At 73.2% G+C, this 48162-nt stretch carries 41 protein-coding genes and 1 pseudogene; 17 read left to right on the forward strand and 25 right to left on the reverse strand.

The window, feature by feature from the left end:
- Window positions 1-64: 64 nt before the first annotated feature.
- Window positions 65-985 (forward strand): 1-aminocyclopropane-1-carboxylate deaminase/D-cysteine desulfhydrase, encoded by a 921-nt coding sequence (locus ACFC1T_RS13770; RefSeq protein ID WP_375887711.1) that lies wholly within the window; start codon window positions 65-67, stop codon window positions 983-985.
- A gap of 7 nt (window positions 986-992) precedes the next feature.
- On the opposite strand, the gene ACFC1T_RS13775 is transcribed toward ACFC1T_RS13770, so the two are convergent.
- Both ACFC1T_RS13775 and ACFC1T_RS13780 read right to left on the reverse strand, forming a co-directional pair.
- Window positions 993-2495 (reverse strand): LCP family protein, encoded by a 1503-nt coding sequence (locus ACFC1T_RS13775; protein ID WP_375887713.1) that lies wholly within the window; start codon window positions 2493-2495, stop codon window positions 993-995.
- Between the two features lie 117 nt (window positions 2496-2612).
- A complete protein-coding gene (locus ACFC1T_RS13780) occupies window positions 2613-3077 on the reverse strand; it encodes a MarR family winged helix-turn-helix transcriptional regulator (RefSeq protein WP_375887716.1) in 465 nt (154 codons plus the stop codon).
- Between the two features lie 105 nt (window positions 3078-3182).
- Here ACFC1T_RS13780 and ACFC1T_RS13785 point away from each other — a divergent pair, with 105 nt between their 5' ends.
- Window positions 3183-4208, forward strand: a complete 1026-nt coding sequence (locus ACFC1T_RS13785; protein ID WP_375887719.1) for an NADP-dependent oxidoreductase — start codon at window positions 3183-3185, stop codon at window positions 4206-4208.
- Window positions 4209-4573: 365 nt separating this feature from the next.
- Window positions 4574-5068 (forward strand): DUF3145 domain-containing protein, encoded by a 495-nt coding sequence (locus tag ACFC1T_RS13790; protein ID WP_270147090.1) that lies wholly within the window; start codon window positions 4574-4576, stop codon window positions 5066-5068.
- A 66-nt stretch (window positions 5069-5134) separates the two neighbouring features.
- On the opposite strand, the gene fabF is transcribed toward ACFC1T_RS13790, so the two are convergent.
- From fabF to ACFC1T_RS13815, 5 genes are all read right to left on the reverse strand, one after another.
- Entirely contained in the window at window positions 5135-6397 is a 1263-nt protein-coding gene (gene fabF, locus ACFC1T_RS13795) for a beta-ketoacyl-ACP synthase II (protein WP_375887723.1), read from the reverse strand.
- Window positions 6398-6579: 182 nt separating this feature from the next.
- Window positions 6580-6828, reverse strand: coding sequence for an acyl carrier protein (locus ACFC1T_RS13800; protein ID WP_375887726.1), 249 nt, complete (start codon window positions 6826-6828; stop codon window positions 6580-6582).
- A gap of 81 nt (window positions 6829-6909) precedes the next feature.
- Window positions 6910-7947: a beta-ketoacyl-ACP synthase III gene (locus ACFC1T_RS13805; protein WP_375887728.1), complete on the reverse strand. Its 1038-nt coding sequence runs from the start codon at window positions 7945-7947 to the stop codon at window positions 6910-6912.
- Window positions 7944-8912, reverse strand: a complete 969-nt coding sequence (locus tag ACFC1T_RS13810) for an ACP S-malonyltransferase (RefSeq protein WP_375887730.1) — start codon at window positions 8910-8912, stop codon at window positions 7944-7946. Before ACFC1T_RS13810 ends, ACFC1T_RS13805 begins: the two co-directional genes overlap by 4 nt.
- 91 nt (window positions 8913-9003) lie before the next feature.
- Window positions 9004-10200 (reverse strand): PucR family transcriptional regulator, encoded by a 1197-nt coding sequence (locus ACFC1T_RS13815; protein ID WP_375888120.1) that lies wholly within the window; start codon window positions 10198-10200, stop codon window positions 9004-9006.
- Window positions 10201-10453: 253 nt separating this feature from the next.
- On the opposite strand from ACFC1T_RS13815, the gene ACFC1T_RS13820 reads away from it, so the two are divergent.
- Window positions 10454-11230, forward strand: a complete 777-nt coding sequence (locus tag ACFC1T_RS13820; RefSeq protein WP_375887733.1) for a pirin family protein — start codon at window positions 10454-10456, stop codon at window positions 11228-11230.
- A 2-nt stretch (window positions 11231-11232) separates the two neighbouring features.
- Here the strand turns inward: ACFC1T_RS13820 and ACFC1T_RS13825 are convergent, their stop codons facing one another.
- Entirely contained in the window at window positions 11233-12066 is an 834-nt protein-coding gene (locus tag ACFC1T_RS13825; protein WP_375887735.1) for a serine hydrolase domain-containing protein, read from the reverse strand.
- Window positions 12067-12181: 115 nt separating this feature from the next.
- Here ACFC1T_RS13825 and ACFC1T_RS13830 point away from each other — a divergent pair, with 115 nt between their 5' ends.
- Window positions 12182-12685, forward strand: a complete 504-nt coding sequence (locus tag ACFC1T_RS13830; RefSeq protein WP_375887738.1) for a MerR family transcriptional regulator — start codon at window positions 12182-12184, stop codon at window positions 12683-12685.
- Window positions 12682-13695, forward strand: coding sequence for an aldo/keto reductase (locus tag ACFC1T_RS13835; RefSeq protein WP_375887741.1), 1014 nt, complete (start codon window positions 12682-12684; stop codon window positions 13693-13695). Before ACFC1T_RS13830 ends, ACFC1T_RS13835 begins: the two co-directional genes overlap by 4 nt.
- Before the next feature lie 69 nt (window positions 13696-13764).
- On the opposite strand, the gene ACFC1T_RS13840 is transcribed toward ACFC1T_RS13835, so the two are convergent.
- A complete protein-coding gene (locus ACFC1T_RS13840; RefSeq protein ID WP_375887744.1) occupies window positions 13765-14343 on the reverse strand; it encodes a TIGR03086 family metal-binding protein in 579 nt (192 codons plus the stop codon).
- Window positions 14344-14493: 150 nt separating this feature from the next.
- On the opposite strand from ACFC1T_RS13840, the gene ACFC1T_RS13845 reads away from it, so the two are divergent.
- A complete protein-coding gene (locus tag ACFC1T_RS13845) occupies window positions 14494-15477 on the forward strand; it encodes a helix-turn-helix transcriptional regulator (RefSeq protein WP_375887747.1) in 984 nt (327 codons plus the stop codon).
- Window positions 15478-15491: 14 nt separating this feature from the next.
- Here the strand turns inward: ACFC1T_RS13845 and ACFC1T_RS13850 are convergent, their stop codons facing one another.
- From ACFC1T_RS13850 to ACFC1T_RS13890, 9 genes are all read right to left on the reverse strand, one after another.
- Window positions 15492-16706, reverse strand: a complete 1215-nt coding sequence (locus ACFC1T_RS13850; protein ID WP_375887749.1) for an alpha/beta hydrolase — start codon at window positions 16704-16706, stop codon at window positions 15492-15494.
- Window positions 16707-16893: 187 nt separating this feature from the next.
- Window positions 16894-17241, reverse strand: a complete 348-nt coding sequence (locus ACFC1T_RS13855; protein ID WP_375887752.1) for an MmcQ/YjbR family DNA-binding protein — start codon at window positions 17239-17241, stop codon at window positions 16894-16896.
- 79 nt (window positions 17242-17320) lie between these two features.
- On the reverse strand, window positions 17321-19714 hold the full coding sequence (locus ACFC1T_RS13860; protein ID WP_375887754.1) for a Dyp-type peroxidase: 2394 nt from the start codon (window positions 19712-19714) through the stop codon (window positions 17321-17323).
- 31 nt (window positions 19715-19745) lie between these two features.
- Window positions 19746-21659: a galactose oxidase-like domain-containing protein gene (locus ACFC1T_RS13865; protein ID WP_375887757.1), complete on the reverse strand. Its 1914-nt coding sequence runs from the start codon at window positions 21657-21659 to the stop codon at window positions 19746-19748.
- A gap of 247 nt (window positions 21660-21906) precedes the next feature.
- Window positions 21907-23157 carry an acyltransferase gene (locus ACFC1T_RS13870; RefSeq protein ID WP_375887760.1) on the reverse strand — a complete coding sequence of 417 codons (1251 nt, stop codon included), beginning with the start codon at window positions 23155-23157 and terminating at the stop codon, window positions 21907-21909.
- Window positions 23158-23189: 32 nt separating this feature from the next.
- The gene (locus ACFC1T_RS13875; RefSeq protein WP_375887761.1) at window positions 23190-24311 is read right to left on the reverse strand and encodes an alpha/beta hydrolase; all 1122 of its coding nucleotides are present in this window, start codon (window positions 24309-24311) and stop codon (window positions 23190-23192) included.
- A gap of 139 nt (window positions 24312-24450) precedes the next feature.
- The gene (locus ACFC1T_RS13880) at window positions 24451-25125 is read right to left on the reverse strand and encodes a response regulator (RefSeq protein ID WP_375887764.1); all 675 of its coding nucleotides are present in this window, start codon (window positions 25123-25125) and stop codon (window positions 24451-24453) included.
- Entirely contained in the window at window positions 25122-26426 is a 1305-nt protein-coding gene (locus tag ACFC1T_RS13885; protein WP_375887766.1) for a sensor histidine kinase, read from the reverse strand. Before ACFC1T_RS13885 ends, ACFC1T_RS13880 begins: the two co-directional genes overlap by 4 nt.
- A 115-nt stretch (window positions 26427-26541) precedes the next feature.
- Entirely contained in the window at window positions 26542-27228 is a 687-nt protein-coding gene (locus ACFC1T_RS13890) for a TetR/AcrR family transcriptional regulator (RefSeq protein ID WP_375887769.1), read from the reverse strand.
- A gap of 217 nt (window positions 27229-27445) precedes the next feature.
- Between ACFC1T_RS13890 and ACFC1T_RS13895 the strand changes: the two genes are divergently transcribed.
- On the forward strand, window positions 27446-29053 hold the full coding sequence (locus ACFC1T_RS13895; protein ID WP_375887772.1) for an MFS transporter: 1608 nt from the start codon (window positions 27446-27448) through the stop codon (window positions 29051-29053).
- Window positions 29054-29120: 67 nt separating this feature from the next.
- Here ACFC1T_RS13895 and ACFC1T_RS13900 read toward each other — a convergent pair whose 3' ends face one another.
- Complete coding sequence (locus ACFC1T_RS13900; RefSeq protein ID WP_375887774.1) at window positions 29121-29567, reverse strand: nitroreductase/quinone reductase family protein; 447 nt, start codon at window positions 29565-29567, stop codon at window positions 29121-29123.
- Window positions 29568-29666: 99 nt separating this feature from the next.
- Entirely contained in the window at window positions 29667-32417 is a 2751-nt protein-coding gene (aceE, locus tag ACFC1T_RS13905; RefSeq protein WP_375887776.1) for a pyruvate dehydrogenase (acetyl-transferring), homodimeric type, read from the reverse strand.
- Window positions 32418-32934: 517 nt separating this feature from the next.
- On the opposite strand from aceE, the gene ACFC1T_RS13910 reads away from it, so the two are divergent.
- From ACFC1T_RS13910 to ACFC1T_RS13930, 5 genes are all read left to right on the forward strand, one after another.
- Window positions 32935-33375, forward strand: a complete 441-nt coding sequence (locus tag ACFC1T_RS13910; RefSeq protein ID WP_375887778.1) for a DUF3052 domain-containing protein — start codon at window positions 32935-32937, stop codon at window positions 33373-33375.
- 293 nt (window positions 33376-33668) lie between these two features.
- Window positions 33669-34127, forward strand: a complete 459-nt coding sequence (locus tag ACFC1T_RS13915; RefSeq protein ID WP_375887780.1) for a peroxiredoxin — start codon at window positions 33669-33671, stop codon at window positions 34125-34127.
- Window positions 34128-34313: 186 nt separating this feature from the next.
- A complete protein-coding gene (locus ACFC1T_RS13920) occupies window positions 34314-34889 on the forward strand; it encodes a TerD family protein (RefSeq protein ID WP_375887783.1) in 576 nt (191 codons plus the stop codon).
- A 309-nt stretch (window positions 34890-35198) separates the two neighbouring features.
- On the forward strand, window positions 35199-35777 hold the full coding sequence (locus ACFC1T_RS13925) for a TerD family protein (RefSeq protein ID WP_375887786.1): 579 nt from the start codon (window positions 35199-35201) through the stop codon (window positions 35775-35777).
- A gap of 169 nt (window positions 35778-35946) precedes the next feature.
- Window positions 35947-37041, forward strand: a complete 1095-nt coding sequence (locus ACFC1T_RS13930; RefSeq protein ID WP_375887788.1) for a DUF475 domain-containing protein — start codon at window positions 35947-35949, stop codon at window positions 37039-37041.
- Window positions 37042-37162: 121 nt separating this feature from the next.
- Here ACFC1T_RS13930 and ACFC1T_RS13935 read toward each other — a convergent pair whose 3' ends face one another.
- Entirely contained in the window at window positions 37163-38338 is a 1176-nt protein-coding gene (locus tag ACFC1T_RS13935) for a DUF2637 domain-containing protein (protein ID WP_375887790.1), read from the reverse strand.
- A 412-nt stretch (window positions 38339-38750) separates the two neighbouring features.
- Here ACFC1T_RS13935 and ACFC1T_RS13940 point away from each other — a divergent pair, with 412 nt between their 5' ends.
- Window positions 38751-39509 carry a Tellurium resistance gene (locus ACFC1T_RS13940; RefSeq protein ID WP_375887791.1) on the forward strand — a complete coding sequence of 253 codons (759 nt, stop codon included), beginning with the start codon at window positions 38751-38753 and terminating at the stop codon, window positions 39507-39509.
- 153 nt (window positions 39510-39662) lie between these two features.
- Here the strand turns inward: ACFC1T_RS13940 and ACFC1T_RS13945 are convergent, their stop codons facing one another.
- A complete protein-coding gene (locus ACFC1T_RS13945) occupies window positions 39663-40910 on the reverse strand; it encodes a TerD family protein (RefSeq protein WP_375887793.1) in 1248 nt (415 codons plus the stop codon).
- Window positions 40911-41285: 375 nt separating this feature from the next.
- Between ACFC1T_RS13945 and ACFC1T_RS13950 the strand changes: the two genes are divergently transcribed.
- From ACFC1T_RS13950 to ACFC1T_RS13960, 3 genes are read left to right on the forward strand one after another with little or no spacing between them, the layout of a single operon-like run.
- The gene (locus tag ACFC1T_RS13950; protein ID WP_375887796.1) at window positions 41286-42479 is read left to right on the forward strand and encodes an HpcH/HpaI aldolase/citrate lyase family protein; all 1194 of its coding nucleotides are present in this window, start codon (window positions 41286-41288) and stop codon (window positions 42477-42479) included.
- 49 nt (window positions 42480-42528) lie between these two features.
- The gene (locus ACFC1T_RS13955) at window positions 42529-45171 is read left to right on the forward strand and encodes a phosphoribosyltransferase (RefSeq protein WP_375887799.1); all 2643 of its coding nucleotides are present in this window, start codon (window positions 42529-42531) and stop codon (window positions 45169-45171) included.
- On the forward strand, window positions 45171-46109 hold the full coding sequence (locus ACFC1T_RS13960; protein WP_375887802.1) for an HAD family hydrolase: 939 nt from the start codon (window positions 45171-45173) through the stop codon (window positions 46107-46109). Before ACFC1T_RS13955 ends, ACFC1T_RS13960 begins: the two co-directional genes overlap by 1 nt.
- Window positions 46110-46136: 27 nt before the next feature.
- On the opposite strand, the gene ACFC1T_RS13965 is transcribed toward ACFC1T_RS13960, so the two are convergent.
- The 3 genes and pseudogenes from ACFC1T_RS13965 to ACFC1T_RS13975 form a co-directional block, all read right to left on the reverse strand.
- Window positions 46137-46355 carry a zinc ribbon domain-containing protein gene (locus ACFC1T_RS13965; RefSeq protein WP_375887805.1) on the reverse strand — a complete coding sequence of 73 codons (219 nt, stop codon included), beginning with the start codon at window positions 46353-46355 and terminating at the stop codon, window positions 46137-46139.
- Between the two features lie 22 nt (window positions 46356-46377).
- On the reverse strand, window positions 46378-47751 hold the full coding sequence (locus ACFC1T_RS13970) for a hypothetical protein (RefSeq protein ID WP_375887807.1): 1374 nt from the start codon (window positions 47749-47751) through the stop codon (window positions 46378-46380).
- Window positions 47752-47952: 201 nt separating this feature from the next.
- Window positions 47953-48162: pseudogene (locus ACFC1T_RS13975) on the reverse strand (ATP-binding protein); the annotation flags it as partial.

Below are 48162 nucleotides of genomic sequence, written 5' to 3' on the forward strand. Positions count from 1 at the left end.
GGCCCGGACGCCGAACGAACGGGCGTCCGGGCCGGCGGGCGTCCCGGGCCCATAAGCTGGCCGGATGCTCGAACCCGCCCTGCTGCCGACCCCGCTGGTGGACTGCACCGACGGGGTGTTCGCCCGGGCCGGGGTGGAGCTGCGGCTCAAGCGGGACGACCTGCTGCACCCGACCGTCCCCGGCAACAAGTGGCGCAAGCTGGCCCCGAACCTGGCCGCCGCCGTCGAACAGGGGCACACCCGGCTGCTGACCTTCGGCGGCGCCTACTCGACCCACCTGCGGGCGGTCGCGGCCGCCGCCGGCGCGCTCGGACTGGAGAGCGTCGGGCTGGTGCGCGGCGAGGAGCTGGCCGACCGGCCGCGCAACTGGTCGCTGCGGGCCGCCGAACGCTCCGGGATGCGGCTGGAGTTCCTCACCCGGGCCGCCTACCGGGAGGCCACCGGCCGGGCCCTCGCCGGGGACGGCACCGGCGACGGTACGGAGGTGGAGCGCCGCTGGGGCCGCTGCCTGGTGCTCCCGGAGGGCGGCTCCAACGCCCTGGCCGCGGTCGGCGCGGCCGCGATCGCGGCCGAACTGCCCGACCTGGGCGGGCACGACGTGGTCTGCTGCCCGGTGGGCACCGGCGGCACCCTGGCCGGGATCGCGGCGGGCCTGCCGCCGGGCGCCCGGGCGCTCGGGGTGGCCGTGCTGCGCGGCGGCGAGGGCTACCTGGAGGCGGAGGTCGCCCGGCTGCACCGGGCCGGGTTCGGGCGGGAGTTCGCCAACTGGCGGATCGACCACGCGCACCACGGCGGCGGCTACGGCAAGGTCCCGGCCGAACTCGCCGCCTTCGCCGCGGAGTTCGAACGCCGCCACGGCATCCCGGTGGAACGCCGGTACGTCGCCAAGCTGCTCGCCGCCCTGGCCGACCTGGCCGCGGCGGGTGCCTTCGTGCGCGGCACCCGCCTGACGGCCGTGGTCACCGGCCTGCCGGACCCGGAGTAACCGGGCCCTAGGATCCGAAGGTCAGGTCGGCACAGGGGTCGGTGTCGGCGCCGCGGGTGTTCTCCGCTATGCCGGTCGGGATCCCGCTGGGCGCGGTGGCCGTGGGCGAGGGCGCGGTCACCGAGTTCAGCTGGGTGCCGGCCGCCCGGTAGTCCGCGCCGAGGGTGACGGTGATCGCGCCCGAGCCGGGCTCCTCGACGGTGCGGGCGCCGGGGAAGAGCGCGGCGACCTGGTCGGCGGTGGTCTTGAGCGTCGGGTCGTAGGAGACCTCGGTGTGCTGCTTGCCGGGGTTGTTGGCGCCGAGGGTGACGTTCTGGAAGCCGCGTCCCTTGAGGGTCTCGGCGCCGGAGCCGGCCAGCCCGGCGGTGCCGACGCCGTTGACCACGGTGACCGGGGCGCCGGCCTGTTCGGCGGTGAGCGGCGCGTTCGTCCCGGGGCCCGCGCTCGGCGAGGCGGAGGCGGAGGCAGCGGCGGCGGTGGCCGCGCCGGTGCCGGCGGTGCCCTGCCCGTCCAGGGTGCGGTCCTCGCGCAGCAGCTTCCACAGCGCGTCGGCGTCCGGCTGGACCAGCCGCACCCGCTCCCCGGCGAAGCGCCAGGGGGCGGTGACGAAGGTGACGTCGGAGAGCTTGATGTCCTCCAGCGAGCGGGCGAAGTCCACCAGCTTCATCGCGGTGCCGAGGCCCTCGTCCACGGTGAGCGACTTGGTGGCGGCGTCGGCCAGCGGCAGCAGCGTGGGCAGGGAGAAGCCCTGGGACTGGACCTTCTTGATCATCGAGGAGAGGAAGGCCTGCTGGCGCTTCATCCGGCCTATGTCGGAGTTGTCGCCGATGCCGTGCCGGGTCCGCAGGTAGTCGACCGCGGACTTGCCGGAGAGCTTCTGCATCCCCTTCTTGAGCTGGATGCCGTACTCGTTGACGTCGTTGGGCACGCAGGCGTCCACGCCGCCGATGGCGTCGGTCATCGCGGCGGCGCCCTTGAAGTCGACCACGACGGTGTGGTCGACCCGCAGCCCGGTGAGGTTCTCCACGGTGTTCTGGGTGCAGGCCGGGTTGCCCTTGGCGAGTTCGCCGAGGCTGAACGCCGAGTTGAACATCTGGTCGGTGCGGGGCTTGCTCCAGCTGCCGTTCGCCAGCTTGCAGGACGGGATGGTGACCAGGGTGTCGCGGGGGATCGAGACCCCGACGGCGTGCTTGTGGTCGGCGTAGACGTGCACCAGGATCGCGGTGTCCGAGTTGCCGACGCCCTCGTCGCCGCCGCCCAGCGAGTTGTTGCCGTCGTCGCGGGTGTCCGAGCCGAGCAGCAGGATGTTGACCGGCACCTGGGCGCCGGGGCTGGCCGGCACGGGGGCCGGCGGGCGCTCGGTGGCGACGCCGCCCGCGTCGAAGGTGGTGATGTTGCTGTCCAGCCGGTGGTAGAACCAGGCCCCCGCCCCCACGACCGACAGCACCAGAACGGCGGCCAGGCCGATGGCGGTCCGCAGGTAGCGGCGCCGGCGCGTGCTGCTGCTCATCCCGTGCCCCCCGTCTTCACGTTTCTCGCGTTCGATGTTCGAACGTTAGACGTTCCGGAAGGCCGTTCGGTTACCTCCTGAGTGCGGGCGAATCGGGCAGCAGTGCTGTGATGCTGCTCACGCGCCGGGGTCGGCGGCGCCGGTGAGCATCCGCCGGAGCAGGTCCCGCAGGACGGTGCGCTCCTGCGGGCCGAGCGCGGCGAGCGGCTCGCGGGCGAAGTTGAGCGACTCGCGCAGCTCCTCGGAGGCGGCCGCGCCGGTCTCGGTGGCGGCGACCAGCTTGACCCGGCGGTCCTGCCGGTCGGCCTCCCGGGTGACGAAGCCGCGGGCCTCCAGCCGGTCGACGATGCCGGTGATGTTGGAGGGCTCGCAGCTGAGCGTCTGGGCGATGTGGCGCATCGGCAGCGGGCCGCGCCGCAGCAGCGCGAGCACCTTGGCCTGGGCGCCGGTGAGCGAGCGGGCGGCGGCGGCCTCCTCGTACTCGCGATGGAACAGGGCGACCAGGTTGGCCATCAGGTCGACGACCTCGCGGGTGATCTCGTCGGACTGCGGCGTGGCGACCTCGGTCTGCTGGGTGTCCATGCCCCAGAGTCTACCTGAAAAGTTGACAACATGAACCTTTCATGTCCATCGTTACTTCAGTTACTCAACCTTTTACCTGCCGAAACCCCCCCAAGGAGCACCTCCATGGCAGAGCAGGCCGCCCCCGCGACCGCCCGTGAATGGCACCTCGCCGCCCGCCCCCAGGGCTGGCCGGTGCCCGCCGACTTCGCCCTGGTCGAGGCCCCGGTCCGGACCCCGGGCCCGGGCGAGATCCTGGTCCGCAACACCCACCTCTCGGTCGACCCGTACATGCGCGGCAGGATGAACGACACCAAGTCCTACGTGCCCCCGTTCCAGCTCGGCCAGGCGATGGACGGCGGCGCGGTCGGCTACGTGGTCGCCTCCGAGGCGGAGGGCTTCGCCCCCGGCGACGCCGTGCTGCACGGGCTCGGCTGGCGCGAGTACGCCACCCTGGACGCGAAGCGCGCGGTCAAGGTCGACCCGGCGGCCGGCCCGCTCTCCGCCTACCTCGGCGTGCTCGGCATGCCCGGCCTGACCGCCTACGCCGGACTGCTCGCCGTCGGCGCCCTCAAGGAGGGCGACAAGGTCTTCGTCTCCGGCGCGGCCGGCGCCGTCGGCTCGCTGGTCGGCCAGATCGCCCGGCTCAAGGGCGCCTCGCTGGTGGTCGGCTCGGCCGGCTCGGCGGAGAAGGTCGCCAAGCTGGTGGACGACTTCGGCTTCGACGCGGCCTTCAACTACAAGGACGCCCCGGTCGCCGAGCAGCTCGCCAAGGCCGCCCCGGAGGGCATCGACCTCTACTTCGACAACGTCGGCGGGGACCACCTGGAGGCCGCGATCGGCGCCCTCGGCGTGCACGGCCGCGCGGTGCTCTGCGGCGCGATCGCCCAGTACAACGACACCACCCCGCCCGCCGCCCCGCGCAACCTGGCGATGGCGATCGGCAAGCGGCTGCGCCTGGAGGGCATGCTGGTCGGCGACCACGCCGCCCTGCAGCCGCAGTTCGTGGCCGAGGTGGGCGGCTGGCTGCGCTCCGGCGAGCTGCGCTCCGAGGAGACCGTGGTGGACGGCTTCGACAACGCCGTCGAGGCCTTCCTCGACCTGCTCCGCGGCGTCAACACCGGCAAGATGGTGGTCCGCCTGGACGGCTGACCCTCCGTCAGGGCCCTTGGTCCGGAGTCGAACCCGCCCCGCCGCCCCGACCGGGCGCGCGGGGCGGTTCGCGTGCACGGCGCAGGGGATCCGGCCGCACTACCGCATTCCGGCCGGATCCGAAAGTGCGTCATCCATCGCCCCGCGCCGCGCGGTACGGTGGTCCCGCCCGGCGATGGGGCCGTTCGGGGGAGAGATCCGGCCGAGGGGTAGACCTCGTTGAGGATTCGACTAGCATTGAGCGAAAGCCTGTCCGTTTTGCTCAATTTAGTAGCTTAATGTCGGCTAACGTGGGTAACTGTGGATCAACTGCAGGCACGAGGCAGCTGGGGAAGGCGACCCTCGTCCACAGCCTGGAGGTCCCGGTGACGACACGTGGAGTTCTCTACATCCACTCCGCGCCCCGCGCGCTGTGCCCGCACGTCGAGTGGGCCGTCGCGGGGGTGCTCGGTGTGCGGGTGAGCCTGGACTGGATCCGCCAGCCGGCCGCACCCGGGCACTGGCGTGCCGAGCTCTCCTGGCAGGGGGAGCCCGGCACCGCTTCGAAGCTCGCCTCCGCGCTGCGCGGCTGGCAGCTGATGCGGTACGAGGTGACCAGCGAGCCCTGCGCCACGGCGGAGGGCGAGCGGTACAGCAGCACGCCCACGCTCGGCATCTTCCACGCCGTCACGGGCATCCACGGCGACATCCTGATCCCCGAGGACCGGCTGCGGGCCGTCCTGCTGCGGGCCCGCAGCGAGGGGGCCGACCTGGAGGCCGAGATCTCCCGGCTGCTGGGCAAGCCCTGGGACGACGAGCTGGAGCCGTTCCGCTACGCGGGCGAGGGCGCCCCGGTGCGCTGGCTGCACCAGGTGGTCTGAGCCCGCGGGACGACACGACGGAGGGGCCGGCGCCCGGATCGAGCGCCGGCCCCTCCGTCACGGGCGTCAGCGGGTGCGGAAGGCCAGCACCACGTTGTGGCCGCCGAAGCCGAACGAGTTGTTCAGCGCGGCGATCCGGCCCTCGGGCAGCGGGGTCGCCTCGGTCACGACCTTCGCGTCCACCTCGTCGTCCAGCTCCTCGACGTTGATGGTCGGCGGGGCGATCCGGTGGTGCAGCGCCAGCACGGTGGCGACGGTCTCGATGCCGCCGGCGCCGCCCAGCAGGTGGCCGGTCATCGACTTGGTGGCGGAGACCAGGATGTGGTCGAGGTCCTCGCCCAGCTCCTTGCGGAGCGCCTTGAGCTCGGCGGTGTCGCCCTGCGGGGTCGAGGTGGCGTGCGCGTTGACGTGCACGATCTCGGCCTTGTCCAGCTCGTTGCGGTCGAACAGGTCGGCCAGCGCGCGGGCCACACCGGCACCGGTCGGCTCGGGCTGGGCGATGTGGTGGGCGTCCGAGGACAGGCCCTGGCCGACGGCCTCGCAGTAGATCCGGGCGTTGCGGGCCTCGGCGTGCTCCAGCGACTCCAGCACGACCACGCCGGCGCCCTCGCCCAGCACGAAGCCGTCCCGGGCCTTGTCGTACGGGCGCGAGGCACGCTCGGGCTCGTCGTTGTTCTTGGACATCGCCATCATGTTGGCGAACGCGGCGATCGGCAGCGGGTGGATGGCCGCCTCGGTGCCGCCGGCCACCACGACGTCGGCGCGGCCGCTGCGGATCATCTCGATCGCGTAGCCGATCGCCTCGGCGCCGGAGGCGCAGGCGGAGACGGGGGTGTGCACACCCGCGCGGGCGCCGACCTCCAGGCCGACGTTGGCCGCCGGGGAGTTGGGCATCAGCATCGGGACGGTGTGCGGGGAGACCTTGCGGGCGCCCTTCTCCCGCAGTACGTCGTACTGGTCGAGCAGGGTGGTCACGCCGCCGATGCCGGAGGCGATCACGGCGCCCAGGCGCTCGGGGGCGAGCTTGGAGGACTCGTCGGTGGCCGGGGTCTCGTAGCCGGCGTCGGCCCAGGCCTCGCGGGCGGCGATCAGCGCGAACTGGGCGGAGCGGTCGAGCTTGCGGGCCAGCGGGCGGGGCAGGATCTCGCCCGGCTCGACCGCGGTGCGTGCGGCGATCCGGACCGGCAGGTCCTGGGCCCACTCCTCGGTCAGCGCCGCCACTCCGGAGCGCCCGGCGATCAGGTTCTCCCAGGTGGTGGCGGCGTCGCCGCCCAGCGGCGTGAAGGCGCCGATACCCGTGACGACCACGGTTCGGTTCTCAGCGGTCACTGGTTTCTCTTCTTTCACGTTTCGTGCGGGGTCGGCGGCGAGCCGAAGAAGGGCCCGGCCGGGCGCCCGGTGGGGCGTCCCGGCCGGCGGGTCGGCCTGGCTCTCGGAGCCGGGCCGACGGGTCAGCCGTCCTGGGCGTGCGTCACGCCGGACGGACTGGGCGACTCGTACGAGTCGATCGCTCAGGCGGCGTTGGTGAGGATGTAGTTCACCGCGTCGCCGACGGTCTTCAGGTTCTTGACCTCGTCGTCCGGGATCTTGACGTCGAAGCGCTCCTCGGCGGCCACGACGACCTCGACCATGGACAGCGAGTCGACGTCCAGGTCGTCGGTGAAGGACTTGTCCTCCTGGACGTCCTCGCCCGGGATACCGGCGATCTCGTTGACGATCTCGGCGAGACCTTCCAGGACCTCGTCCTTGGTGTAAGCCATACCGGCTGCTCCTCTTCGGTGTTGAACGTGTCCGACCGTCGGCCGGGCACGGGCTTGTGGATGGGGTGGGGCGAAACGCGCCTAGGGGAGCGTAACGACTGCCGCGGCGTAGACGAGACCCGCCCCGAACCCGATGATCAGCGCGAGGTCGCCGCTGTGGGCCTCGCCGGACTCCAGCATGCGCTCCATCGCCAGCGGGATGGAGGCCGCGGAGGTGTTGCCGGTCTCCGCGATGTCGCGGGCGACCGGCACCGACGCGGGCAGCTTGAGCGCCTTGATCATGGCGTCGGTGATCCGCATGTTGGCCTGGTGCGGGATGAAGGCGCCGAGCTGGTCGGCGGTGATCCCGGCGGCGTCCAGCGCCTGCTGGGCCACCTTGGCCATCTCCCAGACCGCCCAGCGGAACACCGGCTGGCCGTCCATCCGCAGGGCCGGCCACTTGTGGTCCTGCTCCTCGCCCGGGCCGTTGATGGCGTCGGGCTTGGCGAAGGCGGTGTCCCAGGCCTGCGTCTGGCTGATGACGTCGGACTGCGAGCCGTCCGAGCCCCAGATCAGCTTGCCGATGCCCGGCGTGTCGGACGGGCCGACGATCGCGGCACCGGCGCCGTCGCCGAAGATGAAGGCGGTCGAGCGGTCCGACTTGTCGGTCAGGTCGCTGAGCCGCTCGACGCCGATCACCAGCACGTACTCGGCGTTGCCGCCGCGGATCATGCCGTCGGCCAGGCCCAGGCCGTAGCCGAAGCCGGCGCAGGCGGCCGAGATGTCGAAGGCCGGGGCGGTGCCGCAGCCGAGCCGTTCGGCGATCTCGGTGGCGATCGCGGGGGTCTGCTTGAGGTGCGAGACGGTCGCGACGATCACGCCGCCGATCTGCTCGGCGGAGATGCCGGCCTGCGCGACGGCCTTGCCGGCGGCCTGCAGCGACATCTCGGCGACGCTCTCCTCCGGGCCCGCCCAGCGGCGCTCGGCGATCCCGCTCCGGGTGCGGATCCACTCGTCCGAGGAGTCGATCCACTCCAGGACCTCGGAGTTGGGGATGACCCGGACCGGGCGGTAGCCGCCGACCCCGTGGATCCGGGAGTACTGCGCGCCGGTGGCGGGGCGGATCTGGGGCTTGGTCATGCCAGGTCCTCCTGGTCCTGCTGGTCCGGCTGCTCCTGGCCGCTGTGCTCCGCGATGAGCGCACGGGCCTTGTCCAGGTCGGCGGGGGTCTTCAGGGCGAGCGTGGCCACGCCCTTGAGGTTGCGCTTGAGCAGCCCCGTGAGCGTGCCCGCGGGGGACAGCTCGATCACGGCGGTCGCGCCCAGCCGGCCGAGGGTCTCCGTGCAGAGGTCCCAGCGGACCGGGTTGGAGACCTGCGACACCAGGCGGGCCAGCACCTCGGCGCCGGAGTCGACGACCCCGCCGTCCCTGTTGGACACGTAGGTGACCTGCGGGTCGGCCACGGCCAGGCTCGGGGCCAGCGCGGCGAGCCGCTCGACACCGGGGGCCATGTGCTCGGTGTGGAACGCACCGGCCACCTTGAGCGCGATCAGCTTGGCGCCGGCCGGCGGGTCGGCCTTGAGGGCCTCCAGCTGGACCAGCGTGCCGGCCGCGACGATCTGGCCGCCGCCGTTGTTGTTGGCCGCGGTCAGGCCGTGCTCGGCCAGCTTCGCCGCGACGACCTCGGGGTCGCCGCCGAGCACGGCGGTCATGCCGGTCTCGGTGACGGTGGCGGCCTCGGCCATGGCCAGGCCGCGCTCACGGACGAAGGTCAGCGCCTCGGCCGCGCCGAACACGCCGGCGAGGGCGGCGGCGGTGATCTCACCGACGCTGTGGCCGGCGACGGCGCCGGTCAGCTTGCGGGCGACGTCCTCGTCCGGGAACAGCGCGCGGGCGGTCACCAGACCGGCCGCGACCAGCAGCGGCTGGGCGACGGCCGTGTCCTTGATCTCCTCGGCGGAGGCCTCCGTCCCGGCGTGCACCAGGTCGAGCCCGGCGGGCTCCGACCAACGGCGCAGGCGGTCGGCGACACCGTCCAGCTCCAGCCAGGGGCTGAGGAAACCGGGGGACTGGGCACCCTGTCCAGGGGCGACGATTACGAGCACGGTTCAACCCTCTCTCGCCAGGCGCCCGGGGGCGGGTAGGCGACGGTAACGAAGAAAACCATCCGGGATTGTATGGTCCCTACACCCCGGCTCAACCGGGCTCCCCGGCGGCGGTGAGCCGGCCGAGGGCCAGTGCGATCCGCAGGGTGAACGCCGAACGTACGTCGGAGGGGGCGTACCCCGTGACGTCGGTCACACGTCGTAGCCGGTAGCGCACCGTGTTGGGGTGCACGAAGAGCATTCGGGCCGCGCCCTCCAGGGAGGACGCCTGCTCCAGGTAGACGCTCAGCGTCTCCAGCAGGGCGGAGCCGGCCTCGTCCAGCGGTGTGTAGATCTCCTCCACCAACTGGCGGCGGGCGGCCTGGTCCCCGGCGAGCGCCCGTTCGGGCAGCAGGTCGTCGGCGAGCACCGGGCGCGGGGCGTCCGGCCAGGCGGCGCAGGCGCGCAGTCCGGACGCGGCGGCGTGCGCCGAGCGGGTCGCCGAGAGCAGGTCCGGCACGGTCGGGCCGATCACCACCGGGCCCGGCGCGAACTGGCCGATCAGCGCCCGGGCGGCGTGCACCGGCTCCTTCTCGCCGCCGACCACGACCACCAGGCGCTTGCCCAGCACCCCGGTCAGCACGTTCAGCTTGGCGTACCGGGCGGCCCGGCGGATCGCCTCGACCACCAGCTCGCTGTCGCCGTCCGGCGCGCTGCCCATCACCACCCGGACCTGGCTGGGCTGCCCCCAGCCCAGGGCGGCCGCCCGGGACAGCACGCCCTCGTCGGCGTCGCCGGACAGCAGGGAGTTCACCACCAGCGCCTCCAGCCGGGCGTCCCAGGCGCCGCGCGCCTCGGCCGCCTGGGCGTACACCTGGGCGGTGGCGAAGGCGATCTCCCGGGCGTAGACCAGCACGGACTCGCGCATGTCCGCCTCGTCGCCGGGGGCGGCCACCTCCTCGATGGCCTCCTCCATCACCTCGATCGTGGTGCGGATCAGCTCCACGGTCTGGCGCAGCGTGATCGCCCTGGTCAGCTCGCGCGGGGCGGTGCCGAAGACGTCGGTGGAGATCGCCCGGGCGGCCTCCGGGTGGCGGTACCACTCGGTGAAGGCGGCGATGCCCGCCTGGGCGACCAGGCCGATCCAGGAGCGGTGCTCCGGCGGCATCCGCCGGTACCAGCCGAGCTGGTCGTCCATCCGCGAGATCGCGGCGGTGGCCAGCTTCCCCGAGGACTTCTCCAGCCGCTTGAGCGTCGCGGCCCGGCGCTCGGCCCGCTCGGCGGCGTTCCGGCGCTCCTGGGCGGTCAGACGGGGGGCGGGGCGGCCGGGGCGGTCGCGGGCGGTCCGGGGAGCCGGGCTCTTCCCGGTGGGTTCGGCGGGCGGCGTGGGTTCGCTCTTGGAGTTCGCGGAAGCGGCTGGCACAAGGACAAGACTGCCTCACGCGAGTGACTGCTCGTGCACACCCCCCGGTGCGGGGGCACGGTGGTGCCGCTCACGGCCCCGGGGCGCGGGGCGCGTCCGCGCCCCGGCGCGCGCCGTCCGGAGCAGTACGGTGAGGGGCGTGACCGACGACGCCGCCCGCCCCCGCGCCGACCAGCGCCGCACCGCCGAGCGCTACCGCTCCACCCCCGCCGAGGGCATCGAGACCCGACACGCGTTCTCCTTCTCCGGCCACTACGACCCGAAGAACACCCACTTCGGCGCGCTGCTCGCGTGCAACGAGGAACTCCTGGCGCCCGGCGCCGGGTTCGAGGAGCACAAGCACCGGGACACCGAGATCCTCACCTGGGTGCTGGAGGGCGCGCTGGCCCACCGGGACTCGCACGGCCACGGCGGGGTGGTGCGCCCGGGCATGGTCCAGCACCTCAGCGCCGGCTCCGGGGTCACCCACACCGAGCGCAACGTCGGCGGCGCCACCGGGCCGGTGCGCTTCGTCCAGATGTGGCTGCAGCCGGACGAGTTCGACGCCGCCCCCGCGTACGGGCTGCGCAAGGTGGAGCGGGCGGACGGCGGGTTGACGCTGCTGGCCTCCGGCCTGGAACGCGACGCCGGGACGGACGCCCTGCGGCTGCGCCGCCGCGACGCCGCGCTCTGGCTGGCCACCGCCGGCCCCTGGCAGCCGCTGCCCGAACTGCCCGCCGCGCCCTGGCGGTACGCCCACCTGACGGCCGGCTCCCTGGGCTACCGGACCGTGCCCGGGCCCAAGGGCGCCGGGCGGTCGATGGCGCCCGGCGACAGCGTGCGGGTCACCGGCGAGGCCTTCACCGACCCGGCGGCCGGGGAGACCGGCGCCGAACTCCTGCTCTGGGAGATGCACTCGCCGGTCTCGTACGGCTGAGGTCAGCCCCGCAGTTCGCCGAGGACGGCGTCGGACAGCGGCGGCCAGGCCTCCACGGCCCAGGGGCCGAAGTCCCGGTCGGTGAGCGCGACGCAGGCCGCGCCGGCCCGCGGGTCGACCCAGAGGAAGGTGCCGGACTGGCCGAAGTGGCCGAAGGTCTCGGGGGAGTTGGCGGTGCCGGTCCAGTGCGGGCTCTTGCCGTCGCGGATCTCGAAGCCGAGGCCCCAGTCGTTCGGGCGGCGGTGCCCGTAGCCGGGCAGCACGCCGCTGGTGCCGGGGAAGGCGACCTCGTGGGTGGCCCGCCGGACGGTGGACGGGTCCAGCAGCTTCGGGGACTGCAGCTCGGCGGCGAACCGCGCCAGGTCGGCCACCGTGGACAGGCCGCCGGCGCCGGCCGGGGACTTGCTCGCGGTGTTGATCAGGGTGTCGTGCATGCCCAGCGGCTCGAACAGCGCCTCGGCGACGTACCGGTGGAACGCGATCCCGGCGGCCTCGGCCAGGGTGGCCGCCAGCACGTCGAAACCGGCGTTGGAGTAGAGCCGGCGCTTGCCGGGCTCGGAGAACAGCCGGTCCTCGTCGAAGCCGAGGCCCGAGGTGTGGGCGAGCAGGTGGCGGACGGTGGAGCCGGGCGGGCCGGCCGGGTCGTCCAGCTCGAACACGCCCTCCTCCAGGGCGACCAGGGCCGCGTAGGAGGTGAGCAGCTTGGTCACCGAGGCCAGCGGGAAGAGGTGCTGCTGCGGGCCGTGGGCGCCCAGCACCGCGCCGTCCGACCCCCGGACCACCGCGGCGGCGGCGTGGGGCACGGGCCAGTTGTCGATCATCCGCAAGCTCTCCATGCGGTCGACTCTAATGTGCGGTCCGGTCGGGTGGCGGGGGCACCCGGGTGGGTGGCTTGCTTGGAGTGCACTCCAACTCGGTAGCGTCGTCGGCACAGGACAGGGGGAATCGATCATGGCCACACCCGTACGGGCCCGGGCCGGTCTGCGCAGCTGCGCCGAGGTCTTCAACGGCCAGGACAGTGAGCCGGACCGGACCCCGCGGCACACCATCAGCGAGGTCGCCGCCGTCAGCGGGCTGACCGCCCACACGCTCCGCTGGTACGAGCGGATCGGCCTGCTCGACCCGGTCGACCGCGCGGCCGGCGGCCAGCGCCGCTACTGCGACGGCGACCTGCGCCGGCTGGCCTTCCTGGGCCGGCTGCGGCTGACCGGGATGTCGGTGGCGGACATGCTCAGGTACGTCGACATGGCCCGCCGCGGCGACGAGACCTACGTCGAGCGCCGGGAGCTGCTGGAGACCCAGCGCGAGGAGGTCCGGCAGCGGATCGTCGACCTCCAGGCCACCCTGGCCGTCCTCGACCACAAGATCGATCTCTATGCCGGGAGGATCGCCGACAGTGCCGGCGCCCCCGTCCGAAGCCAGCACCACCGAGTAGAGGAAGAGCAGAGCGCATGACTCACCCCGTCCTCCCCACCGCACCCCTCGGCACCGACGGCCCGCTGGTGGGCGTCCAGGGCCTCGGCTGCATGGGCATGAGCGAGTTCTACGGCCCGACCGACTCCGACGAGGCGCGCGCCACCCTGGACGCCGCGCTGGAGGCCGGCGTCACCCTGTTCGACACCGCGGACATGTACGGCCACGGCCGCAACGAGGAGTTCCTCGCCCCGTTCGTCCGCGCCAACCGCGACCGGGTGGTCATCGCCACCAAGTTCGCCATCGACCGCAGCGAGGAGGACCCGAGCCGCCGGGCCATCCGCAACGACCCGGAGTACATCCGCACCGCGGTGGAGGGCTCGCTGCGCCGCCTCGGCGTGGAGACGATCGACCTGTACTACATGCACCGCCGTGACCCGGCCGTGCCGCTGGCCGACTCGGTCGGCGCGATGGCCGAGCTGGTGAAGGCCGGCAAGGTGCGGCGGCTGGGGCTGTCCGAGGTGACCGGGGCCGAGCTGCGCGAGGCGCACGCCGTCCACCCGATCGCCGCGGTGCAGTCCGAGTGGTCGGTGTTCGCCCGGGACGTCGAGCGCTCCGCGGTGCCGGCCGCGGCCGAGCTGGGCGTCGCCTTCGTGCCGTACTCGCCGCTCGGGCGGGGCTTCCTGACCGGCGCCTTCCAGGACGCGGCGACCCTCACGGCGGGCGACTTCCGCCGCAGCAGCCCGCGCTACACCGGGGAGAACGCCGTCGCCAACGGCGAACTGCTCACCCCGCTGCGGGAGATCGCCGCCGCCCACGACGCGACGCTCGCCCAGGTCGCGCTGGCCTGGGTCCAGCAGCGGGCCCAGGTGCACGGGCTGACCGTGGTGCCGATCCCCGGCACCCGCAAGCGCAGCCGGCTCGCCGAGAACACCGGCGCGGTCGCCCTGCGGCTGAGCACGGAGGAGCTGGCGCTGCTGGAGCCGCTGGCCGGCCGGGTGGCGGGCGAGCGCTACGCGGACATGAGCAACACCTCGGTCGGGCGCGAGTAGTCGAGTGGTACAGCCGTGCGGGGCCGGGGGGTCGTCGACCTCCCCGGCCCCGCACGGGGTTGTGCGGCCTCAGGCCTTGCGGCCCGTCCAGGCGGCCAGCCGGGCGTGCACGTCGGCGTCCTCGGCGACCGGCAGTACCGCGCCGAACGGGACCCCCTCGACCCGGCCCTCGGGCGGCAGGACCAGCTCGGCGACGGCCAGCGCGGTGCGGGCCAGCCCCTCGTCCAGGGCGAAGCCGTTGCCGAGGGCGGTGGCGATGTCCCAGGAGTGGGTCACCGTCTCCATCACGTAGCCGCCGACCACCATCCCGCCGGGCACCTCGCCCCAGGGTGCGGAGGTCGGGCGGCCCAGCTTGGCGTCGTCCGCCCAGGCGGCGGTGGCGCGGGCGGCGGCCCGGGCGAGCGCGGCCGGCCAGCCGTCGTCCGCCGGGTCCTCGATGCCGGGCAGGATGTCCGCGGCCAGGCCGCCCTCGCCCATGTAGGCGAACCGGTGGATGCCGCCGACCACGTGGTTCAGCAGCTGACGCAGCGTGTACTCGTCGCACGGGGTGGGCCGGTCGAGGTCGGCAGGGGTGACGGCGGCGACCAGCTGCGCCAACTGGCCGAGGGCGGCGAGGTACTGGGGGCGGGCGTCCTGGACGGCGTTCATCTGCGGTCAACTCCTGGGTGCGGTGCGGTCCTTGCTCGGGGCGGCCCTCTGCCGGGGGCGGCCCCTGCCCGGACCGTTCGGTCGGGCTCGGAACGCAATCTCCCAGTAAAACCTGACAAGTGCCGTCAGGATTCTTGGGATCCTGGAGCCATGAAGGCCGACCGCCTGCTCTCGATCCTGCTGCTGCTCCAGACCCGGGGCCGGGTGCCCGCCACCGAACTGGCCGAACGGCTGGAGGTGTCCGTCCGCACCATCTACCGGGACGTCGAGTCGCTCTCCGCCGCCGGGGTGCCGGTGTTCACCGAACGCGGCCGGCACGGCGGCATCAACCTGCTGCCCGGCTACCGCACCGACGTCACCGGGCTGACCGCCGACGAGGCACGGGCCCTGTTCGTGCTCTCCGCCCAGGGCGCCCACAGCGACCTCGGGCTGGACGGTGCGCTCGGCTCGGCGCTGCGCAAGGTGATGGCCGCGCTGCCCGCCCCGCACCGCCCGGCCGCCGAGCGGGTCAGCGAGCGGATCCTGGTCGACCCGGCACGCTGGATGCAGAACCCGCAGGCGGGCGCCGGCAGTCCGCCGGACCTGGGCGAGCTGCAGTACGCGGTCTTCGCCGACCGGCGGCTGCGGCTGCGCTACCGGCACAGCGGGGCGCCCGCGCCGGTGGAGTACACCGTCGACCCGTACGGCCTGGTGAACAAGGCCGCGGTCTGGTACCTGGTGGCCGATCTGCACGGCGAGCCGCGGCTGTTCCGGGCCGACCGGGTGCTGGCCGCCGAGACCGCCGAGGAGGCGGTGCGCCGCCGGGCCGGGGTGGCGCTCGGCGAGGTGTGGGCGGCGCTGCGCGAGCAGGTGGAGCGGCTGCCCGTGGACGTGCCGGTACCGGTGCGGGTGCGGCGCGGGCGGCTGGACATGTTCCTGCGCATCCACGGCGGCCGGGTCACGGCCCTGCCGCCGGAGACGGACAGCGGGGCGGCCGAGGAGTGGGTCGAGCTGGCGATGGCCTTCCCGTCCGCGGCGGCCGTCCGCTCGCTGCTGGCCTTCGGCGCCGAGGTCGAGGTGCTGGGCCCGCCGGCCGCCCGGCGCGAGCTGGCGCGGGCGGCGGCGGAGGCCCTGCGGCTGTACCAGGAGCAGTGACGCCCCAACAGGGCCTAGGAGTTGGACTGCGGCCGGACGACGTCGCGGTAGTCGCCGAGCGAGATCGCCGCGAAGTTGTGCAGGCTGTCGGTGCCGTCGGTGAAGTAGCCGTTGTGGCCGGCCGCGCGGGCGGAGGAGATCTGCTCGGCACCGAAGCCGCCGCCGGTCGGGTCGGCGCCGTGGCCGAGCTTGCCGACCTCCAGGAACGGGACGTTGCCGATCCAGTCGCTGGGGTTGCGGGTGGCCCACACGTGGACGCCGCTGCCCAGCTCGTCGGCCGACTGCACGCCCATGCCCGGGCTGCCGAACACCATCATGTCGGTGATGCCGGAGGTGTCGGACGGCGAGGCGGCCGCCCGCGGGATCTTCGGGGCGGCGGTGCCGCACACCACCGAGCCGTACGAGTGGCAGAGCAGCGCCGGGGGCGCGTCCGGGCGGGTGGTCTCCCGCAGGCCCGCCAGCAGTCGCTCCAGCCGGGGCGCGGCGACGTCGGCGAGCCGGGAGGTGGCCGCGTCCGGGCCGAGGCCCGAGGGGGTGACGTACCCCGTCCAGGCGATCACGGCGGTGCGGGTGCCCGGGGCCTGGCGCTGCTCCTCGGAGTACAGGGCGCGGGCCATGCCGGCCGGGGAGCGCAGCGGCTCGGCCGCCTGGTCGAAGTGGCCGAGGTCGGCGTCGGAGCCGGGGACGATGACGGAGACGTGCTCGGCGTCGGCGAGGTCGCCCCAGACCTCGGTGACCAGGCCGCGGCCGCGCGGGTCGAAGGCGAGGACCTGCCGGTCGGGGGTGAGCAGGTGGTCGACGTCGTTGGCGCGGGAGACGGCCAGGGCGCGGGTGTCGGCGTCCAGCTTCTTGTCGGCCGCGCGGGCCCGGGCGGCGTCGCGCTCGTTCGCCAGGGCGATCCGGTTGGCGCGGTAGCGCAGGTCCAGCGGGGCGCCGTCGTAGTTGCCGACGACCAGCGGGTAGTCCTTGATCAGCCGGTCCAGCTCGGTGGGGGCGAGCGAGGCGAAGAAGGCGGCGGCGTCGGCCGGGCTGGTGGTGGCCGGGTCGGGCAGGACGCGGCCGAAGGAGTGGTCCTGGATCCAGGCGGCGCTGCCGGCCGGAGGCGTGGAGATCGCCAGCTGCTCCGAGGAGACCGCGGCGGCGGCTGCCGAGGCACCCGCGTCGGCGAGCACGGCACAACCCGCGAACGCCCCGATCAGTACCCGCTTCCAGCGTCGACGGTTGCGCACCGCACCAACTCCCTTGGGGCCCGTCACCGTTTCTCGGGCGGTGCCCGGAGGGTGCGAAATGGACTTGCTGACTTCCCTGGGAAAGCGTAGAGGTCACAGGAGGGTGACGGACACGCCCAAACTGTGGGATGGATCACATGAACCGGGAGTGTCCTCCCGACGTCCTTGTGTGGCCGTTCCGGCGGTGCTAAGCGGAGTGGCGGGCGTCATGTTCGGAGACCACCCGCTTGGGGGCCGTCCGCCGCCAGGCCTCGGTGACCACGTCGCGCAGCTCCTCCGGGTCGACCAGGTCCAGTCGGACGCTCACCCAGCCGTGGCGTCCGACGTAGCGCGCGAAGGAGAACACCTCGGGCTCGGCGGCGATCAGTTCGGCCTGGTCCTCGCGGGTGGCCTTGACGGTGACGCTGTCGCCGTCGGGGTCGCCCATCGCGAAGACCTTGCCGCGCACCCGCAGGGTCTGGATGCCCCAGGTCGGTTCCTGGGCGGCCTCCGGCAGGGCCAGGGCCATCGCGCGGAACTCGTCGAACGTCACCATGGCGGCAGGGTAGAGCAGGGCCCCGCTGCGCGCCCCCGCACCCCCGGGTGGGCGCGGGGGCGCGGGGCGCGGGCGGCGCTCAGCCGAGCGAGGCCCAGTTGTCGCAGGTCCGGTCGCCGTCGACCAGCCGGTCCGGGTGCCCGCTGCCGTCGGCGACCGAGATCCGGCGGTAGCTCTGGCCGCAGAAGACCCAGAACTCACTGCTGCCGCTGACCCGTTGGCGGTCCGGGACGGGCAGGAAGCAGTCCACCCGGCTGAGCCCGTTCAGCGAGCTCCACTGGGAGAGCTCGCGGTCGGTGCGCTCCCGCACGTCGGTGTGGGCGGAGCCGTCGGCGATCGAGATCAGCCGGTACTGCTGGCGGCCGCTGGTGGTGTGGAAGCACCAGTACCAGCTCTTCCCGCCGACCCGCTGCTGGTCCGGCACCGGCAGCCAGCAGTCGACCTGGCCGACGCCGCTGAGCGAGCCCCAGGAGGTGAGGTCGCGGTCCGAGCGCTCCAGCGCGGTGGTGTACCGGCCGCCGCCGCAGGTGATCGAGACCAGTCGGTACTGCTGGCGGCCGACGGTGCTGTGGAACACCCAGTACCAGCTCTTGCCGCCCGGGTCCTGCTGGTCCGGGACGGGCAGTACGCAGTCCACCCGGCCGACGCCCTGGAGGCAGGTCCAGCCGGTCAGCCAGGTGTCGTCCTCGACCTTGCGGTCGGTGTGGGCGGAGCCGTCGGCGACCGAGACCACCCGGCAGCGGTCGCCGTGGAAGGCCCAGTACCGGCTCCGGCCGTCCTTGCGGTACTGGTCCGGGACGCCGACGAACTCGTCGCAGGGGTAGGCCTTCACCGGTTGCGGCTCGGGCTGCCCGCCGGGCTGCCCGCCGGTCTGGGTACCCGTCTGGGTGCCGCTCTGGCCCGTCTGGCCGGTCGGGGTTCCGGTCTGCCCGACCGGGGCGAGCCGGCCCTCGCAGAGCCCGCGCAGGACGCTGAGCGAGGGCATGAAGGCGTAGACCGAGCCCGTGGTCCGGACGAACTGCTGGAAGCTCACCGGGGTGTGGTTGATCAGGCCGTCCGGCCCCCGGCTCTCGTGGTCCACGTCCGGGGCCTCCTGGGTCACCGGGTCCTTGCCGGGCACCGGCCTGGGGTCGGCGTGGCCGGGCGGGACGGCGCCGCCGCTGTCCCGGTTCGGCGGGAAGTTCGGCTGGTCCATCCAGTCGGCCTGGATGAACTCGAACTGCCGCTGGATGTCGGCCTGGTAGCAGATGAACAGCAGCCCGCGCGGGTCGTCCGGGCCGCCCGGGCCCTCGGAGGCCGGGTCGAACGGGGCGCCGTACGGGGTGCCCCGGCGGATGATCCGCCGGCCGTCCAGGATCCCGGCGTCGAACGGCGGCTTGTCCGGGCTCTCCTGGAGGCCGGCCCGCGGGCTGGTCTTGCGCAGGTGCGACCAGAGCGGCGTGACCAGGCCCTCCAGGTCGTCCCGGAAGTCGAAGTCGTTGTCGTCGGCGGCGCTCGGGCTGTTCGGGACGTCCCGGTCCTGGTGCTTGCAGACCGGTGCGCCGGAGCGCCAGCGGCCGACCATCCGGGCGGCCAGCCACTCGGTGGTGGCGCTCTCCGGGACGGCCTTGGCCTGCTTGAGCTCCCGCAGCTTGACCGAGACCTGCGACCACCAGCCGGGGACGTCCTGGGCGAGCCGGCGGACCACCTGGAAGGAGCCGTTGCGCGCCCACTCGGGGTACTGGGACGGCGGGCCGCTGAACGGGTCGTTCTCCAGGCCGCAGACGAACTCGCCGGCCGGGAGCAGCCGGGTGCCCGGGTGGCCGTCCTCCTCCTCCGGCTTGCCCGGGTTCGGCCGGTCGAAGCCCTTGACGCCGGGCTCGCTGATGCCGTCCTTGAAGCCGAAGTGCTCCTTGCCGCGCCGACTGCCCAGCAGGGTCCGGGCGTTCTGCTGGTAGACGATCAGGACCCGGCACTCGGCGGCGGCGATCCGCTGCGCCTCGACGGCCGCCTGGAGGTCCTGCTCGGTGTCCGCGGAGATCTTGAGCAGGGCGTGGACGGGCTGGTTCCTCCCGTTGCCGAACAGCCAGTTCTCCGGGGAGTTGTCGCCGGTGTCGCCGAGCGCGCCGGCCCGCTGGGCCGAGCCCTCCTTGAAGGCCTCCAGGCCGCCGCCGACCGGCGGGGGTGTGGGGAACGGGTCGGTGGCGGCGAGCATCCGCAGGCCCTCGTGGGTGAAGCTGAGGCCCAGCCAGGTGGCGGTCAGCGACTTGGGGTCGTCGCCGCCGGAGGCGTTCCTGGCCTGGCTGAACGCCTCGTTGAAGGCGGCGACCTGGCGGGTGGTGGAGATCTGCGGGGTCAGCCTGCGCAGCCAGTCGCGGGCGCGGGCGGCGTCCTCGAACTTGAGGAACAGGACGCTGACGTTGTCCTTCTTGAAGCCGGCCAGGATGTCGCCCTGGATCTCTTCGCTCTCGCGCAGGCTCGGTTCCGTCGTCATCGTGCTCGGGGCTCCTTTCGGGGTGGGGGTTTCAGGCGGAGAGCTGGACCCATTGCGCGACGCTGGGCACGCCCTTGTCGCTGAGCAGGAAGAGCAGGTACCAGCCGGGCGGGGCGGCCTTGGCGTCCGGCGGGGCCTGGAACTCCAGCCGGTTGCCGGCCCGGCCGGTCAGCCGCAGGTCGACGTACCGCTGGCTGGTGTTGACCGAGTGGGTGGAGGTGGTCGGGGCCAGCAGGACGGCCCGGGCGGCGAGCCCCGGGGTGGTGCTGGTGACGGTGAACCTCTTGTCGTACCCGACCGGCGTGGTGGGCGCGTTGGCGAGCGCGGGCCGGTCGCCCTGGTGGAGGTAGGGCGGTTCGTAGATCTCGATGGTGCCGTTCATGGTGATCGGGCCGGTGGTGCCCGGGACGCCGTCGACGGTGCCGTTGACGTCCGTGTTGTTGGCCAGCTGCTGGAGTTCGTCGCCGGTCACCATGATCCGGCCGTCCGGCAGCACCACCGCGTTGGAGTGGTAGCCGCGCGGCAGCCGCTGGACCGGGCCGAGCTGCCAGTTGCCCTGGTCGTCGCGGAGTTCGATCTGCCGGTACTTGAGGTCGGCGTTCGGGTTGTACGGGCCGTTGCCGTAGTCGCGGATGTCGTAGGCGCCGTTGACCGTCATCAGCCGGCCGTTGGGCAGCAGCAGGGTGTCGTCCTGGGTGCGGCCGAAGGCGCGGGACTTCTCGGCGGTCCAACTGCCGTTGGAGAAGCGCAGGGTGCCCGGGTTGTCCCGGTCGCCGCCGAGGACCAGGGCGGAGTCCGGGCCGTTCGCCCCGCCGGGCAGCATCACGGCGGAGCCGTAGTTGCGCTTGCGGCCGTCGGGGCGGGCGGTGAGGTCGGCGCGGGTCTCGGCGACCGGGTCGAAGCGCCACTGCTCGTTCGCGGCGCGGCCGAAGCCGTACACGTTGCCGTCGTTGAGCGAGAACAGGTGCGGGTAGTCGAAGCTGAACGGCGCGTCGGCCCTGAACCGTTCGACCGGGGTGTTCTTCGGGGTGTCGGTCTTCTTCACCGGGACCGGGAAGGCCTTGGCGGGGAAGCGTTCGACCACCGGGGTCGGGGTGCCGTAGCCGAGTTCGGACTGGCCGGACATGATCAGCTGGCGGCCGTCGGCCCCGGTGACCACCGAGGGGTACCAACGGCCCACCGACATGTCGGGGTTGCGGGTCCAGGTCTCCGTCCACGGGTCGAAGACCAGCGAGAGCTTGGCGCCGGTGCCGCCGTTGCCGCCCAGGTTGCCGCCGAAGACGCCGAGCATGCCGTTGGGCAGGAAGGAGTGCCCGGAGCAGAAGAACGGCACCGGGCGGGGCTCGTCCAGGCCGTCCGGCATGTCCGAGACCGGCGGGTCGACCCGCTGGAAGGCGTCCTTGCCGGTGCCCTTGGCCGGGTCCCAGAGGAAGGCCCGGCCGGCGTTCTCCTTGCCGATGGTCTGGGTGGGGGCGGGTTCCTTCTCGGGGTTGGTCTCGATCCGTTCGAAGGAGAACAGCAGGACCTTGCCGGTGGGCAGCAGGGCGACGTGGTCGCCGAAGTCGGGGGAGGGGAAGTACTCCTTGAAGGCGCCGAAGGTCTCCGGCGCGAAGGCCTTGTTGAGCTGGGCCTGGGAGGCGGTCAGGGCGTTGTACCGGTTGGTGCGGGTGGTCTGCGGGTAGTCGCCGACGCCACGGACGGCCGCGCGCATCCGGGCGTGCTCCTCGGCGTGCTCCCGGCCGAGGGCGGCGACCTCGTCCTGCCGCACCTCCTCGGCGACCCGGCGGGAGTCGACGTGCGGGGCGAGGTCGTCCCCGCCGTGGGCGAGCGCCGGGGCGGCGGCGCTCAACAGGCTTCCGGTGGTGACCGCGAGGACCACGGCGGCGGCCGGCAGCCGGTGGCGGCCCCGGGGCCGGGACCGCGGGCGGGACGGGGACGGGGGCATGGATCTCCTCGGGGAGGGAGGGGTGTTCGGGGAGGGGGCGAATGCGGACGGACGGGCCGTGGGCGGGCGCGGTCCAGCGATGGTCGCCGACCGTCACAGAACATCACAGTGCGTGGTGCGACGCATGTGCCGTGCCTCCCTTGGAGCGGTGCCCCTTCCGGGGATGCGCTGGAACGGCCGAAGGGGCGCGCACCGTTCGGTTGCGCGCCCCTTCGGAGCGGTGATCGCCGGCGTGGTCGCCGGGGTGTCACACCATGCCCAGCGCGTACGCGGCGAACAGCGCCGCTGCCGTGCCCGCCAGCGCCTTGCCGGCCCGGGAGAAGGCCGTCCACGGCCCGTCGAAGCGCCGGGTGAACCACCCGATCGTCACCAGGGCGGCCCCGAACAGCGGCAGCAGGGCCAGCCGGGCGGCCACCCAGCCGAGCGAGTCCGGCGCGGTGGTTAGCCCCGGCAGGGCGCCCAGGCCGGCGGCGCCGGGCACCGCCACCGCGAGCATCGCGCTCTGGTGCCAGCAGAAGATCGTCATCGCCGACAGGTTGACCGCCACCACCGGCAGCCACAGCAGCGGACGGCGGGTCAGCAGCCGGCCCAGCCGCTCCCGCAGCAGTACCGCCGCGCCGCACTGCACCGCGGCCAGGGCCAGCACCAGCAGGGACGGCGGGTGCGAGTTGGTCCGCTCGACGCCCGGCACCCCGACCATGCTCGCCGGGTAGTGGAACACCACCAGCAGGACCGCGAACAGCGCCGCGCCGCCGAACAGCAGCACCCGGGCGGCCGACCGGCCGAGCCGGCCCTGCGCCCACAGCACGCCCAGCTGGTAGCCGAACATCCAGCCCGGCAGCAGGTTCAGCAGCCCCAGCCAGGACGGCACCGCCTCGGCCCACGGCCCGTACCGCAGCAGGTCGACCAGCGCGACCGAGGCCACCAGCAGGCCCGCCGACCACGGGCCGAGCCGCCGCCCGAAGGCCACGCAGAGCGGGGTGAGCGCGGTCAGCGCCAGGTACACCCCGATGTACCAGAGCGGCTGCACCACCAGGGTGGCGCCGGTGCGCAGGGTGTCCGCGGGCACCCCGAGCCGGGGCAGCAGCGGGATCAGCAGCGCCCACACCGCCGTCACCCCCAGCACCGGCCGCAGCAGCCGGACCGTCCGGGCCCGCAGCCAACTCCCGTACGTCAGCCCGTTCTCCCGGGCCCGCTCCAGCGAGCGGACCGAGGAGTGGCCGCCGACCAGGAAGAACACCCCGAGCATCTGGAGCACCCAGCTGGCCGGGGCGAGGCCGCCCAGGGCGGAGAGCGGGCTGGCGTTGTGCAGGGCGCCGTCGGCGGAGAGGGTCAGGCCGCCGAGCATCCAGTGGCCGATCGGGACGGAGAGCAGGGCGAGGGCGCGCAGGCCGTCCAGGGCGCGGTCGCGGCTCGCGGGGGTCTTCGCGTCGACCTTCGCGGCGGCGCGGCGCAGGGCGGCGACGGGGTGGGGCAGGGTGCTGGTGGGGCGGGCCATGGTGGTGCTCCTTCCTTGGCGGGGGGTGGGGCTCAGCGGCCCTGGGCGATGGCGGCGTAGGCGGCGAGGGAGGCGGTGCCGGGGGTGAAGTAGCCGGTGTGGCCGTGGGATCCGGTGGACGGCAGCGGGCGGGCGCCGAAGCCGGGGTCGGTCGGGTCGGCGCCGTGGCCGAGGCCGAGGAACCGGACGTTGGGCACGTCGCCGATCCAGTCCGAGTCGTTGCGGTCGGTGGCCCAGAGCGGCACCGCGGGGTCGAGGTCGGCGGCCGAGTCCACGCCCATGCCGGGCGAGCCGAGCACCACCAGGCCGGAGGCCCGGGCGGGGGTCGGGCGGGCCAGGCCGCAGACCACCGAGCCGTAGCTGTGGCAGAACACCGTGGGCGGGGCCTGCGGGGTGGTGCTGGCGGCGAGTCCGTCCAGGAACCGGTCGAGGCGGTCGGCGCCGGCCCGGGCGAGGTCCTCGGTGGCGGCGTCGACGCCGACGCCGACCGGGGTGGTGTAGCCGGCCCAGGCGATCACGGCGGTCCGCCCGTCGGTGGCCCGGTACAGGGCGCGGGCCATGCCGACGGGGGTGCCGTACGGCTCGGTGGCGCGGTCGAAGGTGAGCAGGTCGATGTCCGAGCCGGGGACGATCACGGCGGTGCGGGGGGCGGTGGTGAGGTCGCCGAACACCTCGGCGACCTGGCCGCGGCCGCGCGGGTCGAAGGCGAGGACCTGCCGGCCGCCGTCCAGCAGGGTGCGGTAGCGCTCGGCGCGGGTGCGGGCGGCCTGCTGGTCCTGCGGGGTGAGGGCCGGGTCGGTGGTCCGGGCGAGTTCCCGGTCGCGTTCGGCGGTGAGGGCCAGGGTGTTGGCCCGGTACCGGAGCGGGACCGGGGCGCCGTCCAGGTTGCCGACCACCAGGGGGTGCCGGGCGGCCAGGGCCTGCTGCTGGGCGGGCGTCAACCCGGCGAAGAAGGCGGCCACTTGGGCGGGCGTGCTGGTGGCCGGGTCGGGGAGGCGCAGGCCGAGTGCGGTGTCGGCGGTCCAGGCGGCGCTGCCGGGCGGCGGGCCGGTGACGGCGGCCTGGGTGTCGGCGGCCCAGCCGCCCGCGCCGAGCACCGCCGCCAGCGCCAGCGCGGTGGCGGCGAGCGCCCGCTTGGTACGGAGCTTGCGCATGTCCCTGTTCTCCCTCGTCCGTTCGGCAGCCGGCTTCGGCTTTCGACGAGGAGGAAGGTAGGAAGACGACGGCCCCGCGGACGTCACACCGCGGGGCCAACTACCCGGTGCTACCGGGGTATGAGGGGGACAACCCCCCTTACTCGCCGGGGGTTACCAGGCCGGACTCGTAGGCCAGCACCACGGCCTGGGCGCGGTCGCGCAGGTCCAGCTTGCCGAGGATGCGCCCGATGTGGGTCTTGACGGTCTGTTCGGCGAGCACCAGCTGGGCGGCGATCTCCTGGTTGGACAGGCCGCGGGCGATCAGCCCCAGCACCTCGGTCTCCCGCGGGGTCAGGCCGTTGAGCCGCAGTTTGGGGTCGCGGCGCCTGGCGGGCTTGGTGCGGGCGAAGTCGGCGATCAGCCGCCGGGTGACGGAGGGGGCGAGCAGGGCCTCGCCGGCCGCGACCACCCGGACCGCGGCGATCAGGTCGGCCGGCGGGGCGTCCTTGAGCAGGAAGCCGCTGGCCCCGGCGCGCAGCGCCTCGTACACGTAGTCGTCCACGTCGAAGGTGGTCAGCATCAGCACCTTGGGCCGGTGGGCGCCGGGGACGTCGGGGTCGAGCAGTCGCCGGGCGGCCTCCAGGCCGTCCATGACGGGCATCCGGACGTCCATCAGGACCACGTCCGGGTGGGTGCGGCCGGTGACCTCCAGGGCCTGGGCGCCGTCCGCCGCGTCCCCCACCACGTCGATGTCGCTCTGCGCGTTGAGCAGGGCGGCGAAGCCGGCCCGCACCATGGCCTGGTCGTCGACGATGATCACGCGGATGGTCATACGGGTGTCTCCTGGGGTGGGTCGAGCGGCAGGACGGCGGCCACCTTGAAGCCGCCGTCCGGCAGCGGGCCGGTGTCCAGCCTGCCATCGACCAGCCGGACGCGTTCACGCATGCCGACCAGGCCGTGCCCGGTGCCCTCGACCGAGGCCTCCAGCGACTCGGTGTGCTGGGACGGGGGCGCGTTGACCACGGTGAGCCGCAGTTCCGGGCCGTCCGCCGACAGCGACACCCAGGTCCGGGCGCCGGGGGCGTGCCGGACCACGTTGGCCAGCGCCTCCTGGACGATCCGGTAGACGGAGAGGCCGACGGCCTGCGGCACCAGCTCGGCCAGCCCCTCGTCCACGGTCAGTTCGGCGGGCACCCCGGCCCGCCCCACCGTCTCGACCAGCTGGGCGAGTTGGGCCACGCCCGGCTGTGGGGCCTTCTCCCCGGAGGCGTCCTCGCTGCGCAGCACCCCGAGCAGCCGGCGCATCTCGGCCAGTGACTCGCGCGCGGTGCCGGCGATCGCGGTGAACTCCTCGGCGGCGTCGTCCGGGACGCCCTGGATCCGGTACGGCGCGCTGGCGGCCTGTACCGCGATCACCGACATGTGGTGGGCCACCACGTCGTGCAACTCCCGGGCGATCCGGGCGCGTTCCTCCAGCAGGGTGCGCCGCTCGCGCTCCACCTCGCTGATCTGCTCCTGCTCGGTGAGCAGCCGGCGGGCGACCGCGCGGTCCTGCACGGCCCAGCCGAGCAGCAGGACGGCTCCGCTGAGCGCGATCAGCAGCACGGTGGTGCCGTCGCCGGCCCGGGGCAGTCCGAGGGTGGTGGTGAGGACGGTGAGCAGGAAGGTGGCGATCCAGACCGAGACCACGGTGGCCCGGCGCTCGCGCAGCCCGAGGGCGAGCAGCAGGAAGAGGTACGCGATGATCATCGGCGCCGTCCACGGCCAACTGCCCATCAGCTGGTGGTGGCGGGCGGTGATGGCGGCGGTGAGGACCAGGGTGGGGGCGCTGATCCACCAGGCGGCCAGCGGGCGGGTGATGGCGAGGAACAGCGGGGTGGTCTGGGCGACGGTGAGTGCGGCGGCGACCGGCAGCACCAGGCCGTAGAAGCCGACCAGGGTGGCGATCCCGGAGGGGATCAGCGAGGCCTGGAGGATGATCGCGACGGCGAACGGGATCCTGCGCACCCAGCGCCGGCGGGAGTTCCCGAGCAGCGGCGTCTCGTTCTCGCTGGGGATGGTCAGGTTCTGCCGCAGGGTGCGCAGTTGTCGGGCGGCGAACCTGCGGGCGTCGGCGGCGGTGAGCGTCTTCATCGCGGGCCAGCCTAGGAGCACGGGCCCGGGTCGCGCGTCGGACTGGAGCGCGAACCTCCGGGTACCACCCGGGTACGGGGTGGTACCCGGGTACTACGGGCGGGCGCTGCGGGCGTTACGGGCGGTCGCGCCAGTGGCCGGCCAGGGCGGGGCCGAGCTGGTCGAAGTAGCGCTCGATCACCACGACCATGCCCTCGGGGCCGGCCGGTTCCTGCTCGGCGGTCCAGGAGAGGTGGGCGGCGCGCAGCAGGCTGCCGAAGACGGCGGCGAGCACGACCGGGCGCAGGTCCTCGGCGGGGTCGAGTCCTTCGCGTTCGGCGAGCACCTGGACCACCAGCCGCTCCTGCTCGGTGACCCGGCGCAGGTGGGCGGCGAGCAGGGCGGGGGTGTCCTCGATGATGCGCAGCAGTTCGAGGGCGCTGCCGATGGAGTTGGGGCCGGAGGCCCGGGCGTTCCCGAGGTCGCGCCAGGCCTGGACGATCGAGGCGCGCAGGGCCTGGAGCGGGGTCTCCTCGGTGGGCCGGTGGTGCAGGCAGTGGATGAAGTAGTCCTCGGCGTCGGCCATCACGGCGAGGGCGACCTCGTCCTTGTTGGCGAAGTAGCGGAAGAAGGTGCGCTGGGAGACGTCGACGGCGGAGGCGATCTCGTCGACGGTGGTCCTGGCGAAGCCCTGGCCGAGGAAGAGCGCGTGGGCGGCCTGCACCAGGGCGTCCCGGGTCTGCTGCTTCTTGCGCTCGCGCAGGCCGGGGACCCGGCCGAGGTCCTCCGGGGTGCCGACGGGGCGGGGGGTGCGAGCGGCCATGGCGGGGGCCTTCCGGGGCGCGGGTGTGGCGGGTGGGAGCACAACCTTAGCCGCCTGACAAATGGCAGTTCCGGCCACAAGTCACTGTTTGCCGAATGTCAGTCGCTGACATAATCTGCCGGAGTGGCGCTCGTCGGCCGGGCACTCGTGGGGACGGGTGGGTCGTCGCAGCGCCACCACCACGTGCCGGTCTCTGTCACGCCCCCGGAGGGCCCAGATGAGTCAGTCCGTCGTCAAGAACTCCGAGGCGGACGCGGCGCCGCCGTCGAAGCCGCCGGCCGGGGGAGGGCTCAAGGGGCACCCCTGGCTGACCCTGCTGACCGTCGCGGTCGGCGTGATGATGGTCGCCCTGGACGGCACGATCGTCGCGATCGCCAACCCGGTGATCCAGGAGAAGCTCAAGGCCGCGCCCTCCGAGATCCAGTGGGTCACCAGCGGCTACCTGCTGGCGCTCGCGGTCTTCCTGATCACCGCCGGCAAGATCGGCGACCGCTTCGGCCACAAGAGCACCTTCCTGGTCGGCGCGGTCGGCTTCGCCGCCACCTCGGCCGCGATCGGCTTCGCGGGCAACATCCAGACCGTGATCGCCTTCCGCGTCCTCCAGGGCCTGTTCGGCGCGCTGCTCCAGCCCGCCGCGCTCGGCCTGCTGCGCGGGGCCTTCCCGGCCGACAAGCTCAACATGGCGATCGGCATCTGGGGCGGGGTGATCGGCGCGTCCACCGCGGCCGGCCCGATCGTCGGCGGCCTGCTGGTCGAGCACGTCAACTGGGAGTCGGTGTTCTTCATCAACATCCCGGTCGGCCTGGCCGCGGTGGCCCTCGGCCTGTGGATCCTCAAGGACGTCCGGGCCGAGAACGCCGCGAAGTCCTTCGACCTGCCGGGCATCGGGCTGCTCTCGGTCGGGATGTTCGCGCTGGTCTTCGGGATCATCAAGGCCCCCGAGTGGGGCTGGGGCGACGCCCGGACGCTGCTGTTCCTGGGCGGCGCGGTGCTGCTGATGGTGCTCTTCGCGCTCTGGCAGGGCCGGGCGAAGGAGCCGCTGATCCCGCTGAGCCTGTTCCGCTCGGTGCCGCTGTCGGCGGGCGTGCTGCTGATGGTGCTGATGGCCTTCGCGTTCTTCGGCGCGATCTTCTTCGTGACCTTCTACCTCCAGAACGTGCACGGGATGAAGCCGGTCGACGCCGGCATCCACCTGCTGCCGATGACCGGCATGATGATCGTCGGCGCGCCGCTGGCGGGCCTCGCGATCGGCAAGCTCGGCCCGCGGATCCCGATCATGGTGGGGATGCTGCTCACCACCGGGGCGATGGTCGGCATGTCCACCCTGGACACCGGCTCCGGCACCGGCGTGATGTCGCTCTGGTTCGTCCTGATGGGCCTCGGCATCAGCCCGGTCATCGTCGGCGCCACCGAGGTCATCGTCGGCAACGCCCCGCTGGAGCTGTCCGGCGTGGCCGGCGGCCTCCAGCAGGCCGCGATGCAGGTCGGCGGCAGCCTGGGCACCGCCGTGCTGGGCGCCCTGATGGCCGCCAAGGTCGGCGACGTGCTGCCCGGTAACTGGGCCAAGGCCGGCCTGCCGCCGGTCGAGGACCCGCAGGCGGCCGCGGGCCTCAAGCAGGCCGCCCAGCTGGGCATCGCCCCGCCGGCCCCGCCCGGCACCCCGCAGCAGGCGGTGGACCTGATGGCCGGCGCCGTGCACCAGTCCTTCGTCAGCGGAATGTCGCTGGCCTTCATGGTGGCCGCGGTGGTGGCGTTCGGCGCCGCCCTGCTGGCCCTGCTGACCCGCCGCGGCGAGACCGACGCGGGCCCGGCCGTGCACATCTGAGCCGGCCGGCGGACGGCCCCGGACTCCGTGGGGGAGACCGGGGCCGTCGTGCTGCCCGGGGTGCCGCTCAGACCCGGGTGAGGGCCACCAGCGGGATCGTCCGGGCGGCCTCGCGGTACTCGGCGAACTGCGGCTGGGCGGCCAACTGGCGGGCCCAGAGCGCGTCGTGCTCGGCCGGGTCGACCGCGGCCGCCACGGCCGGGTAGCGCTCGGTGCCGAGCTCGACGGTGACCTCCGGGTGGGCGACCAGGTTGCGGTACCAGACCGGGTCGGTGTCGCTGCCGCCGTTGGAGGCGAAGACCACCAGCCGCTCGCCGTCCGGCAGGTGGACCAGCGGGGTGGTGCGCGGCTCGCCGCTGCGGGCGCCGACCACGGTGAGCAGCAGCAGCGGCATCCCGGCGAGGTCGCCGCCCACCACCCCCGCGCCGGCCCGGAACTCGGCGATCACCTTGCGGTTGAACTCTCCCGCGCCGTCGGCGGGTTCGGGGTGGTGGTGCGTGCTCTGGTTCGTCATGGCGTCGAGCGTAGGACCTGACCCGGGTGTCCGGGGCGGGAACGCCGAAGGGCCGGACCCCGTACAGGAGTCCGGCCCCTCTCAGGCGCTAGCGGGTGATCAGGCGTCGCCGCCGGCGGCACCCGGGTCGGCCGCGGTCACGTCCAGCAGCTGGTAGCGGTCGATCGCGTCCTTCAGCGCCGAGCGGTCGATCTTGCCCTGCTTGGCGAGCTCGGTGAGCACGCCCAGGACGACCGACTGCGCGTCGATGTGGAAGAAGCGACGGGCCGCACCGCGGGTGTCGGCGAAGCCGAAGCCGTCGGCGCCCAGCGACTGGTACTGGCCCGGCACCCAGCGGGCGATCTGGTCCGGAACGGCGCGCATCCAGTCGGACACGGCGACGACCGGGCCCTCGGCGCCCTGGAGCTTCTGGGTGACGTACGGCACCCGCTGCTGCTCCTCGGGGTGCAGCAGGTTGAACTCCTCGGCCTCCACCGCGTCGCGGCGCAGCTCGTTCCAGGAGGTCGCGGACCAGACGTCGGCCTTGACGTTCCACTCCTCGGCGAGGATGCGCTGGGCCTCCAGGGCCCACGGCACGGCCACGCCGGAGGCGAGGATCTGGGCCGGGATCTGGCCGGCGGTGGCCGGCGCGTACCGGTGCAGACCCTTGAGGATGCCCTCGACGTCCACGTTCTCGGGCTCGGCCGGCATCTTGATCGGCTCGTTGTAGACGGTCATGTAGTAGAACACGTCCTCGCCGTGCGGGTGCTCGGCGCTGGAGCCGTACATCCGCCGCAGACCGTCCTGGACGATGTGCGCGATCTCGAAGCCGTACGCCGGGTCGTACGCGACGACGCCGGGGTTGGTCGAGGCCAGCAGGTGCGAGTGGCCGTCGGCGTGCTGCAGGCCCTCACCGGTCAGCGTGGTGCGGCCGGCGGTGGCGCCGATCACGAAGCCGCGGGCCAGCTGGTCGGCCATCTGCCAGAACTGGTCGCCGGTGCGCTGGAACCCGAACATCGAGTAGAAGACGTACACCGGGATCAGCGGCTCGCCGTGGGTCGCGTAGGACGAACCGGCGGCGATCAGCGAGGCGGTGCAGCCGGCCTCGGAGATGCCGTCGTGCAGCATCTGGCCGGTCGGCGACTCCTTGTAGGCCAGCAGCAGGTCGCGGTCGACCGACTCGTAGGTCTGGCCCAGCGGGTTGTAGATCTTCGCCGACGGGAACAGCGAGTCCATGCCGAAGGTGCGGTACTCGTCCGGCGCGATCGGCACGAAGCGGTTGCCGATGCCCTTGTCCCGCATGAGGTCCTTGAGCACCCGGACGAACGCCATGGTGGTGGCGATGGTCTGGTTGCCGGAGCCCTTCTTGACCGCCTTGTACGCGTCGTCGCCGGGCAGTTCCAGCTTGCGCGGGCGCACCTTGCGGGTCGGCACGTAGCCGCCCAGCTCGCTGCGGCGGTCGTGCATGTACTGGATCTCTTCCGAGTCGCGGCCCGGGTGGTAGTAGGGCGGGTAGCCCTCGTCCAGCTGCTTGTCGGTGATCGGCAGGTGCAGCCGGTCGCGGAAGCGCTTGAGGTCCTCGACCGTCAGCTTCTTCATCTGGTGGGTGGCGTTGCGGCCCTCGAAGTTGGGGCCCAGCGTCCAGCCCTTGACCGTCTGGGCCAGGATGACCGTCGGCTGGCCCTGGTGCTCGCGGGCGGCCTTGAACGCCGCGTAGATCTTCTTGTGGTCGTGGCCGCCGCGACCCAGGTGCTGGATCTGCTGGTCGGTCATGTTCTCGACCATGGCGCGCAGGCGCAGGTCGCCGCCGAAGAAGTGGTCGCGGATGTACTGGCCGGTCTCGGTGGCGTAGGTCTGGAACTGGCCGTCCACCGTGGTGTTCAGCTTGTTGACCAGGACGCCGTCGCGGTCCTGCGCGAGCAGCGGGTCCCAGCTGCGGTCCCAGACCAGCTTGATCACGTTCCAGCCGGCGCCCCGGAACTGGGACTCCAGCTCCTGGATGATCTTGCCGTTGCCGCGGACCGGGCCGTCCAGGCGCTGCAGGTTGCAGTTGACCACGAAGGTCAGGTTGTCCAGGCCCTCACGGGCGGCCAGCGAGAGCTGGCCGAGCGACTCGGGCTCGTCCATCTCGCCGTCGCCGAGGAAGGCGTAGACCTGCGAGTCCGAGGTGTCCTTGATGCCCCGGTGCTCCAGGTAGCGGTTCATCCGCGCCTGGTAGATCGCACCGAGCGGGCCGAGGCCCATCGAGACGGTCGGGAACTCCCAGAAGTCCGGCATCAGCCGCGGGTGCGGGTAGCTGGACAGGCCGTACGGGGCCTTCGACTTCTCCTGGCGGAACGCGTCGAGCTGCTGCTCGGTGAGTCGGTCCAGCAGGAAGGCGCGGGCGTAGATGCCGGGGGAGGCGTGACCCTGGAAGAAGATCTGGTCGCCCGACTCGCCCTCGGCGTCCTTGCCGCGGAAGAAGTAGTTGAAGCCGACGTCGTACAGCGACGCGGAGGAGGCGAAGGTGGCGATGTGCCCACCGACGCCGATGCCCGGGCGCTGCGCCCGGGAGACCATGACGGCCGCGTTCCAGCGGGTCGCGTTGAGGATCTTGCGCTCGATCTCCTCGTTGCCGGGGAAGAACGGCTCGTCCTTGGTCGCGATGGTGTTCACGTAGTCCGTGCTGCGCATCTCGGGCACGGCGACACGCTTCTCGCGGGCGCGCTCGATCAGCCGCAGCATCAGGTAACGGGCACGCTCACGCCCCCGCTCGTCGATGGCCGCATCGAGCGACTCCAGCCATTCCGCGGTCTCCTCGGGATCGAAGTCCGGGACCTGACTCGGAAGGCCGCCAATGATGATCGGGTTGCGATCGGATCCGGAAGCCACGCTGTTCCTTCACTGTCGGTCGAAACTGAGGTGTGTCGCGCCGCCTCCATCGTGCTACCGCGCTCGGAGATCCGTCATCTCTACCGATCGGTAACCGTTCCGCCTGGTGGACGGAACGGTCTGGTGGTGCGCGTCGCGGGCTTCTTCGTCCGCTCCGCACACCCCCGGGTGTTACGAAAAGAGGTGGTCCGACCTGGTGTCCCGTCCGCCCGATGGCGGGCGGCCGGGGTGAGGGCCAACAGGAGACTCTACGCCCGCGCACGCGCGGACCCCGAATGCCGTTCGCATCTCGGGCACGCGTACGGCCTGTGGGCCGGGACCACCCGAAGCATCCTTGTCCCACGCAGAGAAGGGCAAATCGGTGTGATTCCCGACACCTCGCCCGGCGTGTCCCGCTGCGACACGTCAACCTTTGGGGGGGATCGGCGGTCGGGTACTTGCGCGAACCGCCGCGCCCGTGTGGACTACGGCCACAGCCTCGGCATGGATGCCGGGCCGAATACTGGAGGTTATTCCCGTGAGCGCGACCGCGGACCCCGCGGACAAGTCCAACCCGGCGACCCGTCTCGGCTTCGAAGAAGGCCAGATCGTCCAGGAGCTGGGGTACGACGAAGACACTGACCAGGATCTCCGTGAGGGCATCGAGGAGATCACCGGGACGGAGCTCGTCGACGAGGACTACGACGACGTCGCGGACGCCGTCCTGCTGTGGCACCGCGACGAGGACGGGGATCTCACCGACTCCCTCGTGGACGCCCTGGAGTACCTGGCCGAGGGCGGGCTGATCTGGCTGCTGACGCCCAAGACCGGCCGGGACGGCCACATCGAGGCGTCCGACATCGCGGACGCGGCGAAGACCTCCGGCCTGTCGCAGACCAGCTCGATCGCGGTGGCCAAGGACTGGGCGGCGACCCGGCTGGCGACCAAGTCCACGGCGAAGCAGCCCAAGCAGCGCTGAACGGGCCCCGAGCCTCGCGCCGGGCCCCTTCGGAGGACCTCCTCCGTCGGGGCCCGGCGCTTTTTCGTGCGGCTCCCCGGGCGGCCGGGGGTGCGGGTGCCGCGGGCGTTCCGGGCGCTCCGGGCGATCCGGGAGTCGGGTGTTCCGGGTGTTCTGTGCGTTCGCTCAGGGCGGAAGGGGTGGGCCTTCCGGTGGGCGGCGTCATCCGTTCGGCCGAACGTCGGTCAACGGATGCGAGGATGTCGCCTGCCGTGCCCGTAGCGCGGCCAGGTCGCGTCAGAAAGGTCCCGCTCATGGCCATCGAGATCGGCACCCAGGCTCCGGACTTCGAGCTCAGCACCCAGCACGGGGAGACGGTCCGGCTGGCCGATTTCCGCGGCCGCAAGCACGTCGTCCTGGTCTTCTACCCGTTCGCCTTCACCGGCGTCTGCACCGGCGAGCTGGGCGCGATCCAGCGCGAGCTGGCCGGGCTGCAGAACGACGAGGTCCAGGTGCTCGGCGTCTCCTGCGACTCGCAGTTCTCCCAGCGGGTCCTCGCCGACCGGGAGGGCCTGGAGTTCCCGCTGCTGGCCGACTTCTGGCCGCACGGCGAGGTCACCCGGGCCTACGGCGTCCTGGACGAGCGGAAGGGCTGCCCGCTGCGCGGCACCTTCGTGATCGACAAGGCCGGCACGGTGCGCTGGAGCGTCGTCAACGGCCTCCCGGACGCCCGGGACGAGCAGGAGTACCTCAAGGCCCTGGCGGGCCTCTGAGCCCCCCGGACGGCCCCACGGGGCCCGTGCGACCCTCCGGCCCCGTCGTTCGGGCGTGCGTACGGGAACCCGGTACTACGCTCGGGCCGTTGGCGGAGTGCGGCGTACGTCCGTTTTTCGTCGGTCGGCGCCGAGAACCGCACCACCCGGGGGCACCACCCGTGCCTCCCGATTCTTGGAGGACACGTGGGAGTCAGCCTCAGCAAGGGCGGCAACGTCTCGCTCACCAAGGAGGCGCCGGGTCTCCAGGCCGTCGTGGTCGGCCTGGGCTGGGACGTCCGGACCACCACCGGGACGGACTTCGACCTGGACGCCAGCGCGCTGCTCTGCAACGAGCAGGGCAAGGTCGGTTCGGACGGGAACTTCGTGTTCTTCAACAACCTGAAGAGCCCGGACGGCTCGGTCGAGCACACCGGCGACAACCTGACCGGTGAGGGCGAGGGCGACGACGAGGCGATCAAGGTCAACCTGGCCACCGTCCCGGCCGACGTGCAGAAGATCGTCTTCCCGGTGTCGATCTACGACGCCGAGAACCGCGGCCAGAACTTCGGCCAGGTGCGCAACGCGTTCATCCGGGTGGTGAACCAGGCGAACAACGTCGAGCTGGCGCGCTACGACCTCTCCGAGGACGCCTCCACCGAGACCGCGATGGTCTTCGGCGAGCTCTACCGCAACGGCGGCGAGTGGAAGTTCCGCGCCATCGGCCAGGGCTACGCCTCCGGCCTGCGCGGCATCGCCCAGGACTTCGGCGTCAACGTCTGAGTCCTCGTCTGAGTCCTCCTGCGGCGCAGGGGTCTTGCGCGGTCCCCGGGGCGGCCCCGGACCTTCGAGGTCCGGGGCCGCCCCGGCTTCGTCGGGGGGTCGGGGACGGTTCCGGACGGTGTCGTGACCGGCTTCGTCGGGGGGCGGGGGCAGCTTCGAGGGGGGTCGGGAGCGGCCCGGCTTCGTCGGGGTCCGGTGCGCTGCGAGGATGTGAGTTCAGGAAGTTCAGCCGGCCGAAGCGGGCCGGCCGGGGCCGCGGGGGACTACACCTGTATGGCGCCCCGGGAGAAGCAAGGGAGGAAGAACACCATGGTGGTCACGCTCGCCAAGGGCGGGAACGTCTCGCTCACCAAGGCCGCGCCGAACCTGACGCAGGTCCAGATCGGCCTCGGCTGGTCCGCCCGTTCGACCACGGGCGCACCGTTCGACCTCGACGCGAGCGCCCTGCTCTGCGGTGGCGGACGGGTGCTCGGTGACGAGTACTTCGTCTTCTACAACAACCTCAAGAGCCCCGAGGGCTCGGTGGAGCACCAGGGCGACAACCTCGTGGGCGGCGACGACGCGGGTGACGACGAGCTGATCCTGGTCAACCTGGAGCTGGTCCCGGCCCAGGCGGACAAGGTGGTCTTCGCGGTCTCGATCTACGAGGCCGAGGCCCGGCTGCAGAACTTCGGACAGGTGCGCAACGCCTACATCCGGGTCGTCAACTCCGTCGGCGGCGAGGAGATCGCACGCTACGACCTGTCCGAGGACGCGTCCAGCGAGACCGCGATGATCTTCGGCGAGCTGTACCGGTACGCGGGTGAGTGGAAGTTCCGCGCGGTGGGCCAGGGGTACGCCTCCGGCCTGCGCGGGATCGCGCTCGACTTCGGCGTCAACGTACAGTAAGGGCGTAAAACGGACTTATCGCACCGATCAACGATCAGATGATCACCGATCAAACGATCAAGAGAACAGAGGGCAGTGCGGGGGTGACCTGACCGGGCCCGGCCCGGTCAGGCGTCTCGGGACCAGGCCGCCCCCGACACGGCCAGAACCCGAAAGGTAGCCAACTCCCGTGTTCCTCCGCACATTCGGCTGGTCGTTCGCGATCACCGCCCTGGGCCTGATCGCGGCCGGACTGCTCTGGGGAGCCCAAGGCTTCGGCATCGTGCTGATCCTCTCCATCCTGGAGATCTCCCTGTCCTTCGACAACGCGGTGGTCAATGCCACGGTGTTGAAGCGGATGAACCCGTACTGGCAGAAGATCTTCCTGACGGTCGGTGTGCTGATCGCCGTCTTCGGGATGCGACTGGTCTTCCCGCTGCTGGTCGTCGGCCTCACCGCGAAGCTCAACCCCGCGACGGTGATCGACCTCGCCCTGCACTCCAACGCGACCCACGACGGCCTCACGTACGGCCAGTACCTGGAGGCGGCCAACCCGGCCATCGCGGCCTTCGGCGGCGTCTTCCTGTTGATGATCTTCCTCGACTTCGTGTTCGACGAGAAGGAGCACAACTGGCTCGGCTGGCTGGAGCGCCCGCTGGAGAAGGTCGGCAAGCTGGACGCCCTGTCCAGCGTCGTCGCCCTGGTCGCGCTGGTGCTGGCCTCGCGCTTCTTCGCGGCGGAGCACGCCGAAACCGTTCTGCTGGCCGGTGTGCTCGGCCTGGTCACCTACCTCGTCGTCGGCGGCCTCTCCTCGATCTTCGAATCGGGCCTGGAGGAAGAGGCCGAGCGCGAGGAGGAGGCGGAGAAGTCCGGCAAGTCCGTCGTCCAGGTGGCCGGCAAGGCCGCGTTCTTCCTCTTCCTCTACCTGGAGGTCCTGGACGCGTCGTTCTCCTTCGACGGCGTGGTCGGCGCCTTCGCGATCTCCAACGACATCTTCCAGATCACCCTGGGCCTCGGCATCGGCGCGATGTACATCCGCTCGCTGACCGTCTTCCTGGTCCGCAAGGGGACCCTGGACGACTACGTCTACCTGGAGCACGGCGCCCACTACGCGATCGGCGCGCTGGCGGTGATCCTGCTGGTCGGGATCAAGTACCACATCCCGGAGATCGTCACCGGCCTGATCGGTGTCGCCTTCATCGGGCTGGCCCTCCTCTCCTCGATGCTGCGCAACCGGCGCGAGGCGGCGGAGGGGGAGAAGGAACTCGTGGGCAGCGGGCAGTAGTCCGCCGCCCCACACCCTCTCTCCGGCCGTAGGGCCGGGGAACGCGACGGCCGCCTCCGGGGATCCGGGGGCGGCCGTTCGCGTTGTTCCTGCGTTGTTCCTGCGGGGTGCCGGGCGGGGGTCAGCCCAGCTGCTGCTCGATCGCGCGCAGCTTGCGCTCCAGCGAGTCCAGCTTCGGCATCGAGAGGGTGTCGTCGTCGGCCGTCAGGTCGATGGTCGAGCTGCGGTAGGACGAGGACGAGGACGACGCCGAGCTGCCGGTCGAGCCGCTCGTGGAACCGCTCGTGGCGGAGGCGTAGGACGACCCGACGGCGGCACGCGGGCGGCGGCCGGCGTCCAGGGCGGAGCGGTCCAGCGTGCTCGCCGAGAGGGACGGGGTGGGGGAGAGGTACGGGTCGTGCGCGGTCGGGGCGGTGCGGTCGCTCTCGGCGGCTAGGGCAGGCTCCGTAGCGGTCTGGCCGTCTCCGGCAGCCGTGAGCGCGGGCACCTGACGCCCGCCGCGGGCCCGGGCGAGCATGCCGCCCTGGCGGGAGATCGCCTTCAACTCGGCCCGCTCGCGGCGGTCGGCGGAACGGGCGCGCACCTTGGCGTCCAGCTTCGCCTGGCGCTCCTCGCGCACCTCCTCGACCGCCTCGTCCAGACTGCGGACGTTCTCCAGCAGCATCAGCGACCAGGCCGCGTAGGTCTCGCGCGGGGCGCGCAGCCAGCGGACGATGCGGATCTGCGGCAGCGGACGCGGCACCAGGCCCTGCTCGCGCAGCGCGGCCTTGCGGGTCTGCTTGAGTGCCCGGTCGAACAGGATCGCCGCCGAGATCGACATGCCGGAGAAGAACTGCGGGGCGCCGGCGTGGCCCAGGCCGCGCGGGGCGTGCACCCAGTTGAACCAGGCCGAGGCGATCGCGAACACCCAGACCAGCAGGCGGGAACCGAGCGCGGCGTCACCGTGGCTGGCCTCGCGGACGGCGAGCACCGAGCAGAACATCGCGGCGCCGTCCAGGCCGAACGGGACGAGGTACTCCCAGCCGTTGGACAGGCCCAGGTTCTCGATGCCGAAGCCGACCAGGCCGTGGAAGGAGAGCGCGGCCGCGACGCCGGCGCAGCAGAACAGCAGGGTGTACGAGGAGATGCCGTAGATCATCTCCTTGCGGCGGCGGCGCTCCTCGCTGCGCTCCCAGGAATCGCCGGCCTCGTCGTGCTTCGTGCTCTTGAATCGCAGCGTCGCCATCAGGATGGCGATGAACAGCAGGGCTGCGCCGCCGACGACGGTCCAGACCAGCTGTATGGAGGTCAGGTTCATTGCGGGTCGGGCCTCGGGTTTCCGCAGGGGACAGGTTCACAGCGCGACACAGGTGGTCAGGTCCCGCGGGGCGGGTGCCGCCTGACGGTTCGTTCGTCGCCGCACGACGTGCCCACCGCGCCCGCGCAGGGGCGGACGGGACACCTGTGCGGCTAGACGATATCGCGTCCGAAGGGGCGGCATGTTACGGGAGGGCGGCTTCCCCGGGCCAATCGACCCACCGGTTCGGGTCGCGGGTTCGGGTTCGCGCCGCGGGTTCGCGCTGCGGGTGGGCGTCAACGGCCGGGCGGGGTAGGGAAAGGAGGAGTTCGGGTATCCGTCGGCCCGGTCGATGCCCGATCATGGACCGGCGGATCGTCCATGGACCGGCGGATCGTCAGACCGCCGCACGGAGGCAGGGGGAGAGGACTGGATGGTCTCGATCTGGGAGTACCTGCGCGGGGACAAGAGCTACACCTTCGACAACCCGGGCGGGCAGCACAAGGTCACGCTCACCAAGTCGGCGCCGCAGCACGCGATCACCGGCTCGGCCGCCACCACCGGCTACCTCTACGTCAACCTGCACTGGACCATGCGCTCGGGCGCCGTCCGGCCGAGCACCCGGGACACCCTCAAACGCTTCTTCAGCCCGCGGATCCTCAGCCCGCTGGAGCCCGACTCGCCGGGCGGCAACGAGCAGCTGAACGTCGACCTCGACCTCGCCTGCATGTACGAACTCTCCGACGGCACCCGGGGCGTGGTGCAGCCGCTCGGTGAACTCTTCGGCGACCTGCGGGAACCGCCGTTCATCAAGCTCAGCGGCGACGACCAGTACGGGGCGCCCTCCGGCGAGACGATGTACGTCAACCTGGAGAAGAAGGACAAGTTCAAGCGGCTGCTGATCTTCGTCTACATCTACGACGGCACCCCGGCCTTCGAGCAGACCCACGCGGTGATAACGATCGTGCCGCAGACCGGGCCGCGGATCGAGATCAAGCTGGACGAACGGGCCCGGTCGGCGCGCTCCTGCGCGGTGGTGCTGATCGAGAACGCCGGGGACAACCAGCTGACCGTGCGCCGCGAGGTGCGGTACGTGAACGGGTTCCAGGCGGACATCGACCGGTTGTACGGCTTCGGGATGCAGTGGCAGCGGGGGTACAAGGGGCAGCAGCCGGGCGGGGGCGGGGACTGAGTCCCTGGCGGGGGCGTGGTGTTGCCCGGGGCCGCGGTGTCGCCCGGGGCGGCCCCGCCGGGCGTCGGGCTCGGCGGGGCGGGGTGTGGGGCGGGTCCGGGGTGCGCGGTGGTTCCGGTGGTTCCGGTGGGGACGGCGCAGTGGGTCAGTGGGTCAGTGGGGCTGGAACTGCGGGCCCTGTGGGGGCAGCGCGAACTCCTCGGCGGGCGGGCCCTGGGTCGGTGCCGGTGCCGGTGCCGGTGCCGGGGGCTGCGGCGGGACGGGCGGCTGCTGGCCGGTGCCCGGCTGGTGCTGGGGGTAGCCGTACCCGGTGCCGGGCTGGTGCTGGGGGTAGCCGTAGCCGCCGGAGTGGGTGCCCGGCTGGGGCTGCTGCGGCGGGTACGGCTGGTGGGGCTGGGGGTAGCCGTAGCCGGTCGCGGGCTGGTGCTGGGGGTAGCCGTACCCGGTGCCGGGCTGGTGCTGCGGGTAGCCGTAGCCGCCCGACTGGGTGCCCGGCTGGTGGGCCGGGGGCTGGTGGGTCGGCGGCTGGTGTGCTGGGGGCGCGGGCGGGGCCGGCGGGACGTTCGGGGGCACGGTGGGCGGGGCCACCGGCGGGGGCGGGGTGGCCGGGCCGTTCGCGGTGGCGGCCGCCGGGGCAGGGGCCGGGGTGGCCGGAGCGGCCGGGGGCTGGGCCGGAGGTTGGGTCGGGGACTGGGGGACGGCCGGGCTCAGGGTGAAGGTGCCGGGTTCGGGCCGGGCCTCGGAGCGCGGGTCGGGCAGCGGGGTGGCCCGCGGGTCGACCGCGCCGGTGGGGGTGGCGGTGGAGGCGGGAGCCTGGGCCGACCGGGCCGCGGCCGCGGCGGCGGCCTCCGCCTCGTCGTCGACCGTGATGCCGAAGTCGGTGGCCAGGCCGATCAGCCCCGACGTGTACCCCTGGCCGATCGCCCGGAACTTCCACGAGCCGTTGCGCCGGTACAGCTCACCCGCGACCAGCGCGGACACGTTCTCGGCGTCCACGATCGCGAACTCGGCGAGCGGAACCGCGCCGTCACCCGTGGCGGCGTCGAACAGCAGCAGCCGCAGCCCCGGGACGGCGCGGAACGAGCCGCCCTCGGAGGAACCGGCCAGCACCACCCGGTCCACCTCGACCGGCAGCTTGGCCAGTTCGACCTCGACCGTGTCGATGATCTCGGCGCCGCCCGCGGTGTGCTGCTTGGGCAGGTGGCGGACCAGGCCGGAGGGGTGGCGGGGCTGGTTGTAGAAGACGAAGTCGGCGTCCGAACGGACCTTGCCGTCGGTGCCGAGCAGCAGCGCGGACGCGTCCACGTCCGGCGCACCGGGCGTGGCGCTCCAGCGCAGCACGGCGCGGACCGCCGCCGCCGGCAGTGCGATGTTGGCGCCCTTGGCCATCACGTGCGTCATAGCGGACCATCCTGCCCGTTCGCCACCCCTTCGGACAACGTGACCGGGACGGTCGGCGTGGGGGCGGACTTTGCCAAGACTTGCGTCGGATCGAGGTTTGCGGCGGGCCTTCGCTGACCGGCGAGTGGTCCGTTCGCGCCGGGCCGTTGCCCGCAGGATGATCGTTCCGGGTGGGTCGGGTGCCGGCCGGATGTTCCGGGAGTTCAGTGCCCCGACGCCGGGAACGGCCGGAAACCGTCCGTACGATGGGCCTTCGAACAGGCCCCCGGAGGCCGGTGGAGGGGAGTCCGCCGGCGGTGCGTCCAGGCGGAAACCGCGGGCCGGAGGCCGTCCGTCCGGTCGGCCAGCCCGCCGTCCAGCCCCGAGGAGAGCACCATGCGCCATTTCGGCCACCTCGCCGACGACGTCCGTGCCCGGCTGTTCCTGGAGCAGCCGCGGACGTTCACCGCGGGGAGCGAGCCCGCGGTGCTCGCCACCGCCCTCGGCGGCACCCTCTACAGCCCCGCGACCAGGCCCGCACTGGCCGCCGACATCCGCAAGCTGGCCGGGCAGGGCGTGGTGTCGATGGTGCTCTGCCTGGAGGACGCGATCGCCGACCACGAGGTGGACGCGGGCGAACGCAACCTGGTCGAGCAGTTGTCGGACCTGGTCAATGATTTCACCGATTGTGCACAGGATCATCCGCTTCTCTTCATCAGGGTCCGCACCGCCGGGCAGATCCTCGACCTGGCCGAGCGGCTCGGCCCGGCCGTCGGGCTGCTGAGCGGCTTCGTCCTGCCCAAGTTCACCCCGGAGACGGGCGGCGCCTACCTGGCCGCGCTCGCCGCCGCCGAGGCCGCCACCGGGCGGCGGCTGTTCGCCATGCCCGTCCTGGAAACGCCCGAACTCGCCCACCTGGAGACCAGGCGCGAGCAGCTCTTCGGCATCGCCGACCTGCTCGCCGAGCACCGCGACCGGGTGCTCGCCGTCCGGCTCGGTGTCACCGACCTGTGCTCCGCCTACGGGCTGCGGCGCTCACCCGACCTCACCGCCTACGACGTGGCCCTGGTCGCGGCCGTGATCGGTGACGTCGTCAATGTGCTCGGCCGGGCCGACGGCACCGGGTACACCGTGACCGGGCCGGTCTGGGAGTACTTCCCGGTGCAGGAGCGGATGTTCAAGCCGCAGCTGCGCCGCACCCCGTTCGCCGCGACGGCCGGCACCGCCCGGGCCTCCGGTGAGGAGGTCCGCCGGAGGATCATCGAGCACGACCTGGACGGGCTCATCCGTGAGGTCGAACTCGACCGGGCCAACGGCTTGTTGGGCAAGACCTGCATCCATCCCAGCCACGTCCCCGCGGTGCACGCGCTGTCCGTGGTCACGCACGAGGAGTACTGCGACGCGCGCGACATCCTGCGACAGGAGCAGGACGGCGGCGGGGTACTCCGCTCGGCGTACACGAACAAGATGAACGAGGCCCGGCCGCACCGCGCCTGGGCGGAGCGGGTGCTGCTGCGGGCGGAGGTCTTCGGGGTGGCCCGGGAGGATGTGAGCTTCGCGGAGCTCCTGTCCGCCTGCCTGTGCGGCTGACCCCGGCCCCTCGATCCGACCGTCATGACCCGACCCGATCCGACCCGGCATGACCCGACCCAGTACGACCCGACACGCGCGAACCGATCGATCAGCACCACCGAAGGCGGGACCAGCAGTGAAGAGAGCAGAGACGGCGGCGGTGGCGGCGGAGGGCGGCTGGACCGGGCGCTGGGTCGCCGAGCGGGCCGGGATCGCGCTGACCGGATCGGAGCGCCTGCCCGAACTGGTCGGTCTGGCCCTGCGGTCCGGCAACCCCAAGCGGGCCCACCTGCTGGTCTCCAGCGTGCTCGGCAAGCACGTCCCGCAGCGGCCCGCCGTGGTGCACGGCGCCGGCCTCGAACTCGGCCGCCGGGTCCGGGAGCTGCTCGGCCCCGCGGAGGCCGGCCGGGCCGTCGTGCTCGGCTACGCGGAGACCGCCACCGGCCTCGGCCACAGCGTCGCCGACGGGCTCGACGCGCCCTGCCTGCACTCCACCCGCCGCCCCGTCCCCGGGGTGCCCCCGCTCGGCGGCTTCGAGGAGGAGCACTCCCACGCCACCGGGCACCTGCTCCTCCCGGCCGACCCCGAACTCCTCTCGGGTGACGGTCCGTTGGTGCTGGTGGACGACGAGCTCTCGACCGGCCGGACCGTCCTCAACACCATCCGCGAACTGCACCGCCGCCACCCGCGCGGCCACTACGTGGTGGTCGCCCTGGTCGACCTGCGCTCCGCCGAGGACCGGCACCGGCTCGCCGCAGCCGCCGCCGAACTCGGCGCCCGGCTCGACGTGGTGGCCACCGCGAGCGGTGGCGTCGACCTGCCCGAGGACATCGTGGCCCGGGCCGAGCGGCTGATCGCCGCCGTCCCCCCGGCCGCCCCGCCGCCGGCCGTCGAGCCCGCCCCGCTGGTCCGGGTCGAGCTGGACTGGCCCGCCGGGCTGCCGGACGGTGGACGGCACGGCTTCACGGCGCACGACCGCGAGCGGCTGGACGCCGTACTGCCCGCCCTGGCCGGGCAGTTGGCGCAGGCGCTGGGGGCGGGCGCCGGGCCGGCGGACGGTGCGGCGGTGGGTGCCGGCGCGGCGGTGGACGGCGTGGACGGTGCTGAGCAGCAGCGGGTCCTGGTGCTCGGCTTCGAGGAGCTGATGTACGCGCCGCTGCGGCTCGCCGAGGCGCTCGCCCAGCGGGTCGGCGGCGACCGCATCCGCTACTCCACCACCACCCGCTCGCCCGTCCTCGCCGTGGACGATCCCGGCTACGCCATCCGCACCCGGCTGGTCTTCCCGGCCCACGACGACCCGCAGGACGGCGGCTCGCGCGAGCGCTACGTCTACAACGTCGCCCCCGGTGAGGACGGGGCCCGCCGCTTCGACGCCGTGGTGCTGGTGGTGGACGACGTAGCCGATACCCCGGCCCTGCACCAGGGGGAGTACGCGCTGCTGCGCCAGCTGCGGCAGGTGACCGACCGGGTGGTCCTCGCGGTACTCCCCTCGTACCGCCCGGTGCTGCCCTCCGTACCGTCCTCCGCGCTGTCCTCCGTGCTGTCCTCCCCGTTGCCGGCTGCGCTGCCGACTCCGCTGTACGGGCCGGAGTTCTCCTCCTACCGTCCGGAGGAGGTCGCCTGGCTGCTCAAGGACCTCTCCGACGTCCCGCTGGAGGCCCCCACCGAGGAGCGGGAGGAGGCCGTCCAGCACGGCGGCGCCCACTACGCCGAGTCGCTGCCGGTCGAGTACTGCCCCAGTGCCGAGTACCAGGAGCTGTTCCACCAGGCGCTGCGCGGTTCGGCCCGCCGGATGGCGCTCGCCGTCGGCACCGTCGCCGAGACCCTGCTGCGCGAGCGGGGGCCCGGCCTGGTGCTCGCCTCGCTGGCCCGGGCCGGCACGCCGGTCGGCATCCTGGTCCGCCGCTGGCTGGCCTTCGCCCACGGCCTGTCCGTCCCGCACTACGCGGTGTCCATCGTCCGCGGCCGCGGCATCGACCAGGTCGCGCTGCGCTATCTGGCGGCCCACCACCGGGCGTCCGACGTGGTCTTCGTGGACGGCTGGACCGGAAAGGGCGCGATCACCCGCGAACTCACCGACGCGCTGGCCGGCACCGGCTTCGACCCGGACCTCGCGGTGCTCGCCGACCCGGGCCGCTGCGTCCGGACGTACGGCACCCGGGAGGACTTCCTGATCCCCTCCGCCTGCCTCAACTCCACGGTGTCCGGGCTGGTCTCGCGCACCGTACTGCGGGCCGGACTGATCGGCCCCGGAGACTTCCACGGCGCCAAGCACTACGCCGACCTCGCGGGCGGGGACGTCTCGGAGGCCTTCCTGACTGCGGTGGCCGACCACTTCGGGGAGGTCCGCGCCCTCGCGGTCGAGGCGGCCGGACGGCTCGCCGCCGACCCGGACCGCACGCCCGACTGGGCCGGCTGGGCCGCCGTCGAGCGGATCAGCGCCGAGTACGGCATCGACAACATCAACCTGGTGAAGCCCGGCGTCGGCGAGACCACCCGGGTGCTGCTGCGCCGGGTGCCCTGGCGGGTGCTGGCCCGGCGCGGCGCGGGCACCGACCTCGACCACGTACGGCTGCTCGCCGCCCAACGCGGCGTCCCGGTCGAGGAGGTGGACGGGCTGCCGTACAGCTGCGTGGGCCTCATCCACCCCCGCTACAGTCGGGGCGCGACGGGGGAGAGCGGACGGGCCGTGACGGGGAGGGAGTCCTGATGGGTGCCGTGGACGGTACGGGTGGCGGTGCGGGCGGTGCGGGCAGTGCAGGTGGTCCGGGCGGAGCGGGTGGTCCGGGCGGTGACGAGGGTGGCGTGCTGGTGGCCAGCGACCTCGACCGTACGCTCATCTACTCCGAGCGGGCCCTGGCCCTGGACGGCCCCGACCGGCCCGCGCCGCGGCTGCTCTGCGTCGAGGTGCTGGACGGCCGCCCGCTGTCCTTCCTGACCGAACGGGCCGCCGCCCTGCTGGTCGAACTGGGCCGCCGGGCCCGCTTCGTACCCGCCACCACCCGGACCGTCGAACAGTACCGACGGGTCAACCTGCCCGGACCGACGCCCACGTACGCGATCTGCGCGAACGGCGGGCAGCTGCTGATGGACGGCGAGCCGGACCGCGACTGGCGCCGCGAGATCACCGCGCGGATCGCCGCCGGCGCCGCCCCGCTGGACGAGGTGGTGCGCCAACTCGCCCTGAGCGCCGACCCGGAGTGGACGCGCAAACGGCGGGTAGCCGACGAGCAGTTCGCCTACCTGGTCGTCGAACGCGACCGGCTGCCCGACGGCTGGCTGCCCGAACTCACCGGCTGGTGCGCCGAACGCGGCTGGCGGGTCTCACTGCAGGGCCGCAAGGTGTACGCCGTGCCGCAGCCGCTCACCAAGAGCGCCGCGCTCGCCGAGGCCGTCCGCCGCAGCGGCGCGCACACCGTCCTGGCGGCCGGCGACTCCCTGCTGGACGCCGACCTGCTGCTCGCCGCTGACGCCGGATGGCGGCCCGGGCACGGCGAACTGGCCGACGGCGGATGGACGGCCCCCGGCGTCACCGCCCTGGCGGAGGTGGGGGTGGCGGCGGGGGAGGAGATCGTCCGCCGGTTCCTGGCGGCGGCCACCGCGGCCACCGCCTCGGTCATGCCCGCCGACCCCGTCGTCGCCGGTTAGCCGTCGGTCGCCACCGGTCCTCCTCGGTCAGCCGCAGCACCCGCCGCCGCAGCAGCCGCCTCCGCCCCCGCTCGGGGCCTGCTGCGGCGCGCCGCCCGCCGCGCCGGTGACGGCGACGGTGGACAGCAGCTTCACGGTGTCCGGGTGGCCCTGCGGGCAGACGGCGGGGTCGTTGGCCTGCGCCATCGCGCGGCGGAGCTCGAAGGTGGCGCCGCAGGAGCGGCAGCGGAAGTCGTAGCGTGGCATACCGGCAGGGTACCGACCGCGCTCAACGGTGCGGGCCCAGATCGCCGCGGATCATGCCGATCACCCGCGCCGCCGTCTCCCGCACCGCCGCCAGCTCGGTCAGGAAGTGCCAGTAGTCGGGGTGCCGGCCCGAGGCCTGGAGGGTCTCCAGCGCCCGGTCCAGTCGGGCCACCGCCTCGTCCAGCGGGCCGGCGTGCCGCGGGTCCGGCGCGGTGCGGCCCGCCATCGCCAGCCGCTGGGCGTCCCGGACGGCGAAGCGGGCGCGCTCCACCTCCCGGTTCGGGTCGTGTTGCACCTCGTTCAGCTGCCGCAAGCGGTCGTTCACGGCCTGCACCGAGCCGTCCGCGGTCTCCAGCAGCGCGCGGACCGTACCGATCGCGGCCGTGGCGTCCGCCCACCGCTGCTCGTCCCGGGCCCGGGCGGCCTCGGCGAGCTTGCGCCCGGCGGCCCGGCCCGCCTCGGCGACCTGCTCGGGCACCCGCTGGAGGTCCTGCCAGCAGGCCGTGCTGAACCGGCGGCGCAGCTCGCTCAGCGCCGGATCGACCGTCTCCGCCTTGGTCTCCAGCGCCTGGATCCGGGTCCGCAGGCTGGACACCCGGCGGTCCAGCTCCCGAGCCCGCTCGGGCAGCTGGGCGGCGTCGGCGGTGATCGCCTCCGCCCGCCGCCGCACCTCCTCGGCCCGCTGCAGCGTGGCCGCCACGCCGTGCCGCGCCGCCCCCTCGTTCAGCCGCCCCAACTCCGGCGCCAGCTCGGCCAGCCGGGCCGCCAGGTCGTCCGCCCGCAGCCCGGCGCCGCGCACCTCGTCCAGCGTGGTGGTCGCCCGCAGCAGCGCGTGCTTGGCCTGCTCCACGGCCGGTGTGACCCGCATCAGCTGCTGCTCGGCGTGGACCAGGGTCGGCTGGAGGCGGCGCAGGAAGTCGGTCAGCTCGGCGCGGGCCGAGCGGAGCTGGCCCTGCACGTCCACCAGCAGCCGCCGGGCCTGGGCCACCGAACCGGCGTCCAGGTCCTCCCGGTCCAGGTCATGGGCGTCGAGCGCGGCCAGGTAGTTCACCGTGACCTGCTCGACCCGGCCGGAGATCGCCGGCAGCTCGGCCAGCACCCGCTGCGCCGCCGCACCCTCCTCGACCGCCCGGACGGTCTCCACCGCCAGCCGGAGCTCGCGCTGCGTCTCGTCCAGCTCGTAGAACGCCTCCTGCGCCGCGGCCCGCGCCTCCCGCGCCTCCGCCCGCACACCGTCCCCGGCACCCCGCCGCCCCCACCAGCCGCCACTGCCCGCCGACGCCAGCCCGACCGCCCCCAACGCACCCGCCAGCACCACCGGCAACACCAGCGCGTCGCCCAGCGCACTCCCCGCCCGACGCCGCCCCCGCCGCCCGCTCCCGCCGGCCACCGCCACTGCGCGCTCCCTGCTCCGACCCGCTGATCCGCGCCCATTCTCCCCGATCCCCCCGCACCACGGGCAGCCCCCTCCCACCACCCCACCCCGCCCGCACCACACCACCCCGCCGGACCAGGTACCCTAGGCACTCGTCGTACGCCCGAAGGGCCACGACCGGGGGCGCGTAGCTCAGTGGTAGAGCGCTGCTCTTACAAAGCAGATGTCGGCGGTGGCGATGAGCTCGGCGGCGAGCAGCCGGTTGCCGGTGACCAGGGAGTCGATGTCGGGGGCGTCGAGGAGGGCGAGGCCGCGGGGGAGGGTCGGCGCGGTCTCGACGCGCAGGACGGGGGCACCGGCCGGGTCGGCGGTCTCCTCGTCCTCGTCGTCGTGGTCGGGGTGCTGGTGCCCGCCACCGACCGGGGCCGGGTG

This window comes from Kitasatospora sp. NPDC056076, from assembly GCF_042266305.1.
Lineage (GTDB): Bacteria > Actinomycetota > Actinomycetes > Streptomycetales > Streptomycetaceae > Kitasatospora.

Bases quoted from the DNA above. Each gene is read 5' to 3' on its own strand.
- ACFC1T_RS13840 (WP_375887744.1), bottom strand. From the start codon at position 14,343: ATGAACGCCGTCCAGGACGCCCGCCCCCAGTACCTCGCCGCCCTCGGC.
- ACFC1T_RS13965 (WP_375887805.1), bottom strand. From the start codon at position 46,355: ATGCCACGCTACGACTTCCGCTGCCGCTCCTGCGGCGCCACCTTCGAG.
- ACFC1T_RS13915 (WP_375887780.1), top strand. From the start codon at position 33,669: ATGGCCATCGAGATCGGCACCCAGGCTCCGGACTTCGAGCTCAGCACC.
- ACFC1T_RS13940 (WP_375887791.1), top strand. From the start codon at position 38,751: ATGGTCTCGATCTGGGAGTACCTGCGCGGGGACAAGAGCTACACCTTC.
- ACFC1T_RS13900 (WP_375887774.1), bottom strand. From the start codon at position 29,567: ATGACGAACCAGAGCACGCACCACCACCCCGAACCCGCCGACGGCGCG.
- ACFC1T_RS13805 (WP_375887728.1), bottom strand. From the start codon at position 7,947: ATGACCAAGCCCCAGATCCGCCCCGCCACCGGCGCGCAGTACTCCCGG.
- ACFC1T_RS13950 (WP_375887796.1), top strand. From the start codon at position 41,286: ATGCGCCATTTCGGCCACCTCGCCGACGACGTCCGTGCCCGGCTGTTC.
- ACFC1T_RS13780 (WP_375887716.1), bottom strand. From the start codon at position 3,077: ATGGACACCCAGCAGACCGAGGTCGCCACGCCGCAGTCCGACGAGATC.
- ACFC1T_RS13835 (WP_375887741.1), top strand. From the start codon at position 12,682: ATGACTCACCCCGTCCTCCCCACCGCACCCCTCGGCACCGACGGCCCG.
- ACFC1T_RS13890 (WP_375887769.1), bottom strand. From the start codon at position 27,228: ATGGCCGCTCGCACCCCCCGCCCCGTCGGCACCCCGGAGGACCTCGGC.
- ACFC1T_RS13800 (WP_375887726.1), bottom strand. From the start codon at position 6,828: ATGGCTTACACCAAGGACGAGGTCCTGGAAGGTCTCGCCGAGATCGTC.
- ACFC1T_RS13880 (WP_375887764.1), bottom strand. From the start codon at position 25,125: ATGACCATCCGCGTGATCATCGTCGACGACCAGGCCATGGTGCGGGCC.
- ACFC1T_RS13935 (WP_375887790.1), bottom strand. From the start codon at position 38,338: ATGAACCTGACCTCCATACAGCTGGTCTGGACCGTCGTCGGCGGCGCA.
- ACFC1T_RS13865 (WP_375887757.1), bottom strand. From the start codon at position 21,659: ATGCCCCCGTCCCCGTCCCGCCCGCGGTCCCGGCCCCGGGGCCGCCAC.
- ACFC1T_RS13860 (WP_375887754.1), bottom strand. From the start codon at position 19,714: ATGACGACGGAACCGAGCCTGCGCGAGAGCGAAGAGATCCAGGGCGAC.
- ACFC1T_RS13785 (WP_375887719.1), top strand. From the start codon at position 3,183: ATGGCAGAGCAGGCCGCCCCCGCGACCGCCCGTGAATGGCACCTCGCC.
- ACFC1T_RS13870 (WP_375887760.1), bottom strand. From the start codon at position 23,157: ATGGCCCGCCCCACCAGCACCCTGCCCCACCCCGTCGCCGCCCTGCGC.
- ACFC1T_RS13960 (WP_375887802.1), top strand. From the start codon at position 45,171: ATGGGTGCCGTGGACGGTACGGGTGGCGGTGCGGGCGGTGCGGGCAGT.
- ACFC1T_RS13945 (WP_375887793.1), bottom strand. From the start codon at position 40,910: ATGACGCACGTGATGGCCAAGGGCGCCAACATCGCACTGCCGGCGGCG.
- ACFC1T_RS13925 (WP_375887786.1), top strand. From the start codon at position 35,199: ATGGTGGTCACGCTCGCCAAGGGCGGGAACGTCTCGCTCACCAAGGCC.
- ACFC1T_RS13845 (WP_375887747.1), top strand. From the start codon at position 14,494: ATGAAGGCCGACCGCCTGCTCTCGATCCTGCTGCTGCTCCAGACCCGG.
- ACFC1T_RS13775 (WP_375887713.1), bottom strand. From the start codon at position 2,495: ATGAGCAGCAGCACGCGCCGGCGCCGCTACCTGCGGACCGCCATCGGC.
- ACFC1T_RS13830 (WP_375887738.1), top strand. From the start codon at position 12,182: ATGGCCACACCCGTACGGGCCCGGGCCGGTCTGCGCAGCTGCGCCGAG.
- ACFC1T_RS13895 (WP_375887772.1), top strand. From the start codon at position 27,446: ATGAGTCAGTCCGTCGTCAAGAACTCCGAGGCGGACGCGGCGCCGCCG.
- ACFC1T_RS13885 (WP_375887766.1), bottom strand. From the start codon at position 26,426: ATGAAGACGCTCACCGCCGCCGACGCCCGCAGGTTCGCCGCCCGACAA.
- ACFC1T_RS13955 (WP_375887799.1), top strand. From the start codon at position 42,529: ATGACCCGACCCAGTACGACCCGACACGCGCGAACCGATCGATCAGCA.
- ACFC1T_RS13825 (WP_375887735.1), bottom strand. From the start codon at position 12,066: ATGGAGAGCTTGCGGATGATCGACAACTGGCCCGTGCCCCACGCCGCC.
- ACFC1T_RS13855 (WP_375887752.1), bottom strand. From the start codon at position 17,241: ATGGTGACGTTCGACGAGTTCCGCGCGATGGCCCTGGCCCTGCCGGAG.
- ACFC1T_RS13875 (WP_375887761.1), bottom strand. From the start codon at position 24,311: ATGCGCAAGCTCCGTACCAAGCGGGCGCTCGCCGCCACCGCGCTGGCG.
- ACFC1T_RS13770 (WP_375887711.1), top strand. From the start codon at position 65: ATGCTCGAACCCGCCCTGCTGCCGACCCCGCTGGTGGACTGCACCGAC.